Below are 57671 nucleotides of genomic sequence, written 5' to 3'. Positions count from 1 at the left end.
CGGTCCGGCTTGTCCTCCAGATACAGGCCCAGCCCCCGAATGGCGATATTCCTGCCGATCAACGCCCGCACCGGCAACTCGGCCGGACTGGCGTCCAGTGAACCATAGATGATAATGGTGCCATAAGGGGCGGTCATTTCGGCAAGCGTCGAAACCGTCGGACCGCCAACCGGATCGAAAACAAGCGAAACCCCGCGCCCGTCGGTAATCTGCCGAACACGGTCCCCCAGATTCTCCTCATCGGTTACGATGATGTCAGCCGGGCCGGAGCGGGCTATCGCAGCCGCCTTCTCCCGCCGCCGCGTCACCGCTATGGCGTGTGCGCCCAGCAAGCGGACAATCTGGATCGCCGCCGGACCAAGACTGCTCGATGCGGCGGTGATCAGTACGAAATCACCTCGTTGCACGGGTGCCAGATCGACCAGTCCGGCATAGGCGGTCATATAGCCCGACCACAGGGCGGCGCATTCCACCCTATCGAGGCCAGCAGGGCTTTTGACCGCAAAACGGGCAGGAACCGTCATCGCCTCGCCATAAGCGCCGCAAACGTTCGTTTGCATGCGCGGCAGCGTTGCGACAGAGTCCCCGACCGCAAATTCGGTGACGCCCGGCCCCACGCTTTCGACAATGCCGGCCGCCTCGTAGCCGATCCGCGACGGCAGTACCGGCTTGAGCTGAAGTCGCCCTTCCCGAAACAAGGCTTCCGATCGATTGAGCCCGAAGGCGCTGATCAGGATGCGGATTTCACCCGGCCCCGGATTTGGTACATCCACCGTTGCCAGCTTGAGGACTTCCGGTCCACCAAGCTCATGCAGAACGGCCGCTTTGACCCTCATCGCTCTCTCACCGTTTCATTGAACGAGCACAAGCTTGCATTGCGCACTGGCGCCCCTCGCCCCTTGTGCGGCAGGACTGCCGGACGACCGGCGCGTCAGCAGTCCTGCATGATCGAATGGCGTTCAGTTCGTCTCCATTCCCTCCAGATTTCCGGCAGCCCGCCAATTTGCGAGCATTTCGTAGAAAGCCATCGCGCCAGGGCCGTAGCGGGCGCCCGAGAACAAGTCTTCACCCTTTTCGACCTTGCCTTCATTATTATAATAGCCCGGCGTACAGGACGCGTAGAACTCCACCAGTTCCTTGTCCTGCGGTGATGTGCGAATGAAGTTCGTATAGTCGTCGACCGCTTCGAGACTGGGTTCGATTGCCGCAATTTTGCGCCTTTTCGCCTCAGCGACGACATAGCTGACATGGATCGACTGTTCGTCCAGAAGATGGACGGCATTCAACGCCATGACGGAGTGCTGGTTTCCGCCAATGATGAAGCAGTTCGGAAACTCGTCGGTCATCAGGCCGTGAAGTGATCTGACACCTTTCCTCCAATGCTCACTGAGCGGCTTTCCGTCACGACCATAGAGATCGAAGCCCGTCACACGCGTATATTGAACCCCAGCCTCGAAGCCCGTGGCAAACCTCATGAATCCCCTCATTCAAATGATTCCGAAAGTCCGTTTGAGGAGCTGATGGTGGCGGATAAGGTTCTCGAACTGTAGGATGAGAGGGCGTAGTCTTTCCTCGGGCATGTTGGGGATGAGTTGATAGTACATCACGCCCTGCCGGAAGAGTGAATGCACGCGTCGCGATGTCGTGCTGGTGCGCAGATGGCGGTCGTAGCCGATGGCCTCGCCGGCGGCGCCGAGCACGGTCAGGAGGACAATGGCGAGAGCGGCGATCAGCCACAGCCTGTCGCGCCGGGCGGGCGTGGAGACGCGGGTTGCCGACATGCCCATCCCGAACCGCCAGTCCTTGGCATCGCGAAACGAGCATTCGATGCCCCAGCGCCGCGAGTAAAGATCAATGAGGGTCTTGGCCGTCACCGTGGTCAAGCTGGTCGCGAGGCACCACGGCTCTTTCATATCCTTGGCCTGGACGCACACGACCGCCCCGACGGGGCAACCCTGCGCCGTGACCGTGGCCTCGCGCAACAGCCTGGCACGTCCCGATGGGCCGAGCCACTCCTTTGCCGGACGGCACTCACCGGCGGCCGTCACCTTGATGTTGCCACGAAAGCGGATGACATAGTCGAAGTGCAACTCGTCCTTGAGGACGCCGTAGAGCTTGGTGTCGCCAAAGCCGCGATCGGCGACGAGCAGCACCTTCACTTCTGTCGGCAAGAGCTCGGCAAGCCGGGTGACGATCCAATATTCATAGTGATTGCGCCGCTCTTTCAGCTCCGCCTTGCGTACCGTCAACCACAGTAGCGGCGTTGCCCGGCCATGCTCGGTAAGCAGCGACAGCATCAGGGTCGAGTGCCCGTCGGCATCGAAGTCGGTCCAGTCCATGGCGACGGCGATCTCGGTGCGGCTACCCAGGCAATAGCCGGCCCAGTCGGCCATCAGCGCGTCGACATCGATCCCGTCATTCGACAGCATCCGGTCGACCTGCTTGATCGCGTGACGCGACAGCCCTCCCTGGGCCAGTGCGAGACCGTGGCCAATCGCGCTCACCGCCAGCGACGACGCCTGCAACGTGCCCACCGTCGCCTTCGCCAGCGATGTCACCCGCTTCGCGTGCAGGTCCGCGCCAAAAAGTTCGTCGACAAAGGAATGCACCGCCTCAGAAGAAAACTTCGCCTTGCCGCTCATCTCAATCTGATCCCCCTTCGACACGGAGATGCTGAATCATCTTTCCTGCCCTACGTCATCTCAAAAATGAGGGGATGCCTGAGGTGGCAAACACCACGCAATCGACATCATAATGATCGCCGTTCACCTGGACGCCATCCTTGGTGAAACCTTCGATTCCCTGGCCGTTGGTGTCGACCAGATGCACATTGGGCCGATTGAAGCTTTGCAGATATTCGTCATGGAAACCCGGCCGCTTACAGAACCAGCGGTAATAGGGCTTCAGCTTCTCGGCGACCGCGCTATCGCCGACCTCGTTCTCCACGCGCTCACGCAGTTCCTTCATGAGGCGAAGGTCCGCAACCTCTGCCAGAATGCCCTTTTCTTCCTTGGTGAGCGCGCGGCCGAGCGCGGCGCTTACTTCCACGTCGCCAATATCCCCCAGACCGTGGAAAGCCGCCGTCCAACCATCGCGGATCTCGTCCTGGTCCTTCGGAATCATGCCGACCGACCGTTTCTGGAAATTCTCGCGACGCGCCTTCTGCCAGCCAACCTTGTTCATGTCGATCCAGTCGGGCGCGGTTTCCTGTTGGGCGCGCACTCCGACGGTGGACGGCGTGCGCTGGAACACGAACAGTTCCTTCGCCCATTTCGCCACTTCCGGCACCACCTGAAGCGCGGTCGCGCCGGTTCCGACCACGGCAACACGCTTATCGCCCAGCCCAACCAGCCCACCATCGGAGTCACCGCCGGTATAGCCATAGTCCCATCGGCTGGAGTGGAAGGTATGCCCTTCGAACGTGTCGATGCCGGGAATATTCGGCAGCTTGGGCAAGCTCTGCCGCCCACATGCCAGAACGACGAAGTCCGCCGTCATGCGATCGCCACGGTTGGTTTCAACCAACCAGCGCTTTTCCTTTTCCTGCCAGCGCATGGCCGTGATCGCCGTCTGGAAACAGGCCTTTTCGTACAACCCATAATGCCGTCCGATACGCTGGCTATGTTCCAGCATCTCCGGCGCGTAGGCGTATCGATGCTTTGGCGCATAGTGCAGTTCCTCCAGCAGGGGGAGATAGATATGCGCTTCAATATCGCACATCGCGCCGGGATAACGGTTCCAGTACCAGGTGCCGCCGAAATCCCCGCCCTCTTCGATGATCCTGATGGTCTCGCATCCGGCCTCACGGAGTCGAGCGCCGGCCGACAGACCCCCAAAGCCACCACCGGCGATGATAACATCGCAATGGTCATTCAACGGGGGACGGGAAAATTCGGGATCGGACCAGGGGTCCTTGCCGAAGTTGGCGAATTTGCCATCTATCGTGGGAACATATTGCGCGCCGGCATCAGTGCGGACGCGCTTGTCCCTCTCCAACGCATATTTGCTCTTTGCCTCGTTCAGCTCGGCCCGCGTTATCTCGCAACCGAGCTCATGCAGAACATCCCAGATATCATTTGCAACGACTTGATCCACAGCGACTTACTCCTTGCACTGCCGTCCCGAGTTTCGAGAGACCACGTCAGATCGGAACCCCATCTGTCCGCGAGCCATTTCAGCCGACCGTCGCACAAGCCCCTGTCGCACATAGGCGATCGAGGACGTTCATCAGGCGCTCTCTCCATTCTTGAGGATAATTTTTGCGAATCTTGTCGATTCTGTCAACAAGAATGAATTTGAATTTTCATATTATGAATATCAATCGTCTTATTGCGCATTTCCATCGCCACATAATCGCAGCCGCCGCAGACCCTCCGTGACACCGATGAGCGGCCGCACGATCCCCGCCCACTTCCCGACAAGCATCATCGGGAAAGCATGAGAAGACACTTCACTTGCAGGCCATAACACCGGAAAATTCTCCCTCGATCTGGGTTCGCCAGATTTATAATTGATTTGAGCGACCAACTAAATTATAAAATGCGTGTCGCCGTTGAGAAGGCAGGCAATAGCGCCGCTCACAAAGGCAGCACGACAATGATGCACATTGTCCGGCTGACGCTGGACAATGCGAAGCGGATTGGCCCCGTGATTTTGCAGCGGCACCCCCTGGAAGAGGATCATATATGACGGACGCGGGTATGGTTTCATTGCGTAATCCGGCAATGAACGAGGTCGGGTTGGCCTACAACCGCCCTTTGGATGGACGCAGCGCGCAGGTGCCGCAAGGCACCATCGTGGTTTCGGCGGACAATCACTGGTCGATCGCGGAAGATTTGTGGGAGGGTCGTGTTCCGGCCGCGATGCGCGATCGCGTTCCCAGCGTCTGGTGGGATGAAGAGCGCGGCATCCACAATATGGGCATAAGCGGCAAGCCATCCTTTGTCGGCCCCGCGATCGTTTCCGCCATCAAGAGTATCGAGGATCGTCCCGGCATCTATTCCATGCCCGAACGGCTGGCCGATCTGGATGCCGACGGCATCGCGATGGAGGTGGTGTTTCCGCAGTCACTGTTGATGTATTTCCAGCACCCTGACCTGGAAGCACGCGGATGGATATTCCGCGCCTATAATGAATATATGGCCGAAGTCGGCACCCGCGCGCCGGGCCGCTTCTTCGGCGTCGGCTACCCCAATTTCTGGGACATCTCCAAGGCTGAGGAATCGATCCGGCATATCAAGGATCTGGGCCTCAAGACTTTCCAGATCCCGATCACACCCGGTCTGGACGTAAATGGCAAGACGATCTTCTATGCCAGTGAGGAGATGGACCGCTTCTGGTCGGCTGCGGAAGAGGCTGAACTGCCCGTCTGCTTCCACATCGGCGAAACGCTCAACTTCGAAATTCCCGGCGGCGCACCCTGCGCGACATTCACCAACCTGGCGCCGTTCCGCAAGAATTTCGGTGAGCTGGTGTTCGGCGGCATTCTGGATCGGCACCCCAGGCTCCAGATCGTGTTCGCCGAGGCGGGCGCCGGAATCAACTGGGTTCCGGGCATCCTCCAAGACGCCGAGATGGTCTTCGATTCGTTCGGGCCGATGATGAACCCCAAGCTCAAGCAGCGGCCGACCGACTATTGGGCACAAAATTGCTATGCCACCTTCATGGCAGACAGCCTTGGCCTCAAGCTGGTCGACTATGTCGGAACGGACAAGCTGCTCTGGTCGGCCGACTATCCCCATAATGAAGGCACACTGGGCTATACCGGCGCAGTCATCAGCGAGATTGTCGATAGCGTGTCGGAAGGCGATGCGAAGAAAATGCTGGGCGGCAACGCGATCCGCCTCTTCGATCTCGCTTAACCGCCACGTTTCAGACGGACATACCAGAGTCGGTTCAGTCCTGCAGGGAGGAAGGCTCCGGCGCCTTGCGTACCCATCCCGTTTTGCGGGCACAATCGGGCAAGTTCTGGACAAGGAATAGGAAGACATTGTGACAACGGATTATCCTTTCAAAGTCCATGCGGACGAATTCAGTGGCAAGCGCGTTCTGATCACGGGCGGAACCAAGGGTATGGGCGCGGCCACCGTGCGTCGCTTCGGCCTGTCGGGCGCCAAAGTAGCGACAACCGGGCGGTCAGTCATGCCCAAAGACCTGTCGGCGGACCTGTTCATACAGGCTGACATCGCGACCACCGCCGGCGTAGAGGCCGTTGTCGACCGCATTCTCAGCGAATGGGGCGGGATCGACATATTGGTCAACAATGCCGGCGGAACCAAAACAGAGGCGGTCGGCTTTCAGGGCATAGCCGACGAGGAATGGCACGACATGCTGGACCTCAACCTCATGGCGGCGGTCCGGTTCGACCGCGCGCTGATACCCGGCATGATCGAGCGAGGCTCTGGCGCGGTCATCCATATATCGTCGATCGCACGCCAGATGCCCTTCCCCAAGGCAGAGGTCCCCTATGCCGCCGCGAAGGCCGCGTTGACGACCTACAGCAAGGCGCTCGCCAAGGAAGTCGGACCGCACGGAATCCGCGTCAACGCGCTCTCCCCCGGCTTTATCGAGACGTCCGGTTCAGCGGGCGTGATTGAGGAGATCATGGCACAGACCGGCATGTCCGCCGTCGAGGCGAAGCAGGAAATCATCAACATGCTCGGTAGCCTGCCCCTCGGTCGTCCCGGACGGCCTGAAGAAATTGCGGAGACCATCTGCTTTCTGGCATCCGATCGCGCCGGCTTCATCAGCGGTATTGATTGCCCGGTCGACGGCGGCACGGTGCCCACGATCTGAGGGAAAGAGCGGCAAAGAAAAAGGGCGGCGCACCACATAGCCGCCGCCCTGAAACATCGCGTGAAGGTCAAGCCGATGGCAAAGCCCTCTACGCCCCGCCGGGCAGGAAGCGCCCGCAGTTGATGGCAGCGATGGCACCGCCGTCTGCGAGGATGTCAGCGCCCGTTACAAAGCTCGCCGCGGGACTGAGGAGAAAGTCGACAACATTCGCGATTTCGTCGGCCGTCCCCGATCGGCCAGTTGGGCTGGTCTCGATCAGTCCCTGCACCAATAGCTTGTTTTCGCCGACAAGTTCAGCCCGGCCCATAGGGGTTGCGATACAGCCAGGGCTAATCGAGTTGAGGCGTGCGCCCCGTGCCCCCCATTGCCCGGAAGCGCCGGCCTGCGCCCGTCGCTGGCAAATATGCTTGGCAAAACCATAAGCCGAAGGGCGATCGGAGAAGCGGCTTGCCTGGACAGCTGGCAGATCCCCTAGGGCCGCCGCGGGCGTAGTGGCCAAAGCCAGCATCTCTTCCGCATTCAGGTTGCCGGGAAGGAAATAGCCCGCATTGCTGGAGATAATCACGCCAGCGCCACGTAGCGCGATGATCTCTCCAAAAGCCTCGATCACATGGGCTGCTCCAAGCAGGTTGACCGACAATATGTCTTCGATCGAGGCGTGCACCGGGGCCACACCTGCGGTGCAGACCAATCGCGTCAGCTTGCCCAAGGCGCTTGCTGTGGCCGCAACGGCCGCGACCGATGCTGCGGAGCGGACATCGACCTCAACAGCATGAACTGAATAGCCATCCGCGCGCATCTGCTCGGCCATGTCTTCGAGCGCGGTTTTCTGATAATCGGCAATGACAAGCTCGCCACCGGAGCCCACACGCCGGGCTATCGCCCGGCCCATACCGCCCATGCCAATGACAACGCTTACGTCCTTTTGCATAGTGATTTCCTCTCTTCTGATAGTGAGGCCGTCGCTCAAAGCCCGGCCGAGCAAGCATTACTGAAATACCTGGCGATTTTCGGGAGGCTGGTACTAGAGCGGTTTGCGATTTGATCGAAACAGATCGACCGCTCTATTGCTTTGTTTTGCCGCGATTTCTTAACCGTCAGATGATGCCATCTGACTGGAAATCGCTCTAGCGGAGGAAAGAGCGCCCGCAGTTGATCGCCGCGATGGCACCCCCGTCCGCGAGAATGTCAGCACCCGTTACAAAGCTCGCCGCAGGACTGAGGAGAAAGTCGACCACATTTGCGATTTCGTCGGCCGTCCCAGTCCTCCCCGCGGGGCTGGTGTCAATCAATCCCTGCACCAGCGCCCGATTTTCCCCAATGAGTTCGGCCCGGCCCATCGGAGTTGCGATGGTTCCAGGGCTAATCGAGTTGAGGCGTGCGCCCCGTGCCCCCCATTGCCCGGAAGCGCCGGCCTGCGCCCGTCGCTGGCAAATATGCTTGGCAAAACCATAAGCCGAAGGGCGATCGGAGAAGCGGCTTGCCTGGACAGCTGGCAGATTCCCCAGGGCCGCCGCGGGCGTAGTGGCCAAAGCCAACATCTCCTCTGCATTCAGGTTGCCGGGAAGGAAATAGGCAGCTTTGCTCGAGAAAAGGACACCAGCGCCATGTGGCGCGATGATCTCCCCAAATGCTTCGATCACATGGGCCGCTCCAAGCAGGTTGACCGACAATATGTCTTGGATCGAGGCATGCACCGGAGCCACGCCTGCGGTGCAGACCAATCGCGTCAGCTTGCCCAAGGCGCTTGCTGTGGCCGCAACGGCCGCGACCGATGTTGCGGAGCGGACATCGACCTCAACGGCACGGACCGAATAGCCATCCGCGCGCATCTCCTCCGTCACGCCTTCAAGGGCGGCTTTCTGATAATCGGCAATGACAAGCTCGGTGCCGGAGCCCACGCGCCGGGCTATCGCCCTGCCTATACCGCCCATGCCGATGACAACGCTTACTTCCCTTTGCATAGTGATTTCGCGCTTTTCAGGAGTCATATTCGGCACATCCCTTCCATTATACGAGAGCCGATGATCGGGCTGGTTCTCATGCGCGCAGGCTAAGCCAATCATGCTCCAGCAAGTGGGCACTGCTCAGAGCCTGTTTGCAAATCCGGCTGCAGCCGGATTTGCGGCGCCGAAAATGCGCTTCTGCGCATTTTCCAAACAGCCTCTCACCTCACGGACGGCCGCACCGTCGACCACCTATGCGTAGTCGAAGCCTTTTCAGCATTTGCCGACGCATGACAAAGGATTGAAGTTCCGATTGCCCCGCCCCCGGGCACCTCCCCACTTATCCGGCCATAATGCTGCAATCTGGTAAATCCATGCTTGCGGCCGGGGCCTTGCCAAGGATCATGTCAGCCGCCTTCTCGGCTATCATAATGGTTGGGGCGTTGGTGTTGCCCCCGATGATCTTCGGCATGATGGAAGCATCCACCACGCGAAGCTTCTGAACGCCATGAACGGCAAGTTCAGTATCGACAACAGCGTCTGGCCCCGACCCCATGGCGCAGGTGCCAACCGGATGAAATGCCGTGCCGCTCCTTGAACGGATATAATCTCGAATCTCATCCTCCGTAGCCACCGCTTCACCGGGCAGGATTTCCTCGCCCCGGTACACTTTGAACGGTTCGGAATTGAGCAGCCGACGCGAAAGCTGCACGCCTCTCACCAGCAGGTCCAGATCGCGTTCGTCGGTAAAGAAGCGCGGATCGATGGCAGGGGCGCTCCGGGGTGATCGATCGGTCAGGCGCACTTCGCCCCGCGACCATGGCCGGAGCAGAATCGCCGTCACGGAATAGCCATGCCCATAACCGAACGAGGAACCGGTCCGGGGATTGCCGTGCTTCCCTGGCGCAAAACCCAATTGCAGATCGGTGCGCGCCAATTCTGGCGACGATCGCACGAACGCCGCAGCCTCGACTCCACTGCTGGCGAGCAACCCTCGCCGATGCAGGACATAGCTGGCAAACTCCCAAGCCAGACGCGGTAGCCCCGGCACGGAAATGCCGTAGGGAATCGTGCTTTTCGTTTCGACGTGAAGGGCGACTGCGCAATGATCGTGCAAATTCCTACCCACTCCGGGCAGGGAGTGGACAACATCAATACCAAGACCCTGAAGGTGCGCAGCCTCTCCGATGCCAGAGCGCAACAGGATCTCAGGCGAGCCGATGGCTCCCCCGGCGAGTATCACTTCCCGCTTCGCCGACAGATCCACGCTAGTGCCATCGCGCAGCACGCGCACGCCAGTGGCGATCTTTCCATCAAACACTATCTTGTCGGCCAGGCAATCGGTCAGGACCGTAAGATTGGGACGGTTCAAGGCAGGCTTCAGGAATGCCGTCGCCGTCGACATGCGCTTCCCATTGCGCTGGGTAAACTGCCGCAGGCCAACGCCATCGGGGAGGGGCGCGTTGAAGTCCGGGCAAAGGGGGATCTGATGCTGGCGAGCCGCCTCGATGAAACTGGCCGAGGCGGGGTTATGGCTTCGCAGATCGCTGACAGGGAGAAGTCCGCCTGTTCCGTGAAAAGGCGAGTCGGTCCACACCTCGTTATTCTCTGACCGCAGGAAATATGGCAGGACATCTCGGAAGGCCCAGCCGGCGTTTCCGGCGTCCGCCCAGTCATCATAGTCTCGCGGGTCGCCCCGAAGGTAGACCATGCCGTTGATGGCGCTGGTACCGCCCAATACCTTGCCGCGTGGCACGTAAACACGCCGCCCCCCGGCAAGCGGCTGCGGTAGCGTTGAAAACCGCCAATTAAGGCGCTTGTGGCGCAAAAGCGCCACGATGCCGATTGGTACGTGGATCAACGGGCTGCTATCGCGTGGCCCGGCTTCAATCAAGCACACTCGATTGGCACGATCAGCCGACAGGCGATTGGCCAGGACACATCCCGCGGACCCGGCGCCCACGACGATATAATCGAACTCCACACCATGCTCCAGATCGGCGCGGGCAGGTCCATTCCTGCCATGGGGTACAGACGACATATCGTGTCTCTCTCAATCTTCGCCACTTTCGCCCGAAGTAATCCGTCTGGCCTGTGCCGCGCCCGTTTCGCGGTTGCGTTTCAAGGCTCTGGCAGTCGCAGCGCGCGTGGTCTCAATAGGGGTTCTCGCATGCACCCTAAGCCGCGCCGCGACGCAAGGGGGCTCGCGATAATGACAGGGCACTTATTTGAAATGATCATCTGGAGGCGTGCCCCACCATTGCTGAAGAAGGGAGCTGTCATGGAACCGTTCAATCAGCGGGCTGCACCTTAATCGAGGTACACGGACGTCACCTTGATCTGCGTGTAGCTCAGCAGTTCATCAAGGCTTTGTTCACGGCCCAGGCCCGAAGCCTTGAACCCGCCAGCGGGAATACCAAGGAAGGCGGCGCCAGAACCGTTGATGCCGATCATGCCTGCATCGATCTTGCGCGCCACGCGATGCGCGCGCTTGATGTCGTTCGTGTAGATGATGCCGGTCAGGCCGTAACGGACGCTGTTGGCGATCCGGATGGCTTCCTCTTCATCTCGCCAGCGAATGACCGAGAGTACCGGACCGAATATCTCCTCCTGGGCAACCTCGGAATCCGGTGCAACGTCAACCAGCACCGTAGGTTCGATGAAGAGGCCCGTATCGACCCCTTTGGGTCGCCCTCCGCCGCTGGCGACGCGCGCGCCCGCCTGCTGGGCCCGCTCGATGAAACCAAGGATGCTGTGATACTGACGTTCACTGACGATTGTGCCCTGTCGCGAATGCGGGTCAAGCGGGTTGCCGATGACATGGGTCGACAGACGCTCGGTGATCGTCGCCACCACGATGTCCGCAATGTCCTCATGCACGAGCAACCGGGTTGTAGAACTGCACGACTGGCCAGACCAGGTGACATTCATGTTCCGGATCGCCGCTTCGGCCACCGTTACCGGGTCGGCATCGGGGAAGGCGATGAAGGCGTTCTTTCCACCCAGTTCGAGGCTGATATCCTTGACCCCGCAATCCGCGCCGGCGCGCACGATCTTTCGTCCGATTTCTTCGCTTCCGGTAAAACCAATGCGGTGGACAAGGGGATGGCTGACCAGCGCCTGGGGCACTTCCGGACCATTACCGACCACCACATTCACCACGCCGGACGGAAGGATCTCGTTGACAAGCTCGCCAAGCAGCAGTGCGGACAACGGCGTCAGTTCGGACGGTTTTACAATGACGGTGTTGCCCGCAATCAGCGGCGCGGCAATGTTCTTGGCGGCGAACATGAACGGGTGATTGAACGGCACGATGCGCGCCACGACGCCAAATGGCTGGCGTTCCGTGAAATGCAGATTGTTACTCGCCGGTATCGTCTCACCCTTGGTTTCGAGCGCCAGACCGGCGAAATAGCGCATAAACGCCGCCACCGTCCTGAGTTCGTCAGCCATGTAGACGATCGGAATACCGGCATCGACACTGTCGAGAATGGCGAAGTCGCGAGCGTATGCGACGATTGCCCTCGCCAGTTCTTCCAGCAGCTGAGCACGCGCCATGGGCGGGGTTGCCCGCCAGCCTTCGAAGGCGGCATGGGCGGCGGTTACCGCTGCGGCGACATCCTCCGCGCCGCCATCAGGAACGACCGCGATCTGTTCGCCAGTATAGGGCGATGTCACCGCATAGGTGCGGCCGGACAGCGCCGGCCGGCACTCACCTGCGATGGAAAGCTTCCAGGAACGTTGCAGAAGCTGCCGAGCGCGCTCTTCATTTTCCACCAGTGTCGCATCGTTGATATTCATCTTCTTTCCCTTGTGCAGATGCCGTCCTACAGTGCGCCTCAGCCGAACAGATCGCCGATCCAGTTCCGGAAATCCGACATCTATGGGCCACCTTTGGTATATAGAGCTATCATAACTGAGAGCTAGGCGCTCATCTGAGGCCCGTGGGAACCCAGGATTGAACCAACTCGCGGACACCCGATTGGCGCCACCTGTGTCGCGCGATCGCGCGCTTCCTCCCTAATGAGAGCGAGGCGGACTTGGCAGTCGGGCTTTACCTCCTTCAACTGCGGAAAGCGACATAAGACAGACCAGCTTCACGTCCGGCCGCTCGGCAACGAGCAATGTGACCTGGCGATATTGTATCGGGCCTTCGACAGGATGGTGGTAAAGCCGCGTCGCGGCCTCGCGTCCCCGAACATCCTGCGAGTTCCAGAGCCGTGCAAAAAGCGGACTTTGCTCCATGAGCCGGTCGACCAAAGCGCCTAGCGCCGGATCGCCCGGGCGGCGGTTGAAATCGGCGCGGAACTCCGCCACCAGCCGTGAGGCACGATCCTCCCAATCGCCGCTTACCCTCCGGGCGGTTGGCGAGAGCAGGGTCCAGGAAACAAGATTATGGTCTTTGGAGTTCGCAAGACTGCCTGCGAAAAGTTCTTCGGCCGGCTTATTCCACGCCCGTAAATTCCAGGCGGAATCGAGCAGGTAGGCGGGTTCGCCAAAATTCGAGGGAAGGTCGAGAAGCTCACATGGCAACTCGCCGGCCGCGCGATCAGGGGAATTGGGGTCGCGCCTTTCGGCAAGATCGAACAGCGAGGCTCGCTCTGCGGGTTTCAGCTTCAACGCCTCGGCCAGTCGGGCAAGCGCCAGAGCAGAAGCGTTCACCTCTCGTCCCTGCTCAAGCCAAGTGAGCCAGGTTGTGCTCAGTCCTGCCGCTTCTGCAAGTTCTTCGCGTCTCATACCGGGCGTGCGGCGACGCGCCCCTGCGTCGGCAGGCCGGGGCAGGCGTTCCCGATGGGACCGCAGGAACATGCCCAACATCTGCCGCTGTTGCTGACGATTCTCGGCCATGTCTTTTCATACCAAAATAGCGGCGCCCGCTTACGCAACCGACAAAACAGCGGAATCCGGGGTACAATTCTTCGTGATCCGAAGAGCCCTCTTCCCGAATTGACGCGACGGCACGCCTATTCATTGGCTCCGGCGAGGATCGGAGCAATGGCGATGATGTTCAGCCATCTCCGATCCTGCCGGTAAATTGATTCAATCAGTACTTGTAGGCAAGTGTTATACCATAGGAAACGGGCCTCCCGGTGAAGCGCTGTTCTCCATCTGAATATTTGTTTATATTTATCAGATAGAACTCATTGGTGATATTCTTGCCCCAGACCATGACGCGGATCTTTCCATCATTCAAATCCACACCCGCTTGAGCATCAATGAGAGTGTACGAAGGCATGAAGAAGTCAGGCTCGTCCCCAATAGACGAGGTGCTACGAGACCGATAAGTCAGCTGGCCTCCCAAAAATCCTGCCGTCGACGAACCCAGCTTAAATGTATAGTTGAAATTGCCGCTGACATTCCATTTCGACGTGTAAGGAAGCGGATTTCCGTTCCAATTGCCCGGGAAACCGAGCTGACTGATGATTCCATTGGCATCATCAAGCTTCGTGTCGAGATATGTAACCGCCGCACCCAGAGAAAGTCCTCTCAGCGGACGCGCGTTAATCTCCAGCTCGGCACCTCTAATCGATGATTTAGGAATATTGACAAGGGCGTTGAGCGCTCCAAACAGCGGGTCGTTTAATTTAGATTTTATCTGCTTGTTCCGATAGTCGCTGTAAAATCCCGCCAGATTTATGGATAGCTTATGGTTTAACAGCTGGGCCTTCACGCCACCTTCAATGTTAAGGACCGATTCCTGTGTAACCGGCGTGAATGCGGGAGCAGCCGATCCCGAAAGCGATGGGAAGCTGCCAGCCTTGAAACCCTTGGCCACATTGACATAGGCTAGTGCCTGCCCATAAACGCTAAGATATTGAAATATTGCGTTTAATCCAGGAATTCGGGCTTTGAAGGCCCGACGGTGTCGGTTATGCTTTGGGCTCAAACCACTGAGATCATGGCATAATCAACACACGCCGGAGCCGACAATGCGCCAGAAACGCATCATCCAGAGCAGCCTATTCGATCTGTTTGCCGATCACCAGATCGGACGTGAGCTCAAGGCTATTTCCGGGTGGCTCGAGGCACACAGTGAGCTGCTGACACTGGTGGCGGCTGATCTTGGCGAGGCTGGCATCAAGGACACGGGGCGCCAGGGTTTGCCGGTGGAATCGGTTCTGCGATGCGCCGTGCTCAAGCAGTATCGCCAGCTGAGTTACGAGGAACTGGCCTTTCACCTTGAGGATTCCTCTTCGTTTCGCGCCTTCGCCCGGCTGCCCCTGGCATTGTGCCCGAAGAAGTCGGTGCTGCAAAAGACGATTAGTCGGATCAGGGCGGAGTCCTGGGAACAAATCAATCGGGCGTTGCTGAGCGATGCCAGGCAGGAAAAGATCGAGCGCGGGATGGCCGTGCGGATCGACAGCACCGTGTGCGAGGCGCTGATGCACGCCCCCAGCGACAGTTCGTTGCTGTTCGACAGCGTGCGGGTCATGACACGCTTGCTCAAGCAGGCCGCCAGCCTTCCGGGCGGCACCGCCGTCGCCTGGCGCAATCGCCAGCGGCTCGCCAAGAAAAGGGCGCTGGCGATCCGATACAGTCGGGGCAAGGACAGGAAAGCCCGGCTGTACCGGGACTTGATCGATGCCACCCAGGCCACGATGGCATCGCTCCGGAGCCTTGCGTTGCACCTTGCCTCGAGCATCGAAAGCGCAGCCTGGCGTCTTGAGGTCGAACACTATCTGCCCCTGATCGAACGGGTCATCGACCAGACCCGGCGACGGGTCTTCACCGGCGAGCGCGTACCGGCGGCCGACAAGTTGGTCAGCCTGTTTGAACCGCATGCCGAAATCATCGTCAAAGGCGGCCGTGATGTCCAATACGGCCACAAGCTCAACTTCTCCACCGGCAAGAGCGGCATGATCCTCGACGCCGTCATAGAGGATGGCAATCCGGCGGATGCGGCACGCTTTCTGCCCATGCTCGAACGGCATGTAACCTTGTATGGCCAACCACCGCGCCAGTCAGCTGCCGACGGTGGCTTTGCCAGTCGTGACAATCTCAAACAGGCCAAGGCAATCGGAGTGCGCGACGTCGCATTCCACAAAAAGTGCGGTCTAAAAATCGAGGACATGACCAAGAGCAAATGGATCTATCGCCAGCTGCGTAACTTCCGAGCTGGGATCGAGGCTGGCATCTCGTGCCTCAAGCGAGCCTACGGCCTGACGCGATGCACATGGCGTGGGATCGACCACTTCAAATCCTATGTCTGGTCGTCGGTCGTCGCCAACAATCTCGCAATCTTCGCCCGCCTCAAGCCAACATAGTCAGATCCGCACCCCCAGAACACTTCACCGGACGCCACCGGGCGATCCCTCTTGTCTACTGCCCGGGCAGAAGTGCCAGTCTCCCCTTAATCCTGCCCTCGGGCGTCAAAACAGCGACCCGTCCAACTCATAATGCGCTGTCGATGCTGATCCAGCCCGAGCCCAAAGCCCAACCAGATCGCAAAAACACCCCGTTTATGGGCGGGCACTAGGCTAAGAGATTGTCATTCGGCTTCCAGTCGACACCCGCCCGCCATGAGACATTGTTCTGGTTAAGTGTGCCGTGAAAAGGAGCGAGTATGAGACCTGTAGAGCTGACTGTAAAAATACTGCATGTCCTCATGAATCCCCTCATTCAAATGATTCCGAAAGTCCGTTTGAGGAGCTGATGGTGGCGGATAAGGTTCTCGAACTGTAGGATGAGAGGGCGTAGTCTTTCCTCGGGCATGTTGGGGATGAGTTGATAGTACATCACGCCCTGCCGGAAGAGTGAATGCACGCGTCGCGATGTCGTGCTGGTGCGCAGATGGCGGTCGTAGCCGATGGCCTCGCCGGCGGCGCCGAGCACGGTCAGGAGGACAATGGCGAGAGCGGCGATCAGCCACAGCCTGTCGCGCCGGGCGGGCGTGGAGACGCGGGTTGCCGACATGCCCATCCCGAACCGCCAGTCCTTGGCATCGCGAAACGAGCATTCGATGCCCCAGCGCCGCGAGTAAAGATCAATGAGGGTCTTGGCCGTCACCGTGGTCAAGCTGGTCGCGAGGCACCACGGCTCTTTCATATCCTTGGCCTGGACGCACACGACCGCCCCGACGGGGCAACCCTGCGCCGTGACCGTGGCCTCGCGCAACAGCCTGGCACGTCCCGATGGGCCGAGCCACTCCTTTGCCGGACGGCACTCACCGGCGGCCGTCACCTTGATGTTGCCACGAAAGCGGATGACATAGTCGAAGTGCAACTCGTCCTTGAGGACGCCGTAGAGCTTGGTGTCGCCAAAGCCGCGATCGGCGACGAGCAGCACCTTCACTTCTGTCGGCAAGAGCTCGGCAAGCCGGGTGACGATCCAATATTCATAGTGATTGCGCCGCTCTTTCAGCTCCGCCTTGCGTACCGTCAACCACAGTAGCGGCGTTGCCCGGCCATGCTCGGTAAGCAGCGACAGCATCAGGGTCGAGTGCCCGTCGGCATCGAAGTCGGTCCAGTCCATGGCGACGGCGATCTCGGTGCGGCTACCCAGGCAATAGCCGGCCCAGTCGGCCATCAGCGCGTCGACATCGATCCCGTCATTCGACAGCATCCGGTCGACCTGCTTGATCGCGTGACGCGACAGCCCTCCCTGGGCCAGTGCGAGACCGTGGCCAATCGCGCTCACCGCCAGCGACGACGCCTGCAACGTGCCCACCGTCGCCTTCGCCAGCGATGTCACCCGCTTCGCGTGCAGGTCCGCGCCAAAAAGTTCGTCGACAAAGGAATGCACCGCCTCAGAAGAAAACTTCGCCTTGCCGCTCATCTCAATCTGATCCCCCTTCGACACGGAGATGCTGAATCATCTTTCCTGCCCTACGTCATCTCAAAAATGAGGGGATGCCTGAGCTGCATGTCCCGTTCGGATAATTTGCATTCAAACGGAAATTAAAAAACTGCAGAATGTAGTTCGGTTGACCCGGCAATATAGATCCCAGATTGCAATTTTCTGACTGACGGTCAGCTTGCGTATATCGCGCGCCACCCTTCAGTGTGATCTGGCCGATCGTGTACTCTGCCGATGCGAAAGCAGAGTAGTTGCTCATAACCTGATGATTGGAAAAGGCATTTGATACGAACGGAAGACCGGCAAAAACAGTAGTATAGGCAGATGTGGCGTCATGAAATAGCGTATCGTCGTACTCATCCACGACATCATGGCTATAATTGGCCCCGAGCGTCCAACGAAATACCGGATCACTGTTGTTCGCGAGACGCAGCTCCGTCGAGAAGCTATGAATATAGCCATCGTTTCTGGTGATATCAGCGCGCTCTTGCGCAAGCCCGTCTGCTTCTGGCCGCTGGCGTTGCTTGTAATCGATGTAGGATGTCAGCGACGTCAGCACGATGGACCCGCTCAAATCATAATCTGCGCGCACTGTTCCCTGGAGCAAACGGTTATCAGCAAAGGGCTTGTCCGTGGGCGTCCAATCAGCCAGCCGTGAATTATCGACGATGTTCGGCACAAAGGGCACAAAGCCGCTGTTCGGCAGAGTTGGCCAGTTTGGAATAAATTTCTGGAACTGGGCCTGGGTCGGCTCCGTCCGGTCACGCCAACCATTCAGGTTGGTCTGAATGCGAAGGCGCTCAGTGGGGTGCCAGTCGAGCTGGAAACGAGCAGCGAAAGTCTCGGGAGCGCCGTTGGTATCACTCGGCCGGGAAATGCTTCTCTGCCAGCCATCGCCGCTTACCGCCTTGACCGCAATTCGGGTCAATAGATTGTCACTGATTGGGCCGCTTACGAAACCATCAGCTGTGAAGGTATTAAAGCGCGCATAATCCAGGCTAATACCGGCCTGGAAGTCTTCGGTAGGCTTGGCGGCGATGTAATTGATCGCGCCGCCGGTGGCATTATTGCCAAACAGCGTACCCTGCGGCCCCTTGAGAACCTCGATCCGCTGAATATCGAACAAGGTCTGATTCGTCAGCATTGGAAACGACAGCGGCGCTTCGTCCAGATAAACACTGACGCTGGGATAGGCAGCTAAGGTCGAGTCAAAAAAGCCGATGCCACGCAGCGTATAAACAGGCGTAGAACTGTCCGTCTGACTATAGCTCAGACCCGGAACTGCCGTCGCCAGATCCTGCAGCGTTGTAACCTTCTGTTGTTCGAGTTGCTCGCCACCAAGAGCCTTGATCGTTAAGCCGACTTTGCTCAGACTCTCCTCACGCTTGTTCGCCGTAACCACAATTTCGGCGATATCCTGAGGGATTGGTCCCGCCGCCTCGCCTGCTGCATAAGCCCGCGTACCAGAAGAGACCGCCATCACCAAAGCAATTGCCGTGAGCGATACCAGCTTATTTCTCTTTTCTAAATAACGCATAAACCTCCTCCCCAATTTATAATTTCAATAACAGAAATGGTTATATCGCATAAATCTATCTACACTTATGAAAACGATCTTCCATGTCAGCATAGTCTTTTTTAAGGCCAAGCTTATTCATCTTCCCGTTACCCAATCTCGGCAGCGGCTTATCAAATGGGACGATGTAACTCGGCACCTTGAAATCAGCGAGATGCTGCTTGCAATGTGCAAACAGCAACTGTGGATCGAGCAGCGGATCAGCGTAAACGCAAGCCGCCGTCGCTTCGCCAAATTTCCTGTCCGGCACTGAAAAGACGGCGCACTCCACCACCCCTTCGAATGCTCCTATAATTCCTTCGACTTCGCTGGGGGAAACGTTGAGTCCACCAGTTTTGATCATGTCGTTGACCCGATCAATGAACCGGAAGTCGCCATCTTCGTCCAGCAATCCCAGATCGCCAGTCCGAATCCAGCCGTTCACTATGGTTTGAGCGGTGGCGGTTGGGTTGCGCCAGTAGCCTTCCATCATACCCGGGCCGCGAACCCAGACCTCCCCCGGTTCATCGGGCTCACAGTCCGACCCGTCAGGACGCGCCACCCGCAACTCAGTGTGGACCATGCCTTGGCCGCAGGATGATTTACCCTGAAGAATCTCCCGATCGCTTGCAATGCAGGCGTAACCGCAAACCTCTGTTTGACCATACATTTGACGCAGACCAACGCCCCTTGCGCGCCATTTGGCAAGCAACTCATCGGGTATTCGGTTGCCGCCAGTATGCCCTGCACGCAGGGACGTCAGATCGGCCTCGTCAAAGCCCGGCAAACGTGAAAGCTCTTCAAACAGGAACGGATACCCCGGGATAAAGGTAATCCGCTGCTCCACCAAAAGGCGGAGTATCAAATCAGGATCGTGTTTCCGTATAAAGTGCAAGGTCCCCCCGGCGGTGAGTACTATGGGGCATGCAAGCATAGACCCGGCACCACTTTGCAGCGCAGGTGCCAGGAAATATTGTACATTTGAATCCAGTGCACGGTCTTTCAGGATTATTTCATAGATCTTGGAAACATGTCCGCCATGGGAGAACATCACCCCCTTGGGTTTACCCGTGCTTCCGCTCGTGAAAACGACCAAATCGATTGCATCGGATTCGATATGAGGGGGTGCCCAACCCGGTGCACCGTCGCGATAGATCCCGAGGTCTTCCATAGCCAATATCTGTGCTCTCGCGTTTGCGGCGCGCAAAATTCCGGTGCGAATGGAGTCTGCAATGATGACCGTGGGTTCAGTGGTCTCCAGGAGGTACGACATTTCGTCGCGAACGAACCGCTCGTTAAACGGGATAAGGGTTGCGCCGGCTTTCAACGCTCCAAACGCCGCCGCAACCCATTCCAGACAATTGGCACCCGTTACGGCCACCACCTGGCCTGGCATCACGCCCTTCGCCTGCAATTGCGCCGCTACGCCATCTGTCCACCGCCCAAGTTCGGCGTAAGTGACAGCCCTCTCCCCCTCTTCCACCAGTGCTATCTTATCTGGCGTCTCGTGACGCCAATGTTCCAGGCCATCAAAAATGAGCGCGTTTTTCACACAGAATTCCTCTTATTAATTCGATCGGCAAGGATCTTCTTCGAGCAGTTCCACGAGTCTCGGGTCGCAGCGCAGGTCATATATTTCCTGAATTGAAGACCTCTCGCTCAACGACCGGCGCGTTGGTCCAGTGTCCATTTGGCAGGGAATAAAAACCCGCCGCCGCACCTGAACCGCCGTCAACCAACATGGACGTGCCCGTAACCCAGGACGAAAGATCATCCACGGCAAAATAGACCGCCGCGCCGGCATGGTCAGCGGGTCTGCCATAGCGGCGTAGCGGTATGCAGCGTTCCGCAGCCTCTCGATACTCCGGAGCGATGAGGTCGTTCAGCGGCACCGACTCGGTGTCCGTCGTTTCCGGTGCGATGAGGTTCACGCGAATAGCGTCGCTCGACAAGTCTACGGCCAAACCCTTGGTAAGGCCGGTAACCGCGTGCTTGAAAGCCGAATAGACGACGTTGGAGGGATAGCCCCGGAAACCCTCGTTCGATGAAATGTTGATGATACTGCCACCCCGTCCGCCCTTGCGAATCAAGGGGATGGCCGCCTTCGTAACGACGAAAAGGTGACGGAGATTGTAATCATACAACGCATCCCACTCCGCCTCGTCCATCATATCGAGCGATTTAAAGCAACTAAGGTGATGGCCAACATTGTTCACCAGAATATCGAGCCGGCCGTACTTCCGGTCGATCTCGAAGATCATTTGCGCGACATCTTCGGTCTTGCGAGCGTCAGCCTGGATGACAAGTGAGTCAGCCCCAATTTTAGGATCACCGCGTAAGGCTTCGACCTTTTCTCCATCGATTTCAGCGATCGCTACCTTGGCTCCCAACTCGGCGAAGGCTTCGGCGATCGCGCGCCCGATGCCGGCGCCACCGCCAGTTACCAACGCAACCTTTCCGTCCAGACGAATATCCATCGTCGGCCTCTCCAACTGTGAGTTTATTATCGTTATGTGACCGTTGCAGCCGTAAATAACCGGCATGCTGATCGCGTACGTTAGCGTCGCCGATTTACTTGCCCCCTCTCGAAATTGATGGGCGCGACACAAATCAGTCACTGCAGAATAAGATAGGTAGATAGCCAGCCGCGGAACGCGCCCCGGCGCAACACAAAAATCGCTCGCGGCTATGGCGGAGCCTGTTCTTGCTACCAGGGACAGCATCGATTTGGTATCGCTAACCGAGAAAGAAAGTTATCAGAAGGGAGTTGGGATGATTCGATTGGCTGCAGTAGGTGATGTGGCAGCATTTCACCGCGAACCGGAATTGGCGTGGGCTCATGCTGGGCCGGTTCTCGAGCAATATGACGTTGTTTTCGCTCAGAATGAGCGCCTGTATAGTAACACAATCGCCCTACCCGACGTTGGCTTTACCGAATTGACCTGTCCCGAACATGCCGCGGCATTGCAGTTAGGACACCTTGACGTTGTGTCGTTTGCAAGCAACCACTGCTACGATCTTGGTCCCGACGTATTTCTGGAAACCGTCGAGGCGCTGCGGAGTCAGGGTTTCGCCGTCATCGGGGCCGGCAAGGACATCGAGGAGGCGCGCGCACCGGCGATCCTGGAGCGCGGTGGATTGCGCATAGGGTTCCTTGCCTATAGCTCCGTCTTGCGCAAGGGATACGAGGCTCGCCCCAACAAGCCGGGCGCGGCCCCGATGCGTGCGCACACGCTCTATGAGCAGGTCGATTACCAGCCCGGGACGGCGCCGCGGATCCGCACCTTTGCCGACCGCGATGACCTTACCGCGCTCTTGGTCGACATCGCTGCGGCAAGGAAACAGACTGACTTCCTCGCGGTTTCCCTGCATTGGGGCGTACACTTGGTAAAGGGTGTGATCGCCGACTATGAAAAAGAGGTTGCACGCGCGGTCATCGACGCGGGCGCGGACATGATCATCGGACATGGCCCACATCTTCTAAAAGCAGTCGAGGTCTACCGGGGGAAACCCATATTTTACAGTATTAGTGGCTTCTGCATCGACTCACCCCGCGAAATCATCGAGGCCGGGATGGCGCGCAATGCCGAATTCCGTGAACTCATCGAAGCTCATCAAGAGACTGTGGCGGCAACGGAATATGACGAATGGTTCATGGCCTATGCAATGAACCCCGAAATGGCTCTATCGGTCATCGCGTCAGTCGAATTGGCACCCGATGCAAGCATCCAACGCATTCTTTGCCGCCCGGTCGTCATCAACACTCGCGCTCAGCCCGTTCCGCAATCAGCTGGCGATCCGGGCTTCCAACGGGTGCTTGAATATCTTCGCGAGGTAACAGCGCATCAAAAAATATCCACGCAATACACAGTAGATGGTGATTATCTATCCATCCCCATATCATAATAGAATACAGATTTCGATTTTCCAGAATTTGATACTGGCATTTCGATCTCCCTTTTTTACCCAATATTTCGTTCATGATTCAATTCGTCGAAATATGGAGTGAATCTTGAGCACTGAATATCCTTTCCCGCTTGTCGACGACGAGTTCCTCGGCAAGCGGTGCTTGTGACCGGGGGCACCAACGGGATAGGGGCAGCAATCGCTCGCCGGTTCACGGCGGACATTTCGACTTCGACCGGCGATCAGAGAGTGATCAACCGGATCATGCCGGGATGGGGCCGGTTTCGCGACCACATTGCCGGGATGGGGCGTCATGCAGGGGGAGCGTAGCCCGATCGGCACGCGCCCCATCTATTGCCGATCATTCTTCGGCGATCACGCCATCAGCATAGCCAATCTCACCAAAGGCCATCATAGTACCTAGCATATCGACAACAGTCGCTTCCTTGAAGACTGGTAATTTGTGCTTCCAGGGTTCGTTCCCGCCAAAACCGATGACAGGCGACACTTGATAGCCCAACTGGGATGCATGTTCGCAGGCTTCCTCCATGTCGGGCACGCCAAACACCATAGACAGGACGCCTTCGCCCCGCTCCTCCAGCCGCTGGAGCCACATTTTGGCCATGTCTCCATCGCCATGCGGGGCGAAGATTTCCAGACCGGATTCCCAGCTCACCCAAAATTGCGCGCCAAATTCCTCGCGCAGAACCGGCCCCTCGAAAGTGACACGGAACAGCTTCGACAGCTTATCCACATAGAGTTGCTGGTTTTCGGGACGGACTATCCAGACAATATGGTCCACATGATTGATGAACTTTCTCACGACAAGCCCCTTATTCAAATGACGCAGACCATCCTTCCGGGAATTCCAGGCGAGTCCGGTTTGGATTATCTTCCGCTGAAATTTACGCGCATCTTTTATATGATGACTAGGCTGTAAATATTCGCTCGGCCTAACATTTTCTCCCAAATTCCAAACTGATTACCGAATACGTCAAGAATACCAGACTGGCGCCTTCTCGTAATTTTTATAGCTTTCGGAATCATGGGAGAAGAACAACTCGGCATCATATTTTTCGGCCAATTCCTTCAACCTTTCTAGCCCGTCGTATTCATGAGGCTGGACGTGAAGGGGTGGCGGGAGTGGCGTAAGACTTTGTCTTGTTGTAGGAAATTGGATGTCTAGACCAACCTGCAACGAGGCAAAAAATGCCACAGGCCACACCCGCCGGGGGCGACGATAGCGCGCCTCTGATTTCGTTTCCAGCGGTCGCGCGCAAGAAAGTCACGGCCGCCTTTGATGGTGGCCGGTTGACCTCGGACGGCGGGGTTTTGCTACTGGCGCAAGCCGAGCGCGAGATGGGTATCTGCCGGCAGCTCGCCACCTGCATTGCCGATCCGCGCGATCCTTCCCGTGTGACCCACAGGCTCGATGACATTCTGCGAGCGCGGGTTTTGGCTATTGCCTGCGGCTACGAGGATGCCGATGATCTCGACGCCCTGCGCGACGACCCAGGCTTTCGCCTGGCGCTGGGCAAACTGTTGGGTTCAGGCGCAGGCCTGGCGAGCCAGCCGACAATGAGCCGCTGGGAGAATGCGCCGACCACGCGCGAATTGGCGCGGATGCTGGTCGCGATGGTCGGCATCTACTGCGCCAGCTACCCCGAGCCGCCCAAGGCGGTGATACTGGACATCGATGATACGTGTGATGTCGTGCATGGCTACCAACAGCTTTCGTTCTGGAACGGCCATCACGGCGAGCGCTGCTTCCTGCCGATCCACATCTATGACACGGCGACGGGACGGCCGGTCGCCATGCTGCTGCGTACCGGCAAGACGCCGTCAGGCGCGGAGGCTGCGGGGCACATTCGACGGCTTGTCCGGCATATCCGTCGGCATTGGCCGCAAACGCACATCACCATCCGCGGCGATGGGCATTATGGCCGGCCAGAGGTCATGGCCTTCTGCGAGGCGCACGGCATCGACTATGTCTTCGGCCTTCCCACCAATGCCGCGCTGCGCGCCAATACAGACATTGTCGCTGCCGCTGATGCCTGCGCCGTCAAGCGCGCCGAGCAAGACCGGGTTGTCCTGCGCAGCTATGCCGAGATCCGCTATGGGGCGAAAAGCTGGAAATGCCAGCGCCGCGTCGTAACCCGGATCGAAGCCAGCATCATGGGCATGGATATCCGCTATGTCGTCACTTCCCTGGCAGAAGGCTCCGCTGAACACATCTACGACAGCCTCTATTGCGCCCGCGGCCAGGCCGAGAACCTGATCAAACAGCACAAGACACAGCTCAGCAGTGATCGCACTTCGTGCCGATCAGCCAACGCAAATCAGATGCGGCTCATTCTGCACACCGCGGCCTACTGGCTAATGTGGCGCATCCAGCAGGTCATCCCCAAGACCACCGCGCTCGCCACCGCCGAGTTCGCAACCCTGCGCCTGCGGCTTCTCAAGATCGCCGCCCGCGTCATCGAAACCGCCTCCCGCGTCCGGGTCGCCTTCGCTTCGGCCTGTCCCGACGCCGCCGTGTTCCGGACCATCGCCACCGCGCTCAGGGCCACCCAGACATAGCCCGCGCGGCCGCGCCGCCGAACCGCAAAGCCCCGTCCCTCAATCCGAAAGCCTATCAGACACTCGCGCTGAAATAGACGCAGCATGATCGCTTGTCCTGATCATAAGCCCGATGGTGCAAAAGGCCAGTGAGCGGCAGAAGGGAGAGCGTCACGAATAAGGCGGGCTAGTGACTTATATCCCTTGACCGGATCGACATGAGCCGATGGTATCGCCATCATGTCCAGGCCGCGCTGCGCATAGCAGGCATCCCCCGTGAATAGCATCGGGCGACGCCCCGGCAGTTCGACCATCATGCTGTAATGGCCCGCCGTATGGCCCGGCGTTTCGAACAGGTGGAGACCTTTTGCGATCTCCTGATCGCCGCGCAGCGTCTCGAAATAGGGCGTGTACATGTCCAGTGTCGGCTCTCCCGGCAATTCGGGCAGGAAAGACCGATCAGTATAGGCAAAGGCTTCGAACGGTTCGGGGGAAACCAGCGCCTCCAGTTCGCAAGCATGGCAAATCGTCGTGGCATTGTGGCAATGTTTGTTCCCGCCACAATGATCGAGATGGTAGTGCGAGTTGATGACATGCGTCACATCGCCAGGCGTCAAGCCGAGCAGTTTGAGCTGGGCATGCAATGTCTGCTCCGGGGCCTGCTTCGCATACGCCACATCGGCCCCGAAGGTCTGTTTGTAAAGGTCGATATCCAGGCCCGTATCATATAGGAACAGTCCATCCTGATGATCGATCAGAACGCCATAGGCAGGCATGGTCGCCAGCGTTTCCGACGGCACGTTCCAAAATAGCTGATATTCCTTGGCATACATTTCGCCGATATCGAGCAGCGCCACGCGGGTCGGTTTAGCCATTTTTCTCTCCTTTATTCTTAGAAAATCTTCGACTTCCTTTCGTTTTCTTGGAACGATCAAAGGACGACAAAAACTCCCATCTCAATTGCTGCCGCGTCGCGCCACGGCGGGACGGAAGATTGCAACAATCCCGTCATCAGTCACACAGGCGCACGCCAAGGCAGGGCCACTCTCACGGCAGAATGCCCCCGACTTCTTCCATGACATCCTCCGGCCGCACTTGTCGGCTTGTCTTTGCGCCTAGTTATCGGTCTGGAATTGCCGGAGTCAAATTATTTATTTGGTCAACCAATCAAATTATGACATCAAGCGAACTGGAGCGGATCATGGAGTGTCAGCCGACCGGCCGATCCGAACCCCAATGAAAGCGGAACGAACATGCACCGATCGAGACGTCCCGCACTGATGCGGGCTCCGGCATCCAAAGCTCGGTTGACGGAGGTTGAGCCGATCAATATCCTGCCTGTCGAAGAAGTAGTCGTTTTACAATGCGAATTTCTGGAAGTGGGTGGATCGCGTCCAATGGGTGACATTATGTTGACGATCCTGCTCCGTCCAAATTTCTGTGTGGCCGGATAATGAAGACTGAAACGAAGGCATCCGTTGCCGACACCGTGAAATCGCGCAAGCAGTCGCCTACGGGGGCCGCGACAAAGACCAAGCTGCTGGATGCGGCCGAACGGCTTTTTGCCGAGCACGGATATGATGGAACGTCGTTGCGCGATATCGCCGTGGAAGCAGATCTGCATATTGCGCTTTGCACTTATCACTTTGGAAAGAAGGAACTATTGTTCGAGGAGGTCATTCATCGCCGCGCGGTGATCCTGGGACAGGAACGACTGGCCAATCTTGCGGCAATCGATGTAGCGCAGTTGGCCCCTTCCGAAGCGATGAAACGCATCGTCGAGGCCTATAGCATACCGATCTTCGAATATAGATTTGGTAGGTCCAGGCAGAAGAAGGCCTATATCAAATTACTCTCCCAGCTCATTAACATGAACAAATGGGGGCACTTGATTGAAAAGGACTTCAATTATGTGACCGATGCGTTTCTGGACCGGGCAATGGCGGCTCTCCCTCATGCCAACCGTGAAACGCTGGTGAATGCCTACTCCTATCTGGTGGCGTCGATGCTTTTCATTTGCGCGCATCCCGACAGATTCGATGCGTTCAGGCGCAAGCCCAAGGCGAAGAATGAGAATATCGAATCCGCCAAATCCGACCTCATGAGACTCAGCCATCTGATGTTCATGGCCTGCTAATTCTGACGATATTTTTGTCCAAACCCTGTACGGCTGGCGCAAAGCCGGGACATGGCTCGGCCGAATGGTCATCGCCGCTTCTCTCTTCAGCCAGCGTCTGCCGAGACGGCCTGGCCTATAAATGATGGCGCCATTCGCGAAACCGCAACACACAGGGAACGATGAACCATCGAAGCCCGAAAGGCGATCATATTAGCCATTATACCAGCACAACTGGTCACATAGCAGCATGATTTGATCGCGCTATTGTCCATTCGACCCGATTCGGATTTGAGGACGATGTTTCTGCAAGACCGCCGCGGGGAAGGAGACTTCATCGACCATTCGAGGAAGCTCCTGCTGGAGAAACGCGGTCATGTCGTTCGATGGCTTTTGTCATCGGATGCCGTGACCGGCCTTTGACTTCGCGATGGGCCTTAGGTGACCGCGCGACGGGAACTGGCGAATATTGATAGGAAATATCCATGACCAAAATAGATCTGGCCGAGTCCGAAACGACCTATGTTAACATGCCCGACCCTGCGAACCCGCTCGACATCGCGCCGGTCGGGGGACGCATCGGCGTGGAAATCCGGGGTGTCGCGCTTTCCGGCGACATGGACAGTGACACGATCGCCGCCATCCGTGCCGCGACCGCACGGCATAAGGTCGTATTTTTTCGCAACCAACAACTGGACGATGAGGGGCAGCAAGCCCTCGTTGCCCGCATGGGGTCAGCGATTGCAGCCGGTGGCGGATCGCATTTTCTTTATGAGCTGAATTCCGCCTCGGACGGCTATGCCGCCGACATCTGGCACACCGACCAGACCTATATGCCGGCGCCGCCAGACATGACCATGTTGCGCGCGGTTGTTTCTCCTGCAGCGGGCGGGGACACGCTCTGGGCGAACACGGCGACCGCCTACACCGACCTGCCCACCCCTCTCAAGGCACTCGCCGACAATCTGTGGGGTATTCACAAGAGCACATTTGATAGCTCAGAGGTGACAGGCAATGTTTCTGAGGACAAGGAATGGAAGGAAACCTACCGGCCCAAAGTGTATGAAAGCGAACATCCGGTCGTCCGCGTCCACCCTGAAACCGGCGAGCGCGCCCTGCTGACCGGATTCTACATGCAGCGGTTCGCGGGCTTCAGCGGGTCGGATTCGCGGCACCTCATCGCGATTCTCCAGGACCACATCACCCGGCCGGAAAACACGGTGCGCTGGCGCTGGCAGCCCGGCGACGTCGCGATCTGGGACAATCGCGCCTCGCAGCATCGCGCCATCGTCGATTTCGGATCACAGCTGCGCGTCATGAAACGCGCCACTCTGGCCGGCTCCGTTCCGGTCGGCATCGATGGTCGCCAGGGTCGTGCGCTCAAGCTGGAGCCGCAGGCTGCCTGAGCGGGGGCGAGGACGGCACGGGAACCGCATGCCGTCCTCTTCCATCACCCAAATGAATGTTCAGTTTCTGGAGAGAGATGTGGAGGAAGTACAGCTGATCCGGCTGGCCGCAGTGGGCGATGTGACCGCCTTTCATCGCGAACCTGAGTCGGCCTGGGTACACGCCGGACCGGAACTCGCGAAATATGATGCGGTGTTTGCTCAGAATGAGCGCCTGTACAGCAACACGACGGACCTGCCCGACGTCGGCTTCACGGAGTTGACCCGGCCCGAGCATGTCGCCGCTCTGCGTCTGGGTCATCTCGATGTGGTGTCCTTTGCGAGCAACCATTGCTACGATCTGGGGCCTGACGTGTTCATGGAGACTGTCGGCGCGATGCGGGACCAAGGTTTCGCCGTGATCGGAGCGGGCAAGGATATTCAGGAAGCGCGAACCCCCGCCATTCTGGAGCGGAATGGGCTTCGCCTCGGCTTTCTTGCCTATAGTTCGGTCCTGCGAAAAGGCTATGAGGCCCGTCCGGGCAAACCCGGCGCCGCCCCGATGCGCGCGCACACCCTGTATGAGCAAACGGATTACCAGCCCGGAACAGCGCCACGGATACGTACCTTCGCCGACCGCGAGGATCTTGCCGCCCTGCTGGCCGATATCGCCGCCGCGAAGAAGCAGAGCGATTTCCTTGCCGTGTCGCTGCACTGGGGCGTTCACCTCGTCAAGAGCGTCATCGCGGACTATGAGAGAGAGGTCGCCCACGCCGCAATCGATGCAGGCGCGGACATGATTATCGGACATGGCCCGCATATCCTGAAGGGGATCGAAATCTATCGCGGCAAGCCGATATTCTACAGTCTGGGCAATTTCTGCTTCGACATGCCGCTCGATCTGCTTGAGGCGGGCATGGCCCGCAATCCCGAGTTCCGCCATCTCATCGAGACCCACAGGACGATCAAGACAGCAACGGACTATGATGAATGGTTCGCGGCCTATGTGATGAGTCCCGATCAGATCCTGTCCATGATCGCCTCGGTCGAACTGACGTCGGACGCGAGCATCCAGCGGATCGTCTGCCGCCCGGTCCTCATCAACACGCGTGCCCAACCCGTACCGCAGAATGCCGATCAACCCGGCTTCCAGCAGGTTCTCGACTATCTGCGCGAGATCACCGCAGATCAGAAGCTGTCCACGCATTACACGGTGGATGGCGACAATCTTGTGATTACGGCCGGGTGATTGGACGTCGCCACAGCAAAGGAGATGCTCTGTCCTTCTGCTAAGCCCCGATAGGGACGCCTGCCCCCCAGCACGCGTCCCTATCCATGCACTCCCTCAGGCCAGAGCGCTTCGCCCGATCTTGAGACCGACTCCCAGGCAGGCAATGCCGAAAATGACGACGGCCAGAACCCACAAGTCCCCGGCATTGCTCCTGCCCAGAAGAAAGCCCGCAATCACGCCCAGAACCAGTGCGACCATCGTCGCCCAGGGGACTGGAACTGGATCAGACGGCGTCGGGCGAGCCGCGCGGACCGCCTGCGGAGCAGCCGGAACAGTGTTGAGGACGTCCACTTCAACAGCCTCTGCAGATGCCTTGCCATCAAGGCCATCCCTCTCGCCAAACTGAACGACGAAATTGGCAAAGAACAAATCCGCCTGCTTTTTCGCCACGCCATTGATCAACCGCCCGCCAAGCTGGGCGAGCCGTCCACCGATATCCGCATTCACATCATAGTGCAGCAGAGTACCGCCCTCTGCATCCGACAGGGTGACATTGACCCCGCCCTTGGCAAAGCCAGCCGCGCCGCCATCGCCCTGCCCTTCAATCCGGTAGCCGTTGAGTTCATCGATGTCGCGCAACTCGACCTTGCCATCAAATACCGCCGCAACCGGCCCGATCTTGATCTCGACCTTGGCAAGAAAATGATTGTCTCCGGTCTTGCGGAGCTCCTGACACCCGTCGATGCACCTGCACAGAACGTCCGGATCGTTCAGCCCGGCCCAGACTTCCCTGCGCGATGCCGGGACGAGAAATTCGCCATCCATCCTGAAAGCCATCTGAGCATCCCGCCTGAAGCCTGGTCCACGATACCGCTCCTGCTCCGCGCGGCAATAACCATATGAATCAGGTTATGAGCATATGTGCAAACGCCCGCTATCAGGACTCACACTAATGAGAGTAAGTCATGCCCCAATTTTCCGATACCGGCATCTACCGGAAAATAGCTGTCGACTGTTCCCAATGCCCGGGAAAAATGAGGGAGGACGTAGCCGCACCGCGCCGAAATCGGTGATGAACTGAAATCATGTCGCGGACGGATGAGGATGAGGACCTGAAACGGATGAGGAAATTCGGTATCGGACAATCGGTCCCACGGGCCGAGGATGCAAGGTTGCTACGCGGTCTTGGTCAGTTCACCGATGACTTGGCGCCGCCGCGTTCGACGATGATGTACGTCCTGCGGTCCCCTCATGCCGCCGCGCGGATCAACGGGATCGATACAGGCACAGCAAGCCGTTGCCCGGGCGTGCTGGCGATCTTCACCGGCGCCGATGCTGCGAAGGATGACCTTGGCGGCTTTCCCTCGTTGACGCGCAGCACAGCTCCCGACGGCAGCCCCAATTTCGAACCACCGTTCACCGTGATCGCAAAGGATGTCGCGCGCTATGCGGGTGAACCTGTCGCGATCGTGATTGCCGAATCCATCACCCAGGCCAAAAATGCCGCGGAACTGATCGAAGTCGACTATGAAACGATGCCGACGGTTTCCTCACTGGCTGAGGCCGACGCCGACAATGCGCCGACCATCTGGCCCGAATGCCCAAGCAATCTGTGCGCCATCGGCCGTTTCGGCAACCCGGAGGCCGTCGACAAGGCTTTCGCGGAGGCCGCCACCATTACACGGGTCGATGTCGGCATCAGCCGCGTGGCCGTGTCCTCCATGGAACCGCGCACTGCACTTGGCGAATGGAACCAGGCCGAAAACCGTTATGAGCTGACCGCCGGCGTTCAGGGCGCGCATCTGGTGCGGAACCAGTTGGCAGCGTGCATTTTCAAGATACCCCCCAACCAAGTGCGTGTGAGAGCGCTGGACGTGGGCGGGGGCTTTGGCCTGAAGGCCGCGCCCCACCCCGAATTCGCACTGGTGCTGTGGGCCGCGCGAAAGGTCGGCCGGCCCGTGCGTTGGACATCCGAGCGATCGGAAGGCTTCCTTTCGGACTGCCATGCCCGGGACCAGTCCGCTACATGCGAAATCGCGCTCGACGCGAATGCCATGATCACCGGCCTGCGGGTCAAGACCCGCGCAAATCTGGGCGCCTATATCGGCCTTACGGGTATGAATTGCGCGCTTGGCAATATCGGACATCTTTCGGGCGTCTACACCATTCCCGCCATCCATGCGGAGGTGCGCGCCTATTTCACCAATACGGTGCCGATCGGCGCCTATCGCGGGGCCGGACGACCGGAGGCAATCACTGTCGTCGAACGCGCAATCGACGTGGCAGCCCATGAAATCGGCATGGACCCCGCCGAGTTGCGCCGGCGCAATCTCATCCAGCCTTCCCAGTTTCCCTACGATACGGGCTTCATCTTCACCTACGACAGCGGCGACTACCCGACCAGCCAGGCCAAGGCACAAGCCGCCGCGGATTGGGACGGTTTCGAACAGCGCAAGCTGGAGGCGATGCGGCGGGGCAAGCTGCGCGGGATCGGCATGGCCCATGTCGTCGAAATCGCCGCGTCGATGAAAGACGAAATGGGTGCAATCAGCGTGGAAGCCGATGGATCAGTGACGGTCAGCACGGGATTCCACAATCACGGGCAGGGACAGGAAACGACGATGCGCCAGCTCGTTTCGGAATTCCTTGGCGTTCAGCCGGACAGGATACGCATGAAGCCATGCGATACCGATATCCAGCCATTCGGCATGGGCTCCGGCGGGTCGCGGGCTGCGGCAGTCGGCGGCGTCCTGATCCAGACCATCGCCGGCAGGATTATCGAGAAGGCGACGGCCATTGCCGCCTTCCTGCTGGCAACCAATGTCGAGGAGATTGAATTTCAGGACGGCACGTTCACTGCGCGGAACACGAACCGAAGCGCGACATTCCCCGAAATCGCGGCCCTCGCCCATCAGCCGGCCAGGTTGCCGCCCGGCATGGAAGCAGGCCTTTCGCATAGCCAGCTTGTCAGCATGGCCGGCCCCACCTTCCCCAATGGCTGCCACATCTGCGAGGTAGAGATCGATCCTGAAACCGGGCAGATGCACTATATCGGCTATTGGGTCTGCGAAGATGTGGGCAATGCGATCAACCCGATGATCGTCGCTGGGCAGATACATGGTGGCGTGCTCCAGGGACTTGGCCAGATTCTGGGCGAGACCATCGTTTATGATCAGGACGGACAGCTACAGACCGGCAGCTTCATGGACTATCAGATGCCACGCGCATTCGATATGCCGCCGATCCAGACGATCAGCAATCATGTGCCCTCCCCCAATAACCCGCTGGGCATAAAGGGCGCGGGCGAAAGCGGCACTGTCGGCGCCCTGCCCGCCGGACTGAACGCGGTCTGCAACGCGCTCCGGCCGCTGGGCATCAGGCATTTCGACATGCCCGCGACACCGCAACGCTTGTGGAAGGCGATACGCGACGCCGGGAAACCGGAACATCTTGCACAGCACATGGAACCGGCGGCCTGAAATGCCGATGCGATCTTACCCATTAGCCATGACAGTGAACGGCACGCGGCTGACACGCGAAATTCCAGGTGAACTTCTGCTCGTGCAGTTCCTTCGCGAGCAATTGCGCCTGACCGGCACCCATGTCGGCTGCGACACGACGCAGTGCGGCGCGTGCACCGTCCACGTCAACGGCCGCGCCGTGAAAAGCTGCACCACGCTCGCCATGTCCTGCGACGGAGCCGAAGTCACGACAATCGAAGGGATCGCCCATGGCGGCGAACTGCATCCCATGCAGGACGCCTTTCGCCGCAATCATGGTTTGCAGTGCGGTTACTGCACCCCCGGCTTCGTCATGGCCGCGATCGACATGGTGAGACGCCTTGGCCTCGAGCTTGACGAGGCAACCATCCGTGAAGAACTGGAAGGCAATATCTGCCGCTGCACCGGTTATGTGAACATCGTAAAGGCCATAAGTGATGGCGCGAAAGTCATGGCCGGCAGCAGCGCCGACGCCGCTTCCTATCCGACAGGCACGCCCTGACACTCCCGTCCGCGCAGGAGAGATGCATGTATTCCTTCGCCTATCATCGCGACGCCAGTATCGAGGGGACATGCAGGCTGCGCGAAACGCTCGACAATGCCAGATTCCTGGCGGGCGGACAGTCGCTGCTGCCGATGATGAAACTGCGCTTCGCCGCCCCGGAAAACATCATCGACCTGCGCGACCTTGAAGAACTGCGCGGGATCAAACGGGACGGTGAGGTCATCACAATCGGCGCGCTGACGCGGCACGCCGATGTCGCCCGGTCCGCCCTGATGCGCGAAACGATCCCGGCCATCGCGGATCTTGCAGGCTGGATCGGCGATCCGATGGTCCGCGCCCAGGGCACGCTGGGCGGGTCCGTGGCAAACAACGATCCCGCCGCTTGCTATCCATCGGCCTGCCTCGCCCTGGGCGCCCGAATCCATACCACCGCCGGCGAGATCGAGGCGGATGATTTTTTCCTCGGTGTGTTCGAGACTGCGCTGACCGATGGCGCACTGGTCACCGCCGTTGAATTTCCCGTCCCCGATACAGCCGCCTATGTCAAATTCCGCCATCCCGCGTCCCGCTTTGCCCTCGCCGGCGTTTTCGTGGCGCGCTTTGGCGGACTGGTGCGCGTGGGCATCACAGGCGCCGGCCAGATGGGCGCCTATCGCTGGATCGAGGCGGAAGAGGCATTGACCGAGAACTTCTCGGCCGACAGTCTGGATGAGATCAAGACCGACATATCAGTGATGAACAGCGATATCCACGCCGATGCCGAATATCGCGCGCATCTGGTAGAGGTCATGACCCGGCGCGCGGTAAAAGAGGCTATTACGAGGCAATATTGACAATATTATGAGCTTTACCTGCTCGGATCGACGAACGGGAACGCAGCATCGCCCAAGAATAACAGGATATCATTTTACAAGAGGCCGCTATGGCGTGATGGCGTGATAGGCTTTGAATATCATTCGATTTCTTGCAAATGATCGAGGAGCCTTCATCCGCGTTTCTGCTCATAGTCATGAGATTAGGAGACAATATATGAATAGTGATTCAGACATTGGAAATTCACACGCCCGAGCCGACATTGTGAAGTATAGCGGCTTTCTGGATTCTACTGTTCAGAAATATCCCTATGATTTCTATAAGAAACTTCAGGAAAACCATCCCATTTACTGGGACAATGTTCTCAATCTCTATGTCGTGACGACGAATGATCTGATCAGACAATGCGCGCTCGATACCGATACATTTTCCAGCAAGGGATCCCTTGACCTGGTCTTCACATCGAGTGCGAAAGAAGAAGCCCGGAAGATTCGGGAAACAAGCTATGTGACCGAACCATTGACCGTTGTAACCGATCCTCCGCTTCACAAGCGTTATCGCAAGATCATGAACAACGCCCTCTCGCCAAAGCGGATGACGAATTCCAAATCATTTGTTGAAGCTTTTGTGTCCCAGACCCTGGATAGAATGTTCGCAAAGGGCGGCGGCGACTTTGTGGAGGAATTTGCCATTCCGCTGCCTTTTGCCGTCATATCAACCTTAATGGGTCTTGACCCGTCGATGTTCGGCAAGATGCGGATATGGGCGGACGCATTTTCGGAAAATCTCAAAGGTCCGATAACCGCGGAGCGCGAAATCGAATGCGCTCATCTCATCGTCGAATATCATGAATATTTCGCTGCCCTGGTGGAAGAAAGGCGTTCCAGCCCATTGCCGCCGGACGATCTTGTCACCGCGATCTCCATGGCGAAATTTGACGACGGAAAGCTCTTGTCGATGGTCGAAGCACTATCGATGATTGAGCAGTTTGTCAGTGCGGGAGCAGAGACAACGACCAATGCCCTCAGCATGGGCATGCAGGCCCTGGTGAAACAGCCTGAACTGCTGGACGAGATACGCAACGATCCACGGAAGGTCGAGAGCTTTGTCGAAGAAATCCTCAGAATATACGCGCCTGCTCAAGGCCTGTTCCGCGTCGCTACGAAGGATACGGAAGTTGGTGGCGTAACAATAGCGCGGGGCTCCCGCATAATGTTGCGCTGGGGAGCTGGCAATGTCGACGGCACTGTTTACAAAAACGCGACCTTGATCGATCTGGATCGGGCAAATCCGCGTAACCACATGACGTTCGGCTATGGAATTCATCATTGCCAAGGTGCACCACTCGCTCGCATAGAACTCATCGCTACATTCAAGGCGATCGCAGCAAGGGTCGATACATTGACCTAGGATGATTCTTCAGGAAAGATGGAGCCTTTATTGGCTGTCTTCCTCATGGGAATGAAGCGACTGCCGATATGCATGACAGAAAGGGCGTGATGCACGTCCGCAAGATGCCGATGCGCTCGATCATCAAGAGCAACCCCTAAACACTACACCGCCGCTCAACCTATGGCCTCCAGAAGATTGGCCATGAAGCTGTCCACAATGGGTGGCTTGGGTGCCCGGACCCGCGTCGCGACGATCAGTGGCCGGGTCCAGGGTTCGACATCGACATCGATCCTAACGATCCGCCCAGCCTGCAGATCGCGCGCCAGCAGCATTTCGGGCAGGATCGTCAGGTGCATTCCACCCTCCAGCACCGCCAGCGTGAAGATGACCGATGTCGTCTCGATTTCGGGCTGCGGCCGCACCATTTCGGCAGCACGGAAACTGGCATTGATCGCCTGCTCCACCGCGCCGATATTGGCACCGGCCAGCCAGCGCTCATTCTTCAGATCCTGGAGCGTCACGCGCCCTCTGTTCGCCAGCGGATGTCCTGCGCCGGCGAAGACCCCATAACGGATGTCACCCAGCACCTCCTCATGGATGAGAGGGTCGTGGCGGTCGACCTGACGGACCGCAACGATTACATCCAGCTTGCCGAGCAAAAGATCGTTGACCATCATTTCGTAGACGCCCGCCAGCACGGTCAGGCGCACATCGGCCCGGTTCGCGGTCAACATCTTCACCGCGCTGGCAACGACATCCGCCGCAGCGCTGGGGCCCACGCCGATCCGCAGACGGCCATGCCGCCCACCCAGCATGTCGGTCAGGTCGGCGCGAAAACGATCACTCTCCGCCGCAATGGCACGGGCATGGGGCAGGAAAAGTTCCGCATAGGGGGTCGGACGCACCCGACGTCCGTCCCGTTCGAACAAGCGCACACCCAACTGCGCTTCAAGACGCAGGATGCTCTTGCTGATCGCCTGTTGGCTCAGCCCCAGCCATTCCGCAGCGGAAGCGAAGGTGCCCATGTCATATGCGGCCAGAAAATGCCGTACCTGCCGTGATTCCATAGCCATCTAATACACAACCCATGGTTGTTCAAATAGATCATTTGTTGTTCGCTTCATATCCCACCCTGCGCAATGATCGGAGCACAGAGAGAGTGAGGGCCCATGCAGATCATTACCGAAAAGCAACCGATCGTCGCCGATCAGGCCGGTGTTTGGGAGGGCGAATATGTCCATCTCGACGCCGACCACAACATCATCGACCGCCACAAGTCACGCCTCGTCTGCCGCCTGACCGACGGCCCCGACGGCGTTGCAAAGCTGAGCCAGACCAACATCTACACCTGGGCCGACGGCACGCAGGAAATCCGCTATTTCGACGGCACGTTCCAGGGTGACCGCATCTGGATCAAGAATGAGCTGATTGACGGCTTCGTCGGCGCGCTCAACTATGACGAAACCAACCGCACCATCATGGTCGGCTGGACGCGGACGCACGAGCCCGACTTCCGCTATTATGAGATGATCACCGTCGCCGAAGACGGCGATGCCAAGAACCGGACCTGGCACTGGTATCGCAAGGGCCGCCTGTTCCAGCGCACCGTGATCAACGAAAACCGGGTCTCGCGCGATTGGCAGGCCTATGACGATCCGAGCTACTACAGCTACCGTCCCCGGGCGGCGCTATGAACGCAGCGGCGCTTTCACGCAGAGCGCTGTTGGGTGCGGCGGGAGGCATTGGCCTCTCTGCCGCTCTCGGCGTTTCGGGCCAGGCCGCTGCCACCCCCTCCGCGCCCAAGGCAGACGTCAGCGTCAGCCCTGACGGTCGCTATCCCATCGCTCCACTGACCAGGGAAAGCTGGACGCTGGGCGTGGTGCAGGCGCGCTCCATCCCCGTCGACCTTGCCCGCGTCGAGGCGAGCCGGCGCGACAACCTCAACCATATGTTGAGCCTGATCGACGCCGCCTTCGCCTTTGGCGGCGGTCCTGATCTGCTGCTCTTCCACGAATTTCCGATCACCGGCTTCGGCGCGGGCTGGACGCGGCAGGACGTGCTGAAGGTCGCCATCGAAATCCCCGGCGTGGAGACCGAAGCCATTACGAAAAAGGCCCGCCAATACGGCACCTATGTCGTATTCGGCTCCTATGTGCGCGATCCCGACTGGCCCGGCCATGCGCTGTCCATCACCACCGTCATCGGTCCCGATGGCCGCATCCTCTCGCGCGGCTGGAAGGCACGCAACATCAAGGGCGCGTTCGGCGGCGAGATCGAGCTGTTCACGACGACCATCTACGATGTACTCGACCGTTTCGTCGAAATGTACGGGCGCGACGCGATCCTGCCCGTCATCCAGACGCCGATCGGCAATCTGGCGACCAGCTCGGTCCAGCGCGAACCGGAACTGTTCCGCGCCCTGGCGATCAAGGGAGCCGAAGTCATCCTGCGCACGGCGACCGGCGGTTTCGTGCCCGCCGACATTGCCGCGACCTCTCTCTACAACAGCGTCTATACCGCCGTTTCGAACAATGCGATCTCGCCCGGATCACCTTTCTTCGAGGATACGAACGCCGGCGGTTCCGCCATTTACGGACCCGATGGCGAAGTCATGGCGATTGCAAAATCGCCCAATGAAACGATGGTGACGGCGCACATCTCCATCGGCGCCTTCCGTGCGCGGCACCGCCAGCCGACGATCCATCCGCAACTCTATATGGATGTGTTCAATGGCTATACGCCGCGCTTCCCGCCGAACCTGTTCGATAACTATCTGCCCAGCGATCTGAAGGACGCCGGGCGCTATCTGCGAGACAAAGGTGTCTGGAAATGAATGGTGTAACCCGCAGTGTAACCGGCACGATCCTCTATACCAGCACCAAGCCGGAACGCATGGGCCAGGGCCGTGGTCGTGAACATTTCCGCATGGATTTCCACGCCGACGGCTGCCGCACCATCGCCGCGCACGGGCAGATCGACGACGCCCCTTCGGTCGTGCGCGACGTCAACCTGCGCATCGGCAGCGACGGGCGGCCGAAGGAAAGCTTCGTGCGCATCGCCGTGGGCGGCGAGTTCCGTGGGTCGGGCTGGTTCCGTTTCGCGAACACATTTGCCGAGTGCGAGGCGATGACCACCATCGAGGGGCGCGTTTCCCAGCGCATGGAGCTGGACGCGCCGCTGGCGGCCTTCGGCAATCATGCAATGGTGAATGATGGCTTCCTGCTCAGCCTCTACGACCTGTCGCAGGGACCGGGCGTGCAGGTATTCTGCAACATCCTGCTCTCCTCCCCCGACCATCGCGGCGCGACCGGGCCGATGCTGTTCCCGATCGACCTCGCCATCGAATTTGTCGGACGGGAAACGGTGAAGGTCGCGGCGGGGCGCTTCGATGCGCTGCATTTCCGCTTCACCGACATTCCCGGCCTGTTGCTGGAACACCCGCCCTACGACCTGTGGTGCACCGACGATGGCGACTATGTGCTGCTGAAGGCGGCAGTCGGCGGCTATATGCAGACCGCCTATGAACTGACCGCCTATGACCGGACGGAGACGGCCGCATGATCGTCACCTGGCTGCTCGCCGCCCATATCGCCGTGCTGGGCTATTGGCTCGGTTCCGAATTCGTGATCAACAGTACCTATCGCTACGTGTCCTTCAGCGACCGCATGCCGTTCGAGGAGCGTTCGCGGCTGATGGAGCATGTGATGCATGTGGACCAGCATGTCCGCTATGCCCTCGTGCTGCAGGCCAGCCTTGGTCCCGCGATCGCCGCGCTTTACGGCTATATCCCCGGGGGAGAGGCAACGGCGATCGGCTTCGGCATTTTCGGTGCGCTCTGGTTCACCTTTGTCGAACTGGTCCATCGCCTGCGTCACAGCCGCATTGGCAAGACGCTGGGCGTTATCGATCGCGGTTCGCGCTATCTGTTGATGGCGGTCCTGCTAGGCGTCACTACCGGGCTGATCGGCGGAGCATGGGACATGCCGCAATGGCTGCGCTGGAAACTGGCGCTGTTCGCCTGCGTCATGATGTGCGGCGTCGGCATCCGCCTTGCGCTCATTGCGCATTTCCGCACCTGGGCGATCATGGCGCGCGAAGGGCCGACCGATGAGACCAATGCGATCATCAAGCGGACCTATGTGCGGGCGACGTCGGTGCTGCTGCTGCTGTGGGTCTTCATCAGCGCGATCACCTTCGTCAGCGTCTGGAAGCCCGTGTGACCGATCGCACCCTGGTTGACATGCTGACGGCGCGCCTTGGCGCCGATGCCGTTCGCACCGACGACGAAGCCCTGACGCTGGCGGCGAACGACGTCCATGTGATGGCCGAGCGCCCCGCCGCCATGATCGTGCCGCGCGATGCGGCCGATGTCGTCGCCATCGTCGCGGCGGCCACGGCGCAGGGCCATGCCGTCGTCCCGCGCGGCGGCGGCCTCAGCTATACCGGCGGCTATGCCCCGCCCTCCGCCCGGACGGTCACGGTCGACATGCGCGGCATGAACCGCATCCTCGACATCGCTGAAGAAGATATGACGATCACCGTCCAGGCGGGCGTGACATGGAAGCAGATCAACGACGCGCTGAAGCCACACGGGCTGCGCCTGCCCTTCATCGGCACATTTTCCGGTGCCGGCGCGACAGTGGGCGGCGGGCTTGGCCATGGCGCACTGTTCTTCGGTTCGGCGCGCTATGGATCAGCTGCGGAAAATGTCCTGGGGATGGAAGTCGTCCTGGCCGACGGCATCATCTTGCGCACCGGCCAGGGCGCCCTTGCCCAGCCCAGCAAGCCCATATTGCGCAGCTTCGGCCCCGACCTCACGGGCCTCTTCACCCATGATGGCGGCATGTTCGGCATCAAGACCGAAGCAACCTTCCGCCTGATCCGCACCCCTGCGGAGCAGGGCTATGCCAGCTTCGCCTTCGCCTGCATCAAGCAGGCCGCCGATGCGCTGTGCGAGATCGCACGCGCCGATCTGGCGGAGGAAGTCTATATTCTGGACCCCAGTGCGGCGGGCGCGGTCCATACCGACGCAACCACCATGGCAAAAACCGCCATGTCGGTCGCCCGTGAAGCCGGTGGCGCGCTCAAGGCCGTCAAGGCGCTCGCATCCCTTGCCAAGGGGGGCACGGACTTCATTCCAGAAGGCCACTTCTCCCTTCACCTGACGGCCGCCGGACGCTCTGCCCCAGCGGTGGAAGCGGACCTCGACGCGGCGCAGCGCATCGCGGTGCAAAGGGGCGGGATCGTCGTCGCGCCTACCATTCCCCGTGTCGCGCGGGCGGAGATCTTCGCCAATCTGAACGGCGTGCTTGGCCCGCGGGGCGGCCGCTGGGCGGCGCTCAATGCCAAGATCGCGCATTCCGACGCGCATCGCCTGATCGACGCCTTCGACGCCATGATCGCACCCCATGCCGAAGAAATGGCGGCATGCGGTGTGAGCCATACCCGCCTTGTCTCCGCGCTCGCCAACCATTGTTTCAGCTTCGAACCCGTCTTCCACTGGCAGGACAGCTGGCAGCCTCTGCATCGTATAGCGCCTGAGCCGGTCCATCTCGCCGGCTTCACCGAACCAGCACCCAATCCAGCAGGCCGCATGCTCGTCGACAGGCTCCGTCAGCAGACCGTGGAGTTATTCCACAGTCTTGGCGCGGCGTCCAACCAGATCGGGCGCACCTATCCTTTCCGCGCGGCCCTTTCGCCCGCGCCGGAACAGTTGCTTCTCACCATCAAACAGGCGCTCGATCCTCGGGGACTTATGAATCCCGGCGTTCTGGGTTTCGCCTGACATATCCCAGGGAAATGGCCATCATGAAGTTTATCCGTTCCGCCGCGCTTGCACTTTCCGGCCTGACGCTGACCGCCTGCGGCGGACAAAAGGCCGCCGAACCGGTCAATCCTGTGGCCCAGTGTAAAACCTGTCACAGCTTCAAGAAGGGCGCGCCGGGCCTGTCTGCCCCCAATCTCAACGGCATCATCGGCAAGGCGGCGGCAAGCCAGCCCGATTTCAAATATTCCAGTGCCATGAAGAGCAGCGGAATTGTCTGGACAACTGAAAAACTCGACGCTTACATTGCCGGACCGGCAGCCCTCGTTCCGAGCACCCGCATGAATTTTCCCGGGGTACAGGATGCCGCGAAGAGAAAAGCGATCATCGACTATCTGCAGAATGAAGGCAGCAAATAAGCATCACGACAGCATTGTCCGGATCAAAAGGGATGAATAGGATGATCAAAAGCCTTTTGCTTGGTTTCAGCACTTTCGCCATTCTCGCGGCGACACCTGCCTTCGCAAGGGCGCTTGATCCGGGCAAGCCCGAAGACGCCGTCGAAATCATGAAGCGCGCGCAATGCGGCGCGAAGGACGGCACGCCGGCGGTCTATCAATGGTCGGGCAAGATCTTCTCGCGGGTCGAGGGCGAGCCGGATCGGCTGCTCTTCACCGGCGAGGGCATGAATATCCGCCAGTGCGTGACCGTCATCGACCCGAAACGGGGCAAGGGATATCGCCAGGTCAGCCGTGAAATCATGCTGTTCACCGACCCCAAATCAGGCGAAGTGATCCGCAACTGGACCAATCCATGGACCGGAGAGACGGTGGAGGTGATGCAGGTCGCTAATGATCCGGTGAACGTGCCCACCGCCTTTCCCTATTCCGCCGACGGCAAGCCCTTTCGCCCGGGCTATACACGCATGGGTCCGTGGCTGGCCATGCCTCTGGAAGTGCCGCTCTTCTATCATAATGTCCTTGCGGGCGATTATCAGGATTATGTCGGCGGCAAATATCATGCGATGGAGATTTTCGACTTCATCGCCCCTGCGAACGAAATTCTCGACACGAAGAATCCGACCGTACATCCTTCGATATCCTGGGTGCGCATTTCCGACTGGATGCCGTGGATGAAGATGCGGGGCCGACAAGGACAACTGGTCTTCAACGCCGTCGGAACGAAGCTGGACAGTTTCGATGCGCTGCCAAAACAGTTGAAGGACGAAATCACCGCCAACTATCCGACCTATGTGCAGGCGCCGCCCACGGACGACGCGCGACCCAATGAAACCACTTGGACCGCCTTCAAGAAATGGGTGGACGAACGCCGCCAGAACCAGCCGCAGACGGCCCATCCGGGACATTGAGGGCACACCCGAATCGGATAGGACGTGGCGCCTATGGTTCGACAGCGTTTGTAGCCAAATCAGAGAATAGCGACCTCCGCAAATCCTCTCAGGCTCCTTCGGGCGCGCCCGGCTAAAAGGGCAGCGTCGCAGCCATTATTGGCGCCAAATCAAAATATGGAATCATAGCGCTTTTCCGCAACTCGCCGTAAAAATCCGTATGGACGCCGCAAAACATGCGGACAAATTTTTAAAATTTGTCTGGACAACTTTACGCGTGACGGCAATGCTGCATTACAGATGTCGGCAAAGCGCCGCTCTACTGAGGGGGAGTATTTTCGGAAATGAAAAAATCAGCATTTTCGGCGCGCAGGATCGCGCTCATCATCTCTACCGCCATACTCGCTTCGGCCGCGATGCCGGCCTCCGCACAAGATGCGGCCAATGATCCCGGGGCCAGCGCCAGCGCGGATTCGCAGGACGCCATCGTCGTCACCGCGCGCAAGCGGGCGGAAACGCTGCTTGAAGTACCGATCGCGGTCAATGCATTCAACAGCGCCCTGATCCAGGACAAAATGGCACAGAATATCACGGATCTCGCCGCCTTCACGCCCGGTTTCCAGATTCAGCAATCCTTCGGCCGTGGCGGCGATCGTCCGGTCATGCGCGGCGCCTCCAACATCCTGTTCAGCGACGGCAAGGTCGGTATCTTTCTGGATGGCGCGCCCTATTTCGGTGACTTCTCATCGCTTGATCTCGCAAATATCGAACGGGTCGAAGTCATCAAGGGCCCGCAATCGGCCGTCTTCGGTCGAGGAACGCTCAGCGGCGCGATCAACGTAGTTCTCAAGCGGCCGGGCAAGGATTTCGAAGGCCGCGTCGTCGGCACGCTCGGCAATTTCGACCGCCGCGAACTCAGCGCCTCGCTGTCCGGCCCGATCATGGACGGCATCGGCTTCCAAGCCGGCTTCAAGCTGTTCGACACCGATGGCCAGTGGCGCAACGAAGCCGTTCCCGGCGAACGACTGGGCGACCAAAGCAGCAGGCAGTATACCGCCGGCTTGTTCTTCGACCCGACGGACGATATCAAGGCCTCTGTGCGCTGGCTGCACCAGACCGACGATGACGGCCATTTCGCAATCGGCCTCCAGCCGGCAAGCGCGAACAACTGTTTCCTGTCCACACGCCCCTATTATTGCGGCGTCGTACCGACGATGACGCATTTCGCCGCGAACACCAACCGCCTGCTTCGTCCCGGCCTGTATCGCAATGCCGACCGCTTCATCGGCGACATTTCCTGGGACATCGCCGGTTCGGGCTATGAAGCATCGTTCCAGGCCGGCTACAGCGACCTGACGGAAGTGACCGGCCTCGATCAGACCTATGATGCGCGCGGCTTCTACTTCCTGCCCCAGTCGCTCTGCGGCCGCTCCTTCTATGCGCTGCCCAATCAGGATTGCAGCAAATCGAGCTTCGAAACCACAACAGGAACGCGCCGCAAGACGCAGACCTATGAATTCCGCCTGTCATCGCCGGCAACCGATCGTTTCCGCTGGCGCGTGGGCGCGTTCCACAGCATCGACAAGCAAAGCGACATGCCGGAATATCTGGAGCTGAACGAGGTTGGCCCCGAACTGCTCAACGATACGAAGCGCGTGCGCAACCTTGCCTTCTTCGGGGGCGTCGACTTTGATGTCACCCCGACGGTGACGGTCGGCGCGGAACTGCGCCACCAGATCGACAAGGTGCGCAACGAAACCCCGACCTATCGCGTGGGGGACGTGTTCAGCGCCGCCTATCTGGCAACGGTCGTGCTGCCCAACCCCAATCAGGTCGTCGGCACGGCAGCGACCCGCAAGGCGACGTTCAAGGCCACATTGCCGCGCGTCACCATCAACTGGAAGCCTGAGCGCAACCTGTCCTTCTATGCCCAGTTCTCGCAGGGCAACTCACCGGGCGGTTTCAACAAGATCAGTGCGCCAGATCCGGTCTTCAAGGAAGAGAAGCTGACCAACTATGAAATCGGCATGAAGACGTCGAAGTTCGGTTTCGATTATCTGAACATCTCCGCCTTCTGGCAGGATTACAAGAATCAGGTTCTGACCAACACCTATATCGCCAACAACGTGGTCGATTCCTACAGTGCCAATATCGGCCGCACCCGTATTCGCGGCGTGGAACTGGAAGGTCAGCTGCCGCTGGTCGGCGATATCCTGAAACTGCAGTTCAACTACACCTTCCTCGACGCCGAAATCCGCAAGGGCGTGGAGGCGGAAAAGGCACTCGAACTGCTCGGCCGTTCGTGCAAGACCGGCTCGACTGTGAACCTCGACCTGCCCGGTTGCCGCGACGCGGCCTCGATCGCCGGCAACCGCCCGCCACTCGTTTCCAAGCATAGCGGCACGGTCGGGCTGCGCTTCCAGCATCCCGTCGACGACAACTGGACGGTCTTCTCTGGCGCGGACGTCATCTATCGCAGCAGCTATTTCGACCAGGTGCTCAACCATGCGGAGAGCGGCGATTCCACGCAGCTCAACGTACAGTTCGGCCTGCATGACAGCCATGGCCTGCGGATCAGCGTCTATGGCAAGAATGTGCTGGGCGATGAATCGCCTGTGGGCATCCTACGCTATCTGGACTTTGCCGCAGCGCGCACGCCGACCGGCGACTATGCCCGCGCCTTCGCCATCACCCCGGCCCGCAAGCCGGAATATGGCCTGACGGTCAGCAAGTCCTTCTAAAAGCATGACCATGAACTGAAAGAATCCGGGGCAGGCACGGCGCAAAGCCGGCCTGTCCCCTTTTCATTTTCCAGCCCGGAGCTTTTCCAATGCCATCCTATATGATCGTCACGGCCACCATTTCCGACCGCGAGACCTTTCTGGCCGGCTATGGCGCCAAGGTCGCGTCGCTGGTCGAGGCCTTTGGCGGGAAATATCTGATGCGCGCGCCAGGCGTCCAGTTGCTGGAAGGCCATTTCGGCGATGGCGGATCGGTCGTCATTTCCGAATGGCCCAGCCGGGAAGCGGCGCTCGCATTCTGGAAATCGCCCGAATATGGCGCGGCCCGGACGCTGCGTCAGGGCGTGGCCGAATGCCAGGTTCTGCTGATTGAAGCACCGGCAATCGCCGGCTAATCCGATTATTGATAGAGGGAACGATCATGTCCAAATTCTACGCCATCATTACCCGCGACAAGCCAGGCGCCACCGCCACGCGAATGGAAAAGCTGAAGGACCATCTCGCCCATGTGGAGGCAGGCCTGGACCGGCTGGCCGTCGCCGGGCCGCTGCGCGACGAGCAGGACAATTTCACTGGCTCGCTGCTGGTGGTGAAGGCCGAAAGCGAGGCCGAGGCACGCGCGCTGCTGGAATCCGATCCCTATTACAAGGCGGACATCTGGTCCGACATCGAAATCCGCGCCTTCGGTGCGGCAGCGGGCGACTGGGTCGGCGGTAAGACCTGGTAAAGGGGGAACAGAATATGGCGCGCGTCGCAAGGATAGAGGCCAATGGCGGGCCGGAAGTCATCACCTTCCACGATGTCGACCTTCCCGCCCCCAGTGCAGGCGAAGTACGCGTCCGGCATATAGTGCTGGGCCTCAATTTCATCGACACCTATCATCGGCGGGGCATCTATCCGGTGACACTGCCGGCCGAACTGGGCGTCGAGGGCGTCGGCGTGGTCGAAGCGACTGGCGAAGACGTCACCGATTTCCAGCCCGGCCAACGTGTCGGCTATTTCGGGCCGGAACGCGGCGCCTACGCCACCCATCGCAATATTGCCGCTACCTCGCTGTTCCCCATTCCCGACGATATCGACGATGACAGCGCGGCAGCGGCGTTGCTGAAGGGCTGCACCGCCGAATTTCTGGTCGAACGCTGCGCCAGGGTAGAGGCAGGCTGGCCCGTCCTCGTCCATGCGGCGGCCGGCGGCGTCGGGCTGATCCTGGTCCAGTGGCTGAAGGCGATCGGCGCGACCGTGATCGGCACCGTCAGCACCGAGAAAAAGGCCGTGCAAGCCAGCGCCGCCGGGGCCGACCATATCATCTTCTACCAGAGCGAGGACACCGCCAGCCGCGTCCGCGAACTGACCGGCGGCAAGGGCGTGCGCGTCGTTTTCGACGGCGTCGGCATGTCGACCTGGGAATCCTCGCTCGACAGCTGCGGCATTCGCGGCCTCATCGTGAACTATGGCAGTGCCGACGCGCCGGTGGGCGGGGTCAATCTGGGCGTGCTGGCGATGAAGGGCTCGCTCTATAATTCGCGGCCCATGCTCTACCATTATTATGTCGATCCGGCAGAGCGGGCGGCGGGCGTGGCCCGTCTGTGGGACATGCTGCGCGCAGGCAAGGTGAAGATCACCATCGGCCAGCGCTACCGGCTGGAAGACGTCGCCCAGGCCCATATCGATCTGGAAGGGCGCAAGACGACAGGTTCGACGCTCCTGCTTCCCTGAACGCACAAAAAGGGCCAGGTGCCTGCTCCAAGGTGCCCGGCCCATCGTCTATCCGTTCAGCGTCCGATTTCGATCAGCTCGATCAGTTCACCGGCCAGACCGCGCACCGTGGCGGCACGCCGCCCGCCATATAAAGCCCCTTCCCGTCTGACCGGCGGCACGATGAAGTCCGCACCCAGATCATCCAGATCATCCAGATCATCCACTGCCAGCGAGATCATCGCATTGCCGGGCGGCAGCATGTCCGGATCGCCCGGTCGCCCGGTCGCCTGCGGCGGATAATCATCCACCTCGACAATGGGCAACCGCCCCTTCTGCACCATGGTGATCGTCGTGCGGTAATCGCTGCCCAGCCCGAAGGCGTTGTTGATCATCGAATAGGCCAGCATATAGCTGGACGAAATATCCAGCTTCAGCGCCTTTTCGAACCAACCAAGGCTCGCCTCGCGATCCGGTGTCGCAAGGATCACGATGAAGATATGATCCACCAGCGATTGCGCCCTGGGCAGGTCGGAGGTCGGCGTATTGTCCGCCACCTCGTTGAGATAGATCATCTCGCGCCCGCGCCCCGTCACCTGCATGGGAACGAAATAGGGCAGGCCTTCCAGAGCCTTGGGCGGCCCCACAATGTCGAAACCGCTGCCCTGTAGCCGGTCGGGCCAACCGAACACATCCTGTACCGTCAGCTCATAGGCAGCCCAGCCATAGGTCCGCGTGGGCGTGAAATCCGGCGGCAGCACGGCCTCCACCAACCGGATGAAGCAGGGCGCGCCGCTTGCAGGCTGAAGCGTCGCAAAGCGCGCACCAGCGCTTTTCGGGCATCCCCAGCTCGCCGCGAGATCGGCATCCAGCAAGCCCTGCTCAACCACCATCAGCCCCAGACAGCCATGATAGTCCGCCAGCGCCGCATCGAGGTGGGGCGTCGAAACGACCCCGCCCAGTATCCGACCATGTTGCAGGGCGCCGCTCACCGGAACACAGCCTTGCGCTTTTCGAGGAAGGCCGAAACCCCCTCCTTGAAGTCCGCGCCAGTAAAGGCCGAAGCGAACAGCGCCTGCGTCCCGGCATCATCCTCCGACTGGCCGTCAAGGATGCTGCGGATGATCTTCTTGCTGTTGCGGACGCTGTGCGACGAGACAGTGGCGATAGTGCCCGCCAGCGCTGATGCCGCAGCAACCGGGTTCTCATCAAGCATCTCGATCAAGCCAATGCGCTGCGCATCCTCGGCCGCGAGCAGTTGGGCGGTGAAAAGGATGCGCTTGGCCTGTGCAGGCCCGACCAGATCCACCAGCAGCTTGGTATCGTGCAACGAATAGACCAGACCAAGCTTGGCAGGCGTGATGCCGAAACGCGCCCGGGGCGACGCAACGCGCAGATCACAGGCGATGGCAAGGCCACAGCCACCGCCGACGCAATCGCCGTCGATCACGGCGATGACCGGCTTTTCTGCCCGCGCCAGCTCATATTGGGCGCGGCTGATCGCGTCCTGGTTCTTCGCGCGCCATTCGGGATCCAGCGCACCCGCGCCAAATTCCCCAATATCCGCGCCCGCGCAGAAGATGCCTGAAGCCGCCGAACGGAGGAGCACGACCTTGATCGTCTCATCCGCCATCGCCTCCCCCAGCAATATGGGAAATTCTTCCCACATCGCCTGGGTGAAGGCGTTGCGCTTTTCCGCCCGGTCGATCAGTAGATGCGCGATCGCACCCTGTTTCTCGATCCGAACGCTCATGCCGGATCGACCTTTGCCAGATGCTGGGCGATGGCGTGGCGGGTGGTGATCCACACATCCCTCTTCGCGGTCACATGGCGGAAGAACTCCTCCAGCGCCCAGATGCGCCCCGGACGGCCGATGATGCGCAGGTGCAGGCCCAGCGACATCATCTTGGGATGGCCCGCTTCCCCTTCGCGATAGAGCTGGTCGAAGCAGTTCTTCGCATATTCCAGCCACTGCGTCGGCGTCATCGCTGGGTCGGTCCACATCTTCATATCGTTGGAATCGAGCTGATAGGGGACGATGGCAATCGGCTTGCCGGGCACGGTATCCCGATCCCAGAAGGGCACGTCGCCCGAATAATCGTCCATATGATAGGCGAAGCCCTCCTCGATCAGCAGGCGCCGCGTATTGTCGGTGTGGAAATAGCGGCTGAGCCAGCCATAGGGGCGCACGCCGACGGTCTTCTCGATGGAGGCGACCGCCTTGCGGATGAATTCGCGCTCCTGCTCCTCATTCATCTTGAACTGGTGCACCCAGCGCCAGCCATGGCTGACCGGCTCATGCCCGAGTTCTGCGATGGCCTGGGCGATTTCCGGATGATTTTCGAGGCTCAGCGCCGCTACCGTCCAGCTCGCCTTGATGTCATAGTCGCGCAGCAGCTTCACGATGCGCGGGGCGCCCGCCTTGATGCCGTAGCGATAGTTGGATTCATTGCCATAGTTGCGGATGGCCGACTTGATGTGGATGCCCAGTTCATCGACAGGCTCCATGCCGCGGTCGCCACGCGCCACGGTCATTTCCGACCCTTCCTCGACATTCACGACCACCGACAGCGCCAGCTTCGCATCATTCGGCCAGTCGATACGTTCTTCAATCATCAATGCATCTCCTCACCGCCCGAGACGTTCAGTGCCTCGCCGGTCACATAAACCGCGTCGTCGGAAGCCAGCCATGCGCAGGCGCCCGCGGTGTCGCTGCCCTTGCCGGGGCGACCCATCGGGTTCTTGCGGTGCATGTTCTCGATATAGGCCTCGACGCTGTCGAAGCCGAGCAGCTTCGAGAAATACTCATTCTGCCGCGCACCAAGGCCCGTCGTGACATGATTGGGGCACACCGCATTCACGGTGATGCCATATTGGCCAAGCTCGATGGCGTTGGAGCGGGTCAACCCGACCATGCCATGTTTCGAACTGGTATAAGGCGCCATGTGCGGGAAGCCTGACTTGGCCGCCTGGCTGGCGATGTTGATGATCCGGCCACCCTTGCCGCCCGCGATCATGGCCTTTGCCGCCGCCTTGGTGCCGTAGAAGGCGCCCGACAGGTTCACGCTGATCACCGCTTCCCACTCGCTGGACGTCGTTTCCAGCAGCGGCTTCATGATATAGCCGATGCCTGCATTATTGACCCAGATGTCGAGCGATCCGAACGCCTCGACGGTCTTCGCCGCCAGCGCCGCGCAGCTTTCCTCCGACCGCACGTCGCACGGGATAACCGCGACCTTCGTGCCGCGCTGGCGCAGTTCCTCGGCCACGGCCTCCATCTCGTCGGTGGTGCCGATGTCGCTGGCGCCCATATGCTCGGCCGGCTTGCCAAGGTCGGAGACGACGCAGTTCGCGCCCTCGTCCGCGAAGCGTTGCAGGATCGCCTGCCCCAGCCCTTTGTCACGGCCCGAGCCGGTGACGACTATGGTTTTCCCTTCGAAGCGGCGCATCACAGCGTCTCGGTCAGGATGAACTGCGGATTGTCAGCGAACTGCTGGAACTGGGCGGCGACCTTCTGCACCGCCTCGCTCGACGCATCGACGCCGAAGGCCGCCATGTCGGTGATGTCGATCACCTCGAAATAGGCATAGGGCGATGGCGCGTCGCTGCCCAGCACGCCGGTTACCCGGTGCACCTGGAAATCCTTGACGGAGGAAAGCGCATTGACGCCTGGAATGTCGACCGTCCGTGCCCAGTTTTCATAGGCGGCGGGATCGGCGTCCTGCTTCAGGTTGAACAGCACGATGATGCGCATAGGGCTCTCCTTCTTGTTCATCAGATCAGGGGGGACGACACGAAACCGGCAAGACCGGCATCGAACCTGCGGGCCAGCGCGATCAGCGCCGCCTCGCTATGGGGGGGACCGACCAGCTGCACCGCCACGGGCATGCCCTCGGCATCCAGCCCGGCGGGAATGCTGATCGCGGGCAGGCCGGAAATATTGGCAAGGCCGGTGAAGGCCGACTGGTTTGCGGGCGGACGGGCGCTGTGGCGGAAGGCCGCCTGCGGGGCCGTCGGCATCAGCAATATGCCATCCTCGCCAACGGCATCGCGCACCGTCATCCGCGTACGCGCCAATATCTGCTGGGCGCGCGCTACATCCTCCTCGGACCGGCCTTCGGCATAGTCGAGCATGAAGCGCAACTCATCCGACAGCCGGTCGGCAGCTTTCGTCCGGGTTGCGCCAAGATGCGTGATGAGTTCTCGCGCCGCGACGACGAAACCCGCAAAGCGCACATCCGCAGCGCTATCCGCCAGTTGGAGCGACCGCGAGGGCAGGTCGTCAACCAGCGCCACCGCCCGCTCATAAGCGGCGACAACCCCCGCCTCACAACCAAGGTCATCGAAATTGTCGAGCAGCACCAGCCGCTCCGGCACGGTCCCGGCATCCCCAGCGCCGTTCAGCACCGCCAGCACCGTTTCCAGATCGTCGATCGACCGGGCGATCGGACCGATGCTGTCCAGCCATTCGCTGAGCGGTACAAGACCCTTGTCGGAAATGGCGCCCGGCGTCGGCTTGATGCCATAGACGCCACTATAGGCCGCCGGAATGCGCACCGAACCCAGTGTGTCGGTACCAAGCGACGCGACGCACAGGCCCGCCGACACCGCAGCGCCGCTGCCGCCCGAGGAACCGCCGGGCGTATAGCCTTCTCGGTGGGGATTGATCGTCTGGCCGAACCAGGGATTGTCGGTCGTCGCGCCCAGCGCCGCTTCATGCATGTTGAGCGTGCCAAGGATGATCGCCCCTGCCGCCCGCAGCCGCGCCACAGCCTCCGCATCTTCCGAAGCGATGATGCCGCGCCGCGCCGCCATCCCGGCATTCCACTCCAGGCCCTTGACCGCGATGTTGGACTTCACCCCAACCGGCACGCCTTCCAGCGCGCGGACACGGCCCTCCGCAATCCGCTGGCCGCTTTCTTCGGCCGCCGCCGCGGCGCCCGCGCGGTCGACCTCGACATAGGATCGGATCGCGCCATCATGAGCGGCTACGCGGGCGAGATAATGGTCGACGACCTTGGCGGGCGTGGTTTCGCCCGCCGCATAGGCCGCATGCAGTCCAGCTATGTCGAGCCGATGCAATGGCGTCACGACTTGCGCTCGTCGATCAGGCGGATTGGCTTTTGCCTGACGTCGATCTGCGTCAGGGCCGCCGTGTCGCCGGGTCCGACCAGTTTCACCGAAACCTCGACGCCCAGCCCCTGACGCAGCAGCCCTGCAAGCTGGCCTTCATCCGTACCGCCACGGCTTTCGAGTGTGACCCGCATGTCGTCGCGGCCCGCCCCGTCGCGCGAGACATGACAGACGAACTCGCCCGTCATGTCGGCACGATTCTCGATCAGCGCGCCGATGGCATGGGGGAAGACGTTGATGCCGCGCAGCTTCACCATATTGTCGCTGCGCCCCTTGAAACCCGCTATCCGCTTGAAGGCGATGCCGGTCTGGTTGGCGCTGGTCAGCTCATGGGTGATGTCATGCGTGTTGAAGCGAATGCAGGGCGCGATGTCGTCCTTGAACAGGCAGGTCACGACCATGTCGCCGGTTTCGCCCGCATCCACGGCCGTACCCGTGTCGACATCCAGCAGTTCCAGATATTGCGCGTCCTCCCAGACATAGAGGCCGTCGCGCTCCGGACCTTCGCCCGCGATCGATCCGGTGTCGCCCACGCCATACCAGTCATAGGCCCTGGCCCCGCCCCATGCCTTTTCGACGCTGGAACGGTCTTCCGTCCCCAGATGGCCACAGATCATCTTGATGTTGATCCTGTCGAGCAGGCCTTCAGCCTCAGCCACCTCCGCCAGCTTGCGGATATAGTCGATGAAGCCCATCAACACCGACACGTTGAAATCCGCCATCAACCCGACCTGGTTGATCGAGCGCGTCTCGATGCCGGTGCCCGCCGACAGGAAGATGGAGTTGGTGAAATGCGTCACCGCCTCGCGGATATAGTGGCCGCCATTGATCATGCCGTGGCCATAGACCGACTGCACGACGTCGCCGGGGCTTACTCCCTGCCAGCGATACATGCGCCCGACGAGCAGGTTGGTGATCTCGCGCCCCTTGGGACCGAACAACAGCGCCTGCGGCCGCCCGGTGGTGCCCGACGTGGTGTGGAAGATCGTCGGCGGACGATCCGTGCCGCCCAGGCCAGCGAAATCGCCATAGGGCGGATGGTCGGCGATTGAGGCCATCAGGTCGGTCTTGTCATAGACCGGCAGCTTCGCAATGTCCTCAAGGCCGCGAATATCGCCCGCCTCTATGCCCTTGGCACCCCAGAGACGCTGGTAGAAGGGAATTTCCCAGCCGCGCTTCATCAGCTTGAGGAAGCGTTCATTCTGGAGCGCGTGCAGTTCATCGCGGCTCATGCCCGTGTAGCGCGCGACAAAGGCATCACCCACCGGATAGTCCTGAAGCATCTGCTTGGCGTCGAAAGCTTCGAAATAGGTCGGGAAAGTCATAATTGCTCCGGACGTGTGAAATAGGAAAGCGGATCGGAAAACAGGAGCGGATCGGGCTCGCTGGCGGCCAGTTCGTGGGCAAGGCTGCGCTTGGCCTGCGTCTGCGCGGGGCTCATCGCCGCGTCGGGATGGCCCAGCGTCGCGGGAATGACGCGTTCCAGCACCGAGCCGTCACGACGCGTCACCACCAGCCGCTGCGGCGACAGGGCGTTAGGATCGTCGTTGCCGTCCAGCGTGATGACCAGCCTGCCCGCCAGCGCGGCGATCGCCGGATCGGCAAAGGTCACGGGCGTGAAGCGGCGCGGATCGATCCGCCCATCCGTCAACATCAACGCCACCAGCAGGGGCAGGCAGAGACGGGCATAAGCGGGCGTCATGTCTGCCTGGAACGGGCGCCCGACCAGCCGCTGGATAAGGGGCGGCACGAACGCCTCGATCTTCACGACGGAGCCGGCATCGACATCCCCCTCGCGCAGCAGCGTGTCGAGCGTCGCGAGCACCGCATGGCTCGCCCGCCCCGACGGGAACGGCTTGATGCTGACTTCCGCGATCCGCCAGACCCGACCCAGCGCATCGGCATAGGGCGTCAGATCGCCCTCATCGAACAGCCGGAAATAGCCGAAGGGGCCCTCGAGCGCGTCATGCGGGCCGGTCAGCCCCGCCTTGACCAGATCGACCGCCGCGATGGCCGCCCGCGCCGCCCCTGCGATCTGGAGCGGCAGGGCAATAGATCCTTCGACATGCGCCTGCATCGTGCCCGCGCACTGCGAATAGGCAAGACCCAGCACATCTTCCAGCCGGTCGACGCCGTCGATCCGGGCCACCGCCAGCGCGGAGCCGATGCAGCCTGCGGTTGCGGGCCGGAAAAAGCGCAGCGGCGTGTCCGCCGACAGGCCAAGGCCGCTCGCAATGTCCACGCCGATAGCCAGCGCCGTCAGCGCTTCGTCCGGATCGCATCCGCCGCGCCGGTCGATCGCCGCCATGACGGAAGCGGTCACGGTGGACAGCGCATGGACCACGGCGGGCTCATGCACCGCATCCCATTCAAGACAATGGATCTGGAAGGCGTTGACAAAGGCCGCGCCCGCGGCGGGCAGGCGCATGCCCCGCGCAATCAGGCGGGCGTCGCTCCCCTGCCCCCAGCTCCGCGCCGCAACCAGCACATTGTCGGCGCCCGGCGCGGTCGAACCCGCCGCCCCTGTCGCCAGCGTATCGCCCAGCAGGTGAAGCGCAGCCTCCCGCACCACCGGGGGAAGCCGGTGCCCGGCGCGAACAAAATCAAGAATGCGATGCGTCGCGCTCAAAGCCAGCCCTCCAATATGCGCATGATGTCCGACACCCGATCGCCCTCAAGCGTGGCCACGATCATTTCGCTGGCCTCATCGATCTCGACGCCTCCCCATGCCATCAGCGCGCGGGCCTTTTCAACCACCCCGGCCTCGGACAAGGGCCGCTCCGGGTCCCCGCGCGCGTCGGCCAGCGTGATCCTGCCTTTCCCGCTCGACAGGGTGGCCCCGAAATGCGCGGGATAGGCGCGGGTCAGCGCCTCGCTCTCCACCACCGTCACCTGTCTGCGCGCATCGGCCAGCGCGGCAATCGCATCGGGTTCGAAGTCAGCAAGCTGCGGCACGCCCCGTTCCATGACGATGGCGACCGCATGTTGCAGCGAGAATTTCGCGTCGATCACGCTTTTCGGATCGGGCCGGTCGCAAAAGATGAGCGCATCGCGATAGGTGACGACCGTCACTGCCCCCTCCAGCGCCCCCATCGCCTTGAGTTCCAGCGCCGCGTCGATGGCGGGATGCGCATGGCGGCAGGCACCCCAGGGCTTGAAGCTCACCTGATCGATCCGCCAGCCCTCGCCCAGCACCGGCGGCTTTGGCGCGTCGCAGGTCGCGGCGAACAACCCCTGCGGCCCTTCCAAGATGAAGCGCGGCCCGGTGATACCCATAACCGCGTGCCGGGCCGCTGCCGTGCCCGTCATCATCGCATGGGCCAGATGCCACTGCTTGGCCATGACCGGCTCATGCCGCATCTGCCAGAGGCCGCCCGTGACCGATCCCGCCAGCCCCAGCGCCGATACAAGCTGCGCCTCGCTTGCGTCGAGGCGGAATACTGCAGCGGCAGCAGCGCCAAAGCTGCCCGCCGTCGCCGTATTGTGCCAATAGGCATAATGCCGCCCATCCAGCATCGCGCCGATCCCGATCATGGCCTCATAACCCCGCACACCCGCATCGAGTGCGTCGTCCAGCGCATCCCCGCCCATGCCGAGTACCGTGGGCCAGACGGCCGGGCCGGGATGCAGGATCGCCGTGCGGTGGACATCATCCATCTCCAGCACATTGCCCAGCCACGCCGCCTTGTCGGCGGCAGCAGCTCCCCTGTCCCCCGCCTGCAATCGAGCGACTTCGGATTGTCTTGCTCCTGCAACACAAGCCAGCCAATCCAGTAGATGCAGCCTCGCCTTTGTCCGGACAATTTTTTCTATCGGACGATGGAGATGCTGTGCAATGCGTTCAACTAGGCTATGGTCTATCGCAGTCATCGGAGATACTCCGACATGTAACGAATTGGCAGGGGAGTGTGAATTTGTCGGCGGAAGTTCAAAAGATTACGCGAAATGGTGGCAAGAAGCCACGCTATCAGGAACTTGCCGAGGATTTGCGCGCGGGAATTTTGCGTGGCGACTATCCCGATCCGGCGCATTTTCCCACCGAAAGCGTATTGTGCGCACGCTACGGGGTCAGCCGCTTCACTGTGCGCGAAGCCCTGCGCTCGCTGCAGACCGAAGGCCTGATCCAGCGCAAGCGCGGATCGGGCACCGTGATCAAGCCCGCCTCGGCGCGCGGCGGCGCGCTGCACCAGCCGCTGTCCAACGTCGGCGAAATTCTGCAATATGCTCGCGACAGCCAGATTCATTTCACCACCATGGGGCCGGCATCGCTGCCCAGGAAGTTCGCCGCCCATATTGCGGAGCCGGTAAGCGGGCGCTGGTATCATTTTCGCGGCTTGCGCACCCGGCAGGGACAGGCCGGACCGATCGCCCTGACCGACGCCTATATCCATCCGGACCTTGAAGCTGCCGCACGAGAGATACGGACGAACGAAGACACACTTTTCCGCCAGCTTGAGCGCCTGTCGGGCGTCAAGATCGCGACCGTGACAC

At 60.1% G+C, this 57671-nt stretch carries 51 protein-coding genes (2 of these 51 running past the window's edge); 24 read left to right on the top strand and 27 right to left on the bottom strand.

All coding sequences use genetic code 11. The features are described from left to right. From HUK73_RS22105 to HUK73_RS22090, 4 genes are all read right to left on the bottom strand, one after another. Nucleotides 1-836, bottom strand: partial view of a zinc-dependent alcohol dehydrogenase family protein gene (locus HUK73_RS22105; protein ID WP_176593961.1) — the 5' portion only. Its footprint begins 166 nt before the window's first position; the window shows 836 of its 1002 coding nt (coding positions 1-836); its start codon is at nt 834-836; its stop codon lies beyond the left edge, outside the window. 123 nt (nt 837-959) lie between these two features. Then, entirely contained in the window at nt 960-1475 is a 516-nt protein-coding gene (locus HUK73_RS22100) for a hypothetical protein (RefSeq protein ID WP_176593960.1), read from the bottom strand. 12 nt (nt 1476-1487) lie between these two features. After that, a complete protein-coding gene (locus HUK73_RS22095) occupies nt 1488-2642 on the bottom strand; it encodes an IS4 family transposase (protein ID WP_176590506.1) in 1155 nt (384 codons plus the stop codon). 55 nt (nt 2643-2697) lie between these two features. Further along, nucleotides 2698-4095, bottom strand: a complete 1398-nt coding sequence (locus tag HUK73_RS22090) for an NAD(P)/FAD-dependent oxidoreductase (RefSeq protein ID WP_218036683.1) — start codon at nt 4093-4095, stop codon at nt 2698-2700. A gap of 590 nt (nt 4096-4685) precedes the next feature. Here HUK73_RS22090 and HUK73_RS22085 point away from each other — a divergent pair. Both HUK73_RS22085 and HUK73_RS22080 read left to right on the top strand, forming a co-directional pair. Further along, nucleotides 4686-5861, top strand: a complete 1176-nt coding sequence (locus HUK73_RS22085) for an amidohydrolase family protein (RefSeq protein ID WP_255326495.1) — start codon at nt 4686-4688, stop codon at nt 5859-5861. 130 nt (nt 5862-5991) lie between these two features. Further along, nucleotides 5992-6795 carry an SDR family oxidoreductase gene (locus HUK73_RS22080; protein ID WP_176593959.1) on the top strand — a complete coding sequence of 268 codons (804 nt, stop codon included), beginning with the start codon at nt 5992-5994 and terminating at the stop codon, nt 6793-6795. A gap of 88 nt (nt 6796-6883) precedes the next feature. On the opposite strand, the gene HUK73_RS22075 is transcribed toward HUK73_RS22080, so the two are convergent. The 6 genes from HUK73_RS22075 to HUK73_RS22050 form a co-directional block, all read right to left on the bottom strand. Beyond that, nucleotides 6884-7765 carry an SDR family oxidoreductase gene (locus HUK73_RS22075; protein WP_218036682.1) on the bottom strand — a complete coding sequence of 294 codons (882 nt, stop codon included), beginning with the start codon at nt 7763-7765 and terminating at the stop codon, nt 6884-6886. A gap of 157 nt (nt 7766-7922) precedes the next feature. Continuing rightward, a complete protein-coding gene (locus tag HUK73_RS22070) occupies nt 7923-8759 on the bottom strand; it encodes an SDR family oxidoreductase (RefSeq protein WP_176593958.1) in 837 nt (278 codons plus the stop codon). A 322-nt stretch (nt 8760-9081) separates the two neighbouring features. Beyond that, nucleotides 9082-10725, bottom strand: coding sequence for a GMC family oxidoreductase N-terminal domain-containing protein (locus HUK73_RS22065; RefSeq protein ID WP_218036681.1), 1644 nt, complete (start codon nt 10723-10725; stop codon nt 9082-9084). A 326-nt stretch (nt 10726-11051) separates the two neighbouring features. Beyond that, complete coding sequence (locus HUK73_RS22060) at nt 11052-12542, bottom strand: aldehyde dehydrogenase family protein (protein WP_176593956.1); 1491 nt, start codon at nt 12540-12542, stop codon at nt 11052-11054. A gap of 219 nt (nt 12543-12761) precedes the next feature. Continuing rightward, entirely contained in the window at nt 12762-13589 is an 828-nt protein-coding gene (locus HUK73_RS22055) for a helix-turn-helix transcriptional regulator (RefSeq protein WP_176593955.1), read from the bottom strand. 196 nt (nt 13590-13785) lie between these two features. Further along, a complete protein-coding gene (locus tag HUK73_RS22050; protein WP_255326494.1) occupies nt 13786-14628 on the bottom strand; it encodes a TonB-dependent receptor domain-containing protein in 843 nt (280 codons plus the stop codon). Nucleotides 14629-14671: 43 nt separating this feature from the next. On the opposite strand from HUK73_RS22050, the gene HUK73_RS22045 reads away from it, so the two are divergent. Then, the gene (locus tag HUK73_RS22045) at nt 14672-16006 is read left to right on the top strand and encodes an ISNCY family transposase (protein WP_176592939.1); all 1335 of its coding nucleotides are present in this window, start codon (nt 14672-14674) and stop codon (nt 16004-16006) included. A gap of 355 nt (nt 16007-16361) precedes the next feature. On the opposite strand, the gene HUK73_RS22040 is transcribed toward HUK73_RS22045, so the two are convergent. The 4 genes from HUK73_RS22040 to HUK73_RS22025 all read right to left on the bottom strand — a co-directional run bounded on the left by HUK73_RS22040 (nt 16362) and on the right by HUK73_RS22025 (nt 21569). Beyond that, nucleotides 16362-17516, bottom strand: a complete 1155-nt coding sequence (locus tag HUK73_RS22040) for an IS4 family transposase (RefSeq protein WP_176590506.1) — start codon at nt 17514-17516, stop codon at nt 16362-16364. Between the two features lie 55 nt (nt 17517-17571). Beyond that, nucleotides 17572-19074, bottom strand: a complete 1503-nt coding sequence (locus tag HUK73_RS22035; protein ID WP_176593953.1) for a TonB-dependent receptor — start codon at nt 19072-19074, stop codon at nt 17572-17574. Between the two features lie 55 nt (nt 19075-19129). Next, nucleotides 19130-20644, bottom strand: coding sequence for an AMP-binding protein (locus tag HUK73_RS22030; protein ID WP_176593952.1), 1515 nt, complete (start codon nt 20642-20644; stop codon nt 19130-19132). Between the two features lie 76 nt (nt 20645-20720). After that, entirely contained in the window at nt 20721-21569 is an 849-nt protein-coding gene (locus HUK73_RS22025) for an SDR family NAD(P)-dependent oxidoreductase (RefSeq protein ID WP_176593951.1), read from the bottom strand. Nucleotides 21570-21864: 295 nt separating this feature from the next. On the opposite strand from HUK73_RS22025, the gene HUK73_RS22020 reads away from it, so the two are divergent. Beyond that, nucleotides 21865-22998, top strand: coding sequence for a CapA family protein (locus tag HUK73_RS22020; protein WP_176593950.1), 1134 nt, complete (start codon nt 21865-21867; stop codon nt 22996-22998). Nucleotides 22999-23359: 361 nt separating this feature from the next. Here the strand turns inward: HUK73_RS22020 and HUK73_RS22015 are convergent, their stop codons facing one another. Further along, a complete protein-coding gene (locus tag HUK73_RS22015; protein ID WP_176593949.1) occupies nt 23360-23821 on the bottom strand; it encodes a hypothetical protein in 462 nt (153 codons plus the stop codon). A 386-nt stretch (nt 23822-24207) separates the two neighbouring features. On the opposite strand from HUK73_RS22015, the gene HUK73_RS22010 reads away from it, so the two are divergent. Further along, on the top strand, nt 24208-25578 hold the full coding sequence (locus HUK73_RS22010; RefSeq protein WP_176590134.1) for an IS1380 family transposase: 1371 nt from the start codon (nt 24208-24210) through the stop codon (nt 25576-25578). Nucleotides 25579-25679: 101 nt separating this feature from the next. Here HUK73_RS22010 and HUK73_RS22005 read toward each other — a convergent pair whose 3' ends face one another. Then, on the bottom strand, nt 25680-26432 hold the full coding sequence (locus tag HUK73_RS22005; RefSeq protein ID WP_176593948.1) for an N-acyl homoserine lactonase family protein: 753 nt from the start codon (nt 26430-26432) through the stop codon (nt 25680-25682). 578 nt (nt 26433-27010) lie between these two features. On the opposite strand from HUK73_RS22005, the gene HUK73_RS22000 reads away from it, so the two are divergent. The 3 genes from HUK73_RS22000 (at nt 27011) to HUK73_RS21990 (ending at nt 30307) form a co-directional block, all read left to right on the top strand. Then, nucleotides 27011-27694 (top strand): TetR/AcrR family transcriptional regulator, encoded by a 684-nt coding sequence (locus HUK73_RS22000; protein ID WP_176593947.1) that lies wholly within the window; start codon nt 27011-27013, stop codon nt 27692-27694. Between the two features lie 464 nt (nt 27695-28158). After that, nucleotides 28159-29079, top strand: a complete 921-nt coding sequence (locus tag HUK73_RS21995; RefSeq protein ID WP_176593946.1) for a TauD/TfdA family dioxygenase — start codon at nt 28159-28161, stop codon at nt 29077-29079. Between the two features lie 79 nt (nt 29080-29158). Beyond that, a complete protein-coding gene (locus HUK73_RS21990; RefSeq protein ID WP_176593945.1) occupies nt 29159-30307 on the top strand; it encodes a CapA family protein in 1149 nt (382 codons plus the stop codon). A 96-nt stretch (nt 30308-30403) separates the two neighbouring features. Here the strand turns inward: HUK73_RS21990 and HUK73_RS21985 are convergent, their stop codons facing one another. Next, nucleotides 30404-31126, bottom strand: coding sequence for a CoxG family protein (locus HUK73_RS21985; protein WP_176593944.1), 723 nt, complete (start codon nt 31124-31126; stop codon nt 30404-30406). Between the two features lie 248 nt (nt 31127-31374). Between HUK73_RS21985 and HUK73_RS21980 the strand changes: the two genes are divergently transcribed. The 4 genes from HUK73_RS21980 (at nt 31375) to HUK73_RS21965 (ending at nt 36517) form a co-directional block, all read left to right on the top strand. Next, a complete protein-coding gene (locus tag HUK73_RS21980) occupies nt 31375-33768 on the top strand; it encodes a xanthine dehydrogenase family protein molybdopterin-binding subunit (protein WP_176593943.1) in 2394 nt (797 codons plus the stop codon). 1 nt (nt 33769) lies between these two features. Beyond that, nucleotides 33770-34291 (top strand): (2Fe-2S)-binding protein, encoded by a 522-nt coding sequence (locus tag HUK73_RS21975; RefSeq protein WP_255326493.1) that lies wholly within the window; start codon nt 33770-33772, stop codon nt 34289-34291. A 26-nt stretch (nt 34292-34317) separates the two neighbouring features. Beyond that, nucleotides 34318-35127 (top strand): xanthine dehydrogenase family protein subunit M, encoded by an 810-nt coding sequence (locus tag HUK73_RS21970; protein ID WP_176593942.1) that lies wholly within the window; start codon nt 34318-34320, stop codon nt 35125-35127. 196 nt (nt 35128-35323) lie between these two features. Beyond that, a complete protein-coding gene (locus HUK73_RS21965) occupies nt 35324-36517 on the top strand; it encodes a cytochrome P450 (protein ID WP_176593941.1) in 1194 nt (397 codons plus the stop codon). Between the two features lie 155 nt (nt 36518-36672). Here HUK73_RS21965 and HUK73_RS21960 read toward each other — a convergent pair whose 3' ends face one another. Continuing rightward, complete coding sequence (locus HUK73_RS21960) at nt 36673-37572, bottom strand: LysR family transcriptional regulator (protein ID WP_176593940.1); 900 nt, start codon at nt 37570-37572, stop codon at nt 36673-36675. Between the two features lie 96 nt (nt 37573-37668). Here HUK73_RS21960 and HUK73_RS21955 point away from each other — a divergent pair, with 96 nt between their 5' ends. From HUK73_RS21955 to HUK73_RS21905, 11 genes are all read left to right on the top strand, one after another. Continuing rightward, a complete protein-coding gene (locus HUK73_RS21955; protein WP_176593939.1) occupies nt 37669-38193 on the top strand; it encodes a DUF3598 domain-containing protein in 525 nt (174 codons plus the stop codon). Beyond that, nucleotides 38190-39332 carry a nitrilase-related carbon-nitrogen hydrolase gene (locus tag HUK73_RS21950; protein ID WP_176593938.1) on the top strand — a complete coding sequence of 381 codons (1143 nt, stop codon included), beginning with the start codon at nt 38190-38192 and terminating at the stop codon, nt 39330-39332. Before HUK73_RS21955 ends, HUK73_RS21950 begins: the two co-directional genes overlap by 4 nt. Continuing rightward, nucleotides 39329-40060 (top strand): hypothetical protein, encoded by a 732-nt coding sequence (locus HUK73_RS21945; protein ID WP_176593937.1) that lies wholly within the window; start codon nt 39329-39331, stop codon nt 40058-40060. The genes HUK73_RS21950 and HUK73_RS21945 overlap by 4 nt, the downstream gene beginning before the upstream one ends. Continuing rightward, entirely contained in the window at nt 40057-40719 is a 663-nt protein-coding gene (locus tag HUK73_RS21940; protein WP_176593936.1) for a hypothetical protein, read from the top strand. Before HUK73_RS21945 ends, HUK73_RS21940 begins: the two co-directional genes overlap by 4 nt. Next, a complete protein-coding gene (locus HUK73_RS21935) occupies nt 40716-42284 on the top strand; it encodes an FAD-binding oxidoreductase (RefSeq protein WP_176593935.1) in 1569 nt (522 codons plus the stop codon). The genes HUK73_RS21940 and HUK73_RS21935 overlap by 4 nt, the downstream gene beginning before the upstream one ends. 23 nt (nt 42285-42307) lie before the next feature. Then, nucleotides 42308-42682, top strand: a complete 375-nt coding sequence (locus HUK73_RS21930; protein WP_176593934.1) for a cytochrome c family protein — start codon at nt 42308-42310, stop codon at nt 42680-42682. 41 nt (nt 42683-42723) lie between these two features. Then, a complete protein-coding gene (locus tag HUK73_RS21925; protein ID WP_176593933.1) occupies nt 42724-43632 on the top strand; it encodes a DUF1838 family protein in 909 nt (302 codons plus the stop codon). Between the two features lie 323 nt (nt 43633-43955). Then, nucleotides 43956-46352 (top strand): TonB-dependent receptor, encoded by a 2397-nt coding sequence (locus HUK73_RS21920; protein WP_176593932.1) that lies wholly within the window; start codon nt 43956-43958, stop codon nt 46350-46352. An 89-nt stretch (nt 46353-46441) separates the two neighbouring features. Continuing rightward, complete coding sequence (locus tag HUK73_RS21915; RefSeq protein WP_176593931.1) at nt 46442-46747, top strand: DUF1330 domain-containing protein; 306 nt, start codon at nt 46442-46444, stop codon at nt 46745-46747. Nucleotides 46748-46773: 26 nt separating this feature from the next. Next, nucleotides 46774-47079: a YciI family protein gene (locus HUK73_RS21910; RefSeq protein WP_176593930.1), complete on the top strand. Its 306-nt coding sequence runs from the start codon at nt 46774-46776 to the stop codon at nt 47077-47079. A gap of 14 nt (nt 47080-47093) precedes the next feature. Continuing rightward, nucleotides 47094-48068 (top strand): quinone oxidoreductase, encoded by a 975-nt coding sequence (locus tag HUK73_RS21905; protein ID WP_176593929.1) that lies wholly within the window; start codon nt 47094-47096, stop codon nt 48066-48068. A gap of 56 nt (nt 48069-48124) precedes the next feature. Here HUK73_RS21905 and HUK73_RS21900 read toward each other — a convergent pair whose 3' ends face one another. Genes HUK73_RS21900 through HUK73_RS21860 form a run of 9 tightly spaced genes read right to left on the bottom strand, consistent with a single transcriptional unit; the run spans nt 48125 to nt 56903 of the window. Further along, a complete protein-coding gene (locus HUK73_RS21900) occupies nt 48125-49039 on the bottom strand; it encodes a hypothetical protein (protein WP_176593928.1) in 915 nt (304 codons plus the stop codon). After that, on the bottom strand, nt 49036-49800 hold the full coding sequence (locus HUK73_RS21895) for an enoyl-CoA hydratase/isomerase family protein (RefSeq protein WP_176593927.1): 765 nt from the start codon (nt 49798-49800) through the stop codon (nt 49036-49038). The genes HUK73_RS21900 and HUK73_RS21895 overlap by 4 nt, the downstream gene beginning before the upstream one ends. Then, nucleotides 49797-50663: a polysaccharide deacetylase family protein gene (locus HUK73_RS21890; protein WP_176593926.1), complete on the bottom strand. Its 867-nt coding sequence runs from the start codon at nt 50661-50663 to the stop codon at nt 49797-49799. Before HUK73_RS21890 ends, HUK73_RS21895 begins: the two co-directional genes overlap by 4 nt. Further along, on the bottom strand, nt 50663-51496 hold the full coding sequence (locus HUK73_RS21885; protein ID WP_176593925.1) for an SDR family NAD(P)-dependent oxidoreductase: 834 nt from the start codon (nt 51494-51496) through the stop codon (nt 50663-50665). Before HUK73_RS21885 ends, HUK73_RS21890 begins: the two co-directional genes overlap by 1 nt. Continuing rightward, nucleotides 51496-51801: an REDY-like protein HapK gene (locus HUK73_RS21880; RefSeq protein WP_176593924.1), complete on the bottom strand. Its 306-nt coding sequence runs from the start codon at nt 51799-51801 to the stop codon at nt 51496-51498. Before HUK73_RS21880 ends, HUK73_RS21885 begins: the two co-directional genes overlap by 1 nt. 20 nt (nt 51802-51821) lie before the next feature. Then, complete coding sequence (locus tag HUK73_RS21875) at nt 51822-53138, bottom strand: amidase (protein ID WP_176593923.1); 1317 nt, start codon at nt 53136-53138, stop codon at nt 51822-51824. Continuing rightward, complete coding sequence (locus tag HUK73_RS21870; protein ID WP_176593922.1) at nt 53135-54505, bottom strand: phenylacetate--CoA ligase family protein; 1371 nt, start codon at nt 54503-54505, stop codon at nt 53135-53137. The genes HUK73_RS21875 and HUK73_RS21870 overlap by 4 nt, the downstream gene beginning before the upstream one ends. Continuing rightward, nucleotides 54502-55809, bottom strand: coding sequence for an MmgE/PrpD family protein (locus HUK73_RS21865; RefSeq protein WP_176593921.1), 1308 nt, complete (start codon nt 55807-55809; stop codon nt 54502-54504). Before HUK73_RS21865 ends, HUK73_RS21870 begins: the two co-directional genes overlap by 4 nt. Beyond that, nucleotides 55806-56903 carry an MmgE/PrpD family protein gene (locus tag HUK73_RS21860; RefSeq protein ID WP_255326492.1) on the bottom strand — a complete coding sequence of 366 codons (1098 nt, stop codon included), beginning with the start codon at nt 56901-56903 and terminating at the stop codon, nt 55806-55808. The genes HUK73_RS21865 and HUK73_RS21860 overlap by 4 nt, the downstream gene beginning before the upstream one ends. 191 nt (nt 56904-57094) lie before the next feature. Here HUK73_RS21860 and HUK73_RS21855 point away from each other — a divergent pair, with 191 nt between their 5' ends. After that, nucleotides 57095-57671, top strand: partial view of a GntR family transcriptional regulator gene (locus HUK73_RS21855; protein WP_218036680.1) — the 5' portion only. Its footprint extends 182 nt past the window's final position; only the first 577 of its 759 coding nucleotides appear in the window; its start codon is at nt 57095-57097; the stop codon falls past the right edge of the window.

It is taken from the genome of Sphingobium sp. EM0848, from assembly GCF_013375555.1.
In the GTDB taxonomy this organism is placed as follows: domain Bacteria; phylum Pseudomonadota; class Alphaproteobacteria; order Sphingomonadales; family Sphingomonadaceae; genus Sphingobium.
The sequence above is the reverse complement of the archived record's forward strand: the minus strand, read 5'-3'. Positions and strand labels throughout refer to the sequence as shown.

What these genes read in the sequence shown, in the direction of transcription:
- HUK73_RS21910 (WP_176593930.1), top strand. Translation starts at nt 46,774, where the DNA reads ATGTCCAAATTCTACGCCATCATTACCCGCGACAAGCCAGGCGCCACC.
- HUK73_RS22000 (WP_176593947.1), top strand. Translation starts at nt 27,011, where the DNA reads ATGAAGACTGAAACGAAGGCATCCGTTGCCGACACCGTGAAATCGCGC.
- HUK73_RS22060 (WP_176593956.1), bottom strand. Translation starts at nt 12,542, where the DNA reads ATGAATATCAACGATGCGACACTGGTGGAAAATGAAGAGCGCGCTCGG.
- HUK73_RS22025 (WP_176593951.1), bottom strand. Translation starts at nt 21,569, where the DNA reads ATGGATATTCGTCTGGACGGAAAGGTTGCGTTGGTAACTGGCGGTGGC.
- HUK73_RS21920 (WP_176593932.1), top strand. Translation starts at nt 43,956, where the DNA reads ATGAAAAAATCAGCATTTTCGGCGCGCAGGATCGCGCTCATCATCTCT.
- HUK73_RS21870 (WP_176593922.1), bottom strand. Translation starts at nt 54,505, where the DNA reads ATGACTTTCCCGACCTATTTCGAAGCTTTCGACGCCAAGCAGATGCTT.
- HUK73_RS22040 (WP_176590506.1), bottom strand. Translation starts at nt 17,516, where the DNA reads ATGAGCGGCAAGGCGAAGTTTTCTTCTGAGGCGGTGCATTCCTTTGTC.
- HUK73_RS21880 (WP_176593924.1), bottom strand. Translation starts at nt 51,801, where the DNA reads ATGCGCATCATCGTGCTGTTCAACCTGAAGCAGGACGCCGATCCCGCC.
- HUK73_RS22100 (WP_176593960.1), bottom strand. Translation starts at nt 1,475, where the DNA reads ATGAGGTTTGCCACGGGCTTCGAGGCTGGGGTTCAATATACGCGTGTG.
- HUK73_RS21925 (WP_176593933.1), top strand. Translation starts at nt 42,724, where the DNA reads ATGATCAAAAGCCTTTTGCTTGGTTTCAGCACTTTCGCCATTCTCGCG.
- HUK73_RS21950 (WP_176593938.1), top strand. Translation starts at nt 38,190, where the DNA reads ATGAACGCAGCGGCGCTTTCACGCAGAGCGCTGTTGGGTGCGGCGGGA.
- HUK73_RS22010 (WP_176590134.1), top strand. Translation starts at nt 24,208, where the DNA reads ATGCCACAGGCCACACCCGCCGGGGGCGACGATAGCGCGCCTCTGATT.
- HUK73_RS21945 (WP_176593937.1), top strand. Translation starts at nt 39,329, where the DNA reads ATGAATGGTGTAACCCGCAGTGTAACCGGCACGATCCTCTATACCAGC.
- HUK73_RS21980 (WP_176593943.1), top strand. Translation starts at nt 31,375, where the DNA reads ATGTCGCGGACGGATGAGGATGAGGACCTGAAACGGATGAGGAAATTC.
- HUK73_RS21930 (WP_176593934.1), top strand. Translation starts at nt 42,308, where the DNA reads ATGAAGTTTATCCGTTCCGCCGCGCTTGCACTTTCCGGCCTGACGCTG.
- HUK73_RS21885 (WP_176593925.1), bottom strand. Translation starts at nt 51,496, where the DNA reads ATGCGCCGCTTCGAAGGGAAAACCATAGTCGTCACCGGCTCGGGCCGT.
- HUK73_RS22035 (WP_176593953.1), bottom strand. Translation starts at nt 19,074, where the DNA reads ATGCGTTATTTAGAAAAGAGAAATAAGCTGGTATCGCTCACGGCAATT.
- HUK73_RS21955 (WP_176593939.1), top strand. Translation starts at nt 37,669, where the DNA reads ATGCAGATCATTACCGAAAAGCAACCGATCGTCGCCGATCAGGCCGGT.
- HUK73_RS21915 (WP_176593931.1), top strand. Translation starts at nt 46,442, where the DNA reads ATGCCATCCTATATGATCGTCACGGCCACCATTTCCGACCGCGAGACC.
- HUK73_RS21995 (WP_176593946.1), top strand. Translation starts at nt 28,159, where the DNA reads ATGACCAAAATAGATCTGGCCGAGTCCGAAACGACCTATGTTAACATG.
- HUK73_RS21890 (WP_176593926.1), bottom strand. Translation starts at nt 50,663, where the DNA reads ATGATTGAAGAACGTATCGACTGGCCGAATGATGCGAAGCTGGCGCTG.
- HUK73_RS21970 (WP_176593942.1), top strand. Translation starts at nt 34,318, where the DNA reads ATGTATTCCTTCGCCTATCATCGCGACGCCAGTATCGAGGGGACATGC.
- HUK73_RS22055 (WP_176593955.1), bottom strand. Translation starts at nt 13,589, where the DNA reads ATGGCCGAGAATCGTCAGCAACAGCGGCAGATGTTGGGCATGTTCCTG.
- HUK73_RS21965 (WP_176593941.1), top strand. Translation starts at nt 35,324, where the DNA reads ATGAATAGTGATTCAGACATTGGAAATTCACACGCCCGAGCCGACATT.
- HUK73_RS21975 (WP_255326493.1), top strand. Translation starts at nt 33,770, where the DNA reads ATGCCGATGCGATCTTACCCATTAGCCATGACAGTGAACGGCACGCGG.
- HUK73_RS21905 (WP_176593929.1), top strand. Translation starts at nt 47,094, where the DNA reads ATGGCGCGCGTCGCAAGGATAGAGGCCAATGGCGGGCCGGAAGTCATC.
- HUK73_RS22020 (WP_176593950.1), top strand. Translation starts at nt 21,865, where the DNA reads ATGATTCGATTGGCTGCAGTAGGTGATGTGGCAGCATTTCACCGCGAA.
- HUK73_RS22005 (WP_176593948.1), bottom strand. Translation starts at nt 26,432, where the DNA reads ATGGCTAAACCGACCCGCGTGGCGCTGCTCGATATCGGCGAAATGTAT.
- HUK73_RS21940 (WP_176593936.1), top strand. Translation starts at nt 40,057, where the DNA reads ATGATCGTCACCTGGCTGCTCGCCGCCCATATCGCCGTGCTGGGCTAT.
- HUK73_RS22085 (WP_255326495.1), top strand. Translation starts at nt 4,686, where the DNA reads ATGACGGACGCGGGTATGGTTTCATTGCGTAATCCGGCAATGAACGAG.
- HUK73_RS22045 (WP_176592939.1), top strand. Translation starts at nt 14,672, where the DNA reads ATGCGCCAGAAACGCATCATCCAGAGCAGCCTATTCGATCTGTTTGCC.
- HUK73_RS21985 (WP_176593944.1), bottom strand. Translation starts at nt 31,126, where the DNA reads ATGGCTTTCAGGATGGATGGCGAATTTCTCGTCCCGGCATCGCGCAGG.
- HUK73_RS21895 (WP_176593927.1), bottom strand. Translation starts at nt 49,800, where the DNA reads ATGAGCGTTCGGATCGAGAAACAGGGTGCGATCGCGCATCTACTGATC.
- HUK73_RS22070 (WP_176593958.1), bottom strand. Translation starts at nt 8,759, where the DNA reads ATGCAAAGGGAAGTAAGCGTTGTCATCGGCATGGGCGGTATAGGCAGG.
- HUK73_RS22095 (WP_176590506.1), bottom strand. Translation starts at nt 2,642, where the DNA reads ATGAGCGGCAAGGCGAAGTTTTCTTCTGAGGCGGTGCATTCCTTTGTC.
- HUK73_RS21960 (WP_176593940.1), bottom strand. Translation starts at nt 37,572, where the DNA reads ATGGCTATGGAATCACGGCAGGTACGGCATTTTCTGGCCGCATATGAC.